The sequence below is a fragment of the Sphingosinicella rhizophila genome (genome assembly GCF_032378825.1).
Taxonomy (GTDB): Bacteria; Pseudomonadota; Alphaproteobacteria; order Sphingomonadales; family Sphingomonadaceae; genus Allosphingosinicella; species Allosphingosinicella rhizophila.
The window spans coordinates 1-57,249 of sequence record NZ_JAVUPU010000013.1 but is presented as its reverse complement, the minus strand read 5'-3'; the positions used below and the strand labels follow the sequence as shown (position 1 = coordinate 57,249).

Genomic DNA, 57,249 nt, shown 5'->3' with positions numbered 1-57,249 from the left:
TCGGAGAAGGCTTTCGGCGCCTCAGCGGAATCCGCGACCGCACGATCTGATAGCCCGGCCGGAGCAGGAACCAGATCGGAGCACTCCAGATGTGCACCAGCCGGGTGAAAGGCGTGATCAGGAACAAGGTGAGTCCCAGGATGATGTGGAGCTTGTAAACCAGCGCCACATCCTTGATCAGCTGCGGGGCGGCGGAATCGAGGGTCAGGACGCCTTGCGCCCAGCCCATAAACCGGACCATTTCGCTGCCGTCGAGATGCTTCATCGTCCAGTAGGTGGTGGCGATGCCGAGAACGAGCTGCAGCCAAATCAGCGCCAACACGATTATGTCGCCCCAGGAGGAGGAGCGGCGGATGCGCGGATCGAACAGACGCCGATGCAGCAGCAGCGAGCATCCGACGAACGCGGCGACGCCGGCGATCCCCCCGACCACAAGCGCCATCGTCTGCTTGAAGCCGTGGCTGATACCGGCCATGTCGAACACGTTGATCGGCGTCAGCAACCCGACGAGGTGCCCGCCCAACAGGACCAATATGCCGAGATGGAAGAGGTTGGAGCCAAGCACCATCTGACGGCGCCGGAGGAACTGGCTGGACTGGGAGCGCCAGCTATACTGGTTGGCGTCGAAGCGCAGAATGCTGCCGAGGACGAGGACGGTGACCGCGAGATACGGATACCAGCCGAACGCCAGCTGGTTGATGAAATCGCCCATCGTCAAACCTCCTTGTTCACCGGCCGGTTCGAGGCCCTGATCTTCGCGACGAAACCGGTCGGCCCGCCCATTTCGTGCGCACCGCCGCTGCTGAACGACACCGGCGCCTCTTCCCATTCCTCGTCGATCGTTCCCGGATCCTCGTCCGGCGTGTTCTCGGCGAGTTCCGCGATCGCGCCGGCGTCCGGACGAACCCCCGCGAGGGCGACGATGGCGTGAAATATACCGGCATAGGCCGATTCCCTCTTATCGAGGCGCTCGGCCAAAGCGGCGAAGACATGGCCCGGCTGACCGAGCATCTCGCGCGCTTCGGCACGCGGGAGGCAGGAGGTATATTCGAGAAAAACCGGCACGAAATCCGGCAGCTCGCTCGCCTCGAGGAAGAAGCCGCTCTCGATATATTGCTTGCCAAGATCTATCATCGCCTGGCCGCGCTCACGGCTGTCGCCATGGACATGTTCGAACAAATGCAGCGAAAGCGAGCGGGAACGGTCGAACAGCTCCGAGTAAGTGGACTGGAGATCGAGCAGCTCCTCCGTCTCGAAGCTTGCGAGCAGTGGTTCGAGCTTTCGCATCGCGGCGCCGGGCAACACCGCCTCGCCGGCGATCGCCTCACGAATTTCGCCGACATGCGCCTGGATGTCCTCCGACGGGTAGCTGAGCAACACAGTCAAGGCGCGCAAGGTCAGCTTCATGTCGGCACGTCCATATTGGCTTTGCGGGAGGTGCGCTTGGCGCTTCCGAACAAATTGACCTTGGTCGACCCGTCGGTGCCCTCGCGAAACCCGAAGCCGGTCGCGCCGCGAAGGACATAGGCATCCTCCTCCAGCTCCCGGTGCGTTGTGGGGATGACATAGCGATCCTCATAGGCAGCAAGCGCCATAATCTTGTACATCTCCTCCATCTTCGCGCGGGTAAGGCCGACCCGCGCCGGAATCGATTCATCGATGCGGCCCTCGACGGTCTTCGCGCGCATATAGGAACGCATCGCAAGCATCCGTTCGAGCGCCTTGGCAATCGGCTCCTCGTCGCCGGCGGTCAGCAGGTTGGCGAGATATTTGAGCGGAATGCGCAGGCTTCGCACATCCGGCATGCCGTCCAGAACCGACATCTTGCCCGCTTCCGCGGCGGACTGGATCGGCGACAAGGGCGGCACGTACCAGACCATCGGCAAAGTCCGGTATTCCGGGTGAAGCGGGAAGGCGATCTTCCACTCCATCGCCATCTTCCAGATCGGCGACCGGGTGGCGGCCTCCAGCCACTGCTCCGGAACGCCGTCGCGCCGGGCCTGCTCCTGCACCGCAACGTCGTTCGGATCGAGAAAGACGCCGAGCTGGGCCGGATAAAGATCCTTCGGGTCCTCGACCGAGGCAGCCTCCTCGATACGGTCGGCATCGTAAAGAACAACGCCCAGATAGCGGATGCGGCCGACGCAGGTTTCGGAGCAGACCGTGGGCTGGCCAGTTTCGATCCTTGGATAGCAGAAGATGCACTTCTCGGATTTTCCGGTCGACCAATTGTAGTAGATCTTTTTGTATGGGCATCCGGACACGCACATGCGCCAGCCGCGACACTTCTCCTGATCGATGAGGACGATGCCATCCTCCTCGCGCTTATAGATCGCGCCGGAAGGACAGGAGGCGAGGCAGGCTGGGTTGAGGCAATGCTCGCATAACCTCGGCAGGTACATCATGAAGGTTTTCTCGAACTGGCCGTAAATCTCCTTCTCGACGCCATTGAAATTGTAATCGTGCGAGCGCTTGGAAAATTCGCCGCCCAGCATGTCCTCCCAATTCCCGCTCCACTCGATCTTGTTGAGCAGCTCGCCCGTCACCAGCGATCGCGGACGGGCGGTCGGCTGCGCCTGCAGTTCGGGTGCGGACTGCAGCCACTCATATTCGAAGGTATAGGGTTCGTAGAAATCGTCGATTTCGGGAAGATGCGGGTTGGCGAAAATCTTCGAAAGGATCCGCCATTTTCCACCCTGGCGGGGCACGATCTTGCCGTTCTTCTTCCTGATCCAGCCGCCTTGCCAGCGATCCTGATTTTCCCAATCCTTGGGATAGNATCTTCGAAAGGATCCGCCATTTTCCACCCTGGCGGGGCACGATCTTGCCGTTCTTCTTCCTGATCCAGCCGCCTTGCCAGCGATCCTGATTTTCCCAATCCTTGGGATAGCCGATGCCGGGCTTGGTCTCGACATTGTTGAACCAGACATACTCGACGCCTTCGCGATTGGTCCATACGTTCTTGCAGGTGATCGAGCAGGTGTGGCAGCCGATGCACTTGTCGAGGTTCAGTACCATCGAGATCTGCGCGCGAACCTTCATTCTGCTGCCTCCACTTTCGTGCCGGTGCCCCAGTCGGCGGTGCCCCCCTCGACGTTCGCGCTGTCGTCGGCAGCCTTGTCGAACCAGTTCACTTCGCTCATTTTCCGCAGGATCACGAACTCGTCGCGGTTGGCGCCTACGGTGCCATAATAATTGAAGCCATAAGCGAGCTGGACATAGCCGCCGATCATGTGGGTCGGCTTCATGTTGATCCGGGTCACCGAATTATGGATGCCGCCGCGCTGACCAGTAATCTCCGAGCCGACGGTGTTCACCAGCTTTTCCTGGGCGTGGTACATGATGGCTGAGCCCGGCATGATCCTTTGTGAGACGATCGAGCGCGCGGTCAGCGCCCCGTTAACGTTGAATACCTCGATCCAGTCATTGTCCTCGATGCCTGCCAACTTGGCGTCGTCCTCGCTGATCCACACGGTCGGGCCGCCGCGGTTGAGGCTCAGCATGATGAGGTTCTCGGTATAGGTCGAATGGATCCCCCATTTCTGGTGCGGGGTGAGGATATTGAGCATGATCTCCTTGTTGCCGTTCGGCAGCTTGCCCAGCACCTGAAGCACCGTTTTCGTGTCGATCGGCGGCCGCCAGGTGACGAAGCCCTCGCCGAAGGCCCGCATCCAGTGATGGTCCTGATAGAGCTGCTGACGTCCGGTGAGCGTGCGCCAGGGAATCAGCTCGTGAACATTGGTGTAGCCGGCATTGTAGCAGACATACTCACTCTCCAGCCCGGACCAGATCGGCGAGGATATGATCTTGCGCGGCTGCGCGGTGACGTCGCGGAAGCGGATCTTCTCCTCTTCCTTGCCTTCCGCCAGATGGCCATGGTCCCGCCCGGTGAACTTGCCCAGCGCTTCCCATGCCTTGACCGCGACCTCGCCATTGGTCTCGGGCGCCAGCATCAGAATCGTTTCGCAGGCGTCGATGTCGGTGTCGATCTTGGGCCGCCCTGCGGTCGGGCCGTCGAGGACGCGTCCGTTGAGGTCGCCCAGCAACTCGACTTCGTGCTTGGTGTCCCAATTGAGGCCCTTGGCGCCGTTGCCGAGTGTCTCGAGCGCCGGACCCATCGAGGTGAAGCGCGCATAGGTTTCCGGATAATTGCGCTCGACGACATGCACGTTGGGCATCGTCTTGCCCGGAATCGCTTCGCATTCGCCTTTCATCCAGTCCTTGGGCTCGTAGGCCTGGGCGAGTTCGGCCGGCGTATCGTGAAGGATCGGCGTCATCACCACGTCATGCTCGACGCCAAGCACCTCGGGGGCGATTTCGGAAAATTTCTTGGCGATCGCCCGGAAGATGTTCCAGTCGCTCTTGGTTTCCCAGGCTGGATCCACCGCCGCGCTCAAAGGGTGGATGAACGGGTGCATGTCCGACGTGTTAAGATCGTGCTTCTCGTACCAGGTCGCGGTCGGAAGGACGACGTCGGAATAGATGCTGGTGGTCGACATGCGGAAGTCGATATTAACCATCAGATCGAGCTTCCCGACCGGCGCCTCATCGTGCCAGACGACGTCCGTGGGCCGGTCGTGGCCCGCTGCCTCCTCGTCCGTGCCGACCACTCCATGGAGCGACCCGACCAGATGCTTCAGGAAATATTCGTGGCCCTTGCCGCTCGCTCCGAGGACATTTGAGCGCCAGAAGAACATGTTGCGCGGCCAGTTGACCGGATTGTCGGGATCGAGGCACGAAGGCTTCAGATCTCCCGCCTTCCAGGCATCGGCGATCACGGTCGCGGGGTCGGCGCCGAGGTCGTGAATCTTCCTGCCCCACTCGATCGGATTGGCATCGAATTGAGGCGCGGACGGCAGCCAGCCCATCCGCTCCGCTTTGACGTTATAGTCGAGCATGCTGCCCGACCAGTCGCCCTCCGGCGCGAGAGGGGAAAGTATTTCCGACATCCTGAGCGATTCATAGCGCCACTGATCGGTATGGGCGTAGAAGAAGCTGGTTCCGTTCATCTGACGGACCGGGCGCGACCAGTCGAGCGCGAAGGCGAGCGGCAGCCATCCCGTCTGCGGCCGCAATTTTTCCTGACCGACATAATGCGACCAGCCGCCGCCGGACTTGCCGACACAGCCGCACATCACCAGGAGGGCGATGATGCCGCGATAGCTCATATCCATATGGTACCAGTGGTTGAGCCCCGCCCCGAGGATCACCATCGATCGACCCTCGGTGATTTCGGCATTGGCCGCGAACTCGCGCGCCACCTGGATGATCGCGGTGCGCGGCACCCCGGTCACCTTCTCGGCCCAGGCCGGGCTGAACGGCACGTCGTCGTCGAAGCTTGCCGCGACATTGTCTCCCCCGAAGCCCCGATCGACGCCGTAGTTGGCGCAGAAGAGATCGAACACGGTGGCGACATAGCCCTTCGTCCCGTCGGCCAGGTCGAGCTGTTTCACCGGCACGTTGCGCATCAGCACGTCTTCATGCGCGGTGGCGACGAAGTCGTGCGGTGCGATCGATCCGAAATAAGGGAAGGCGGCCGCCACGATCGCATCATGATCGTCCGCGAAGGTCGTGCGCAACCGGACTTCGCGCCCCTGCCCGTCTTTCTCCTCGAGGTTCCACTTGCCCTTGTCGCCCCAGCGGTGGCCGGCGGAGCCGAGCGGCACGACCAATTGTCCGCTAAGTTCGTCGACCGCAACGGCTTTCCAGTCGGGATTGGCATCCTCGCCCAGCGCTCCGGCGAGGTCGGCGGCGCGCAGCAACCGGTCGGGAACCAGCCTTCCGTCGCGCTCCACCAACTTCACGAGAAGCGGAAAATCGGAATATTTGCGGGTGTAATCGGTGAAATAGGGCACCTGGCGATCGACGTAGAATTCGCGCAGCACGACGTGGCCGAGGGCCAGCGCGAGAGCCGCGTCGGTGCCCTGCTTGGGGTGCAACCACAGATCGGAGAATTTCGCCGCCTCGTTATAATCGGGAGCGATGACGACGCTCTTCGCGCCCCGGTAACGGACCTCGGAATAGAAATGCGCGTCGGGGGCGCGGGTCATGGGAATGTTCGAGCCCCAGACCAGCAGGAAGCCGGCATTGTACCAGTCCGCGCTCTCGGGCACGTCGGTCTGCTCGCCCCAGGTCTGCGGGCTGGATGGCGGCAGATCGCAATACCAATCGTAAAAACTGAGGAGATTGCCACCGATCAGCGACAGATAACGACTGCCGGCGGCATAGGAGACCATCGACATGGCCGGGATTGGCGAGAAGCCGGCGATCCGGTCGGGACCATATTCCTTGATCGTGTAGGCGTTGGCGGCGGCAATCAGCTCGGTCACCTCGTCCCAGCCAACGCGGACGAACCCACCCCGGCCGCGCTTCGCGACCCAGTCGCGGCGCTTGTCACTATCCTGGACGATCGCCTTCCACGCGGCCACCGGAGCCATCGTCTTGCGCGCTTCGCGCCAGTGGCGAATCAGGCGGGCGCGGACGAGCGGATATTTGATGCGCGTGCCCGAATAGAGGTACCAGCTGTAGCTGGCGCCGCGAGGGCAGCCGCGCGGCTCGTGGTTCGGCAAATCCGGCCGGGTCCGCGGATAATCGGTCTGCTGGGTCTCCCAGGTGACGATGCCGCCCTTGACGTAGATTTTCCACGAGCAGGAGCCGGTGCAATTCACGCCGTGGGTCGATCGCACGATCTTGTCCGCCGACCAGCGCTTGCGATACGCATCCTCCCATTCGCGGCTCTCATTGGTGGTCACGCCGTGACCGTCCGAGAATTTATCGCGAGGCCTGCGAAAGTAAGTCAGCCGGTCAAGGAAATGGCTCATCCGTAGCTCCAGTCAGGCGGCAAGGACTCGGGCCGGCATTGTGCCGCCCCGTTCGATCTCGCGCAACAATCCCTTTGGCCCGCTATAGGCGAGCCAGGTGAGTGCGGCGCAACTCAGATAGAAGATAAGGAAGCCCCACAAGGCCGCGTTGGCCGTGCCGGTCAGTTCAAGCGACGAACCATAGGCCTTGGGGATGTAGAAGGCGCCATAGGCCGCGATCGCCGAGGTAAAGCCGATCACCGCCGCGGATTCGCGTTCGGCCTGGAGGCGGCGCTGCGGCTCGGCCAGGCCCGGCTCCGCGCGGTCGATGGCGCCGCGCATGATCGCGGGTACCATCTGGAAGGTGGAGGCATTGCCGACCCCGCTCGCGAAGAACAGCAGCAGCACCATCGCGAAGAAGCCGGTGAAGCTGCCTGTGTCGAGGAACCAGATCATGCCGAGGATCGCGAAGATCTGCACGACGAACACCCAGAAGCTGACGCGCGCGCCGCCGACCCGGTCGGCGAGCCAGCCGGTGCCAGCCCGCGAGAGCGCCCCGACGAGCGGCCCGAAGAAGGCATATTTGAGCGCGTTCACTTCGGGAAAGGCGAGCTTCGAAAGAAGCGGGAAGCCGGCCGACATGCCGATGAACGTCCCGAACGTGCCGGTGTAGAGCCAGCACATCATCCAGGTATGGGCGCGTCCGAAGATGGCTGACTGGTCGGCGAAACTCGCCTTGGCGCTGAGGATGTCGTTCATTCCGAACCAGGCGGCGAGCGTGCCGACGATGATCAACGGGACCCACAGGAATCCGGCATTCTGCATCCACACCTGAGCCCCGTCCGCCGCCACTTGTTCCTGCCCGCCGAGCGCCCCGAACAGGCTCATCGTGATCACGACCGGCACCAGGAACTGCATCACGCTGACGCCCAGATTGCCGAGCCCGGCGTTGAGCGCGAGCGCATTTCCCTTTTCGGCCTTGGGGAAGAAATAACTGATATTGGCCATCGACGAGGCGAAATTGCCGCCGCCTAATCCGCACAGCAAAGCCAGGACGATGAAGATGAGGTAGGGCGTATCCGGATTCTGCACCGCATAGCCGATCCCGAAGGCGGGAATCAGCAGGGAGGCCGTGGAAAGCGTCGTCCACAATCTGCCGCCGAAGACTGGAACCAGGAAGGCGTAGAAGATCCGCAAGGTGGCGCCGGAAAGGCCCGGCAGGGCGGCCAGCCAGAAGAGCTGGTCCGTGGTGAAGTCGAAACCGATCGCCGGCAAGCGCGCGACCACGACGCTCCACACCATCCACACGGCGAAGGCGATCAGAAGGCAATAGGTCGATATCCAAAGGTTCCGCCGGGCGATGGCGCGTCCGCCCGTGCGCCAGAAATCCGGCTCTTCCGGCCGCCAGTCGGCGATCGGGCCGGCGCGCCGCGGCCGCATCTCGATGCCCGGCTCCCCGAAGCCCTGCATCTCGGGAAGCTCCGGGACATTTGCCTGTGTGCCCGCCCGCTCGGCCCCGCGCTCCATGTGGCGGATCGCGACATGCATCCAGGCGAGCGCAACGGTGACCAGGACGAAAAGGAGAACGAAACAGCTCGTCCACACGCCGGTAAGATCATTGAGCGCGCCAAAGGCGAGCGGCAGCACGAAACCGCCGAGGCCGCCGACCATGCCGACGAGTCCGCCCACCGCGCCGACATGGCTCGGGTAGTAAACGGGGATGTGCTTGAAGACCGCGGCCTTGCCGAGGCTCATGAAAAAGCCAAGCACGAAGATGACGACGAGGAACGGGATCAGCCCCATTTGGGTGCTGAAGGTTATCGGCCCGCGTACTCCCTCGATGATGTAGGTGGTAGGCGGATAGGAAAGCATGAAGGTGCACAGCACCGAGATACCGAAGGTCAGATACATCACCGCGCGCGCGCCGTAGCGGTCGGACAGCTTGCCTCCGTAGATGCGGAAGAGGCTGGCCGGCACCGAATAGAAAGCGGCGAGCATGCCGGCCGTCTTCACGTCCAGATGGTAAACGCCCATCAGGTAGCGCGGCAGCCAAAGCGCAAGCGCCACGAAGGCTCCGAAGACGAAGAAATAATAGACCGCGAAGCGCCAGACCTGGATGTTCTTCAGCACCGCGAGCTGACTGCCCATCGCCGCCGCCCGGCGGCCGTCACGACGCCGGGCAAGCTGCTCGGGATCTTCCTTGGTCAGGAGCAGGAAAATGACCGCCATCACGATCAACCCGGCTGCCCAGATCTGCGCGACCGCCTGCCAGCCCATTGCCACCATGACGAAGGGCGCGAGGAACTTCGTAACTGCCGAACCGACATTGCCGGCGCCGAAGATGCCGAGCACCGTGCCCTGCTTGTCGCGCGGATAGAATTTCGAGACATAGGCGACCCCGACCGAGAAGGAGCCGCCGGCGATGCCGACCCCGAGCGCGGCAACCAGGAGCTCGACATAGCTGTCGGCATAGGAGGTCAGGAAGGTCGCGATCGCACCCAGGACCATGACCGCGGCAAAGACGCGGCGCCCGCCGAACTGGTCGGCCCAGACTCCGAGCACGACGCGCGTGAGCGATCCCGTAAGGATCGGAGTGCCGACGAGCAGCCCGAACTGGGTCTCGCTGAGGCCCAGCTCTTCCTTCACGCCCAGACCTATGATCGAGAAGATCGTCCACACCGCGAAGCAGACGGTGAAGGCGATGGTGCTCGTCCACAACGCCTGGCTTGCGCCCTCGGCGGGCCGATCAGCCGTTCCGTTCGTCATCGCCCGCCCCTCCCGTAAACCGCTCCGTGGCCGCTAGAATGTTGGCCGCGATGCCTCGTTGACATGGATCATTCTGGCCAGATCAACCACCCGTGACGTTCATATGTCTCGCGACCGCCGGTGCGCGGGCGGCAATGCTGAAGTCGTGCCTGCGGGGCTTCCCGGCGAGCAAATCGTCGAGGAGTCGCTTCATTTCAGCCTCGCCGCCCTCTCGCAGCGCCTCCCTCAATTCGACCTTCTGGTCGTGACCCAGGCAGCCATAAACGGTGCCGGTCGCCGCGATCCGGATGCGGTTGCAGCCGGCGCAGAAATTCTCCGTCAGCGGGGTTATCAGCCCAAGCCGGACGCCAAGCTCCGTGACATCAAAATAACGCGCGGGACCGCCGCTACGGTGGAGCGAGGGCACCAATGTATATTCTTGCTCCAGCCCGCGCTTCACGGCATCGAGCGGCAGATAATAGGCGCTGCGATCCTCCTCGACCTCGCCAAGCGGCATGGTTTCGATGAGGGTGAGGCCATGGCCTTCACCCGCGCACCACCGCAGCATGTCCTCGATCTCGTCGTCATTAATGCCCTTCAATCCGACCATGTTGATCTTGATCGCGAGGCCCGCTTTGGCGGCGGCCTGGATTCCGGCCAGCACCTGGGTCAGGTCGCCGCGCCGGGTTATGTGTCGGAACCGGGCCGGGTCACGACTGTCGAGGCTGACATTGATGCGCCGTACCCCACCGGCAAACAGATCGGCCGCAAAACGGGCGAGCTGGGTTCCGTTGGTGGTCAGCGTGACTTCGTCGAGCCCCTGCCCGATCCGGGTCCCAAGCGCGTCGACAAGATGGATGATGCCGCGCCGCACCAGCGGCTCGCCGCCGGTGAGCCGGATCCGACGAACGCCGCGCGCGATGAAGATATCGGCAAGGGCGACGATCTCCTCGATCGACAACAGGTCCCGGCGCGGCAGGAACTCCATCTTTTCGGCCATGCAATAGCGGCAGCGAAGGTCGCAGCGATCGGTCACCGACATGCGGACGTAGCTGATATGCCGCCCGAAGCTGTCGATCAGGCCGTCAGAAGCTTGGCTCTGCCTATTATGCATGACAATCTGCTAAGCCTTTACTGCGTCGATCACAAGTCGAGCGGGCAATAAGGAACCGCCGCGGCGGCGGAGTGATCCAGGTCAATGAAAGCCGTCGGCAATCGCCTAGCGCGAAGCGATGACGATCTGGAGGAATAGGTGAGGCCCGAGATACTGGCTCGCTACGGTGCGCGCCAAATACCGCGATATACCAGCTATCCGACGGCCCCGAATTTTACGGCCGCCGTCGGGGAGGGTCAGTATCGCGCGTGGCTCGGCTCGGTCCCGGCCGATGAAAGCCTGTCGCTCTATCTGCATGTCCCATTCTGCCGGGCGATGTGCTGGTATTGCGGCTGTCATACCACCGTAACCGCCCGCGCCCTTCCGGTGGCGCGCTATCTGGACGCCCTCACCAGCGAAATCACCTTGGTCGCCCAGGCATTGCCACATCGCATGACGGCCAGACATCTGCATTTCGGCGGCGGCTCCCCGACGCTGATCCAACCGCCGCAGTTTTTGGGACTCATGCGGCACCTGCGCTTGTGCTTCGATCTTGCCAAGGACGCCGAACTGGCGATCGAGATCGATCCGCGCACGCTCGATCCGGCGCTGACCGCCGCGCTCGCGACGGGCGGAATCAACCGGGCCAGCATCGGCGTCCAGAGCTTCGATCCGCGCGTTCAGGCCGCGATCAACCGTGTCCAGAACTTCGCCGAAACCGCCGATGCGGTGGCGGGGCTTCGCGGACACGGCATTCACGGCATCAATTTCGACCTGATATACGGCCTGCCGCATCAAACGCTCACTTCCTGCTTGGATACCGTGGCGCAGGCGGTGTCGCTAAGGCCGGACCGGCTGTCCGTGTTCGGTTACGCCCATGTCCCGGGTTTCAAGAAGCACCAGCGGAAGATCGAGGAATCGGCCTTGCCGGACCCGGCGGCACGGCTGGAACAGTCGCAGGCGATCGCCGGCGCGCTGGTCGATGCGGGCTATCGCCAGATCGGCCTCGATCATTTCGCCTTGCCCGACGACAGCCTCTCGGCCGCGGCGGCGACGGGCAGGCTGCATCGCAATTTCCAGGGCTATACCACCGACGGCTGCCGCGCGTTGATCGGCTTCGGCGCTTCGTCGATCGGCCGTCTTCCCGGCGGCTATGTGCAGAACAAGGTCCTGATTTCCGATTATCAGGAACAGGTGGCGCAGGGGCACCTCCCGATCGCGCGCGGCTGCGCGGTGAGCGTCGAGGACAATCTGCGCGGGGAGATTATCGAACGCCTGATGTGCGACTATCGGGTCGATCTTGCGGAGATGTGCGCCGACTACGGCGCCGATCCGGTTCGGCTTGCGCAAAGCGCCGGACTTGGGCCGCTGGTCGCCGATGGTCTGATCGCGCTTCGCGGCGACGTCGTGGAGATGGAGGAAACGGCGCGGCCGCTGGTGCGCGCGGTCGCGGCCGCGTTCGACGCCTATCTCGACAACAGCAAAACCCGCCATGCGCTCGCGCTCTGAGGAAGAAGACGGCACGGCTATCGCCAATCGCACCGCTTACCCGCGGGGAAAGCGGGTGTCGCTGATCCCCGCCGACCATGCCTGCGGGCTCTGCCCGGTCCGGCTGCAAACCTTTTGCGGCCTGCTGGAGGCAGAGGATCTCGCCCGATTCAAATATCAAGGCTCGACGGGGCGCCTCAAACCAGGCGAGCCGCTCTTCCATGAAGGGGATGCCGCCGATCTCGTCTACAATTTGACCGCGGGAACATTGAAGCTCTACAAATTGCTGCCCGACGGCCGCCGGCAGATTATCGGCTTCCTGTTACCGGGCGACTTTCTCGGCACGGCGCCCGGCGATCACGCATTCAGCGCCGAAGCGGTCGAGCCGGCCGAATATTGCCGCTTCGCCCGCGCCCGTTTCGACGCGTTTGTCGATACCCATCCCGAGATCGGACGCGAGCTCTATCTTATGGCGGTCCACGAGCTGGCGGCGGCGCGCGAGCAAATGGTGCTGCTCGGACGCAAGACGGCGGCCGAAAGGCTGGCCACCTTCCTGCTCGGCCTGTTCGACCGGGCGCGGGCGCGCAACGCGGATTGGGAAATCGTCCGCCTGCCGATGAGCCGCACCGACATCGCCGATTATCTCGGCCTCACCAAGGAGACGGTGAGCCGCAGCTTCACGGCGTTCAGGACAGCGGGCATGATCCGGCTGCTGCCTGCAGACCGCGTCGAGCTGCTCCAGCGCGGCCCGCTGGAGGAACTCGCGTCGGCCAATGCCGGCTGACCGCCGCGCCGGCGCATTTTCCCGTCGATCATCCGGCGACATGGCTGGGCTGCCCGTGCCCGGACGCAGCACCATGGCTTCCGTCGAGGAATCCGTTCGAGAAATGTGCCGCGGGCAGCAGCGCGGCAAGCGCCTGCGTCGCCGCAGCTCCATCCAGCGCGCCGTCGAGCGCCTGCCGGAACAGTTTAGCCACCGCTACCATGTCACAGCAGTGCGGCGACAGGCGGAACGACGTCACGCCGGCCGCCTGCAATCGGCAGAGATCTGCGAGCAAGCTGCAATAAGTGAAGGAAAGCGTCTGCACGCCGTTGATCGCCAGAAAGTCCTCGTCGTCGAGCGTCTCCACCTTCAGGCCATCTAGATCCTCGCCGCACACGAACTGGCAATTGTCCTTGGCCAGCCCGTGGACGCGCGCATGGTAGCAACGTCCCGAAATGGCGAGCGGCACGCGGCCAAAGGCCCATATTTCCGACTCGACGCCTGCCTGCGCCGCCGCCTGCGCCAAGGTTTGGATCGAGGCGAATGGCAGTTCGGGTGGGAGGCATATGAGGGACGCACCCCGTACCGCCAGCCAAGCGAGCGTCCCTTCATTATAGACATTGACCAGCGGCCCGACAGTGAAGCGCCGGCCGCCGCCGAGATGTACGAGAATGGTGAGGTCGTTGATTTCGATCTCGATATCGCCGGCCGCGACCAGATCGGCGCACATCCGCCGCTCGCGCAGCAGCGTGACCAGGGCAAGGGACGAAAGGATGACCGCCTTGCCGGCCCGCTGCAGCCGCTCGATCGCTTCCGGGATCCGGTCGATATAGAAAGGCAACCGCTTCGAGCAGATCGTCTCGCCCAGGCAGACACGGTCGACCGGCGCTTCGTCGGCGATGCGAGCGTAGAAATCGCTCCATTGGTCGGCCGCCCAGTTGAAGAGCAACGGCCCCAGCGTGATCGTCGCCCCTTTGTGCATGTGCTCGCCTTCCGTCATCGCCAGGTCTTGCGGTAGGCGCCGGCGGTCGTCGTCTGCCCCTCGCTCAGCCGCCGGAGCTGCCCGGTGGGAATGGGCTGCCCGCAGGCGTGGGCGTCGACGGCCCGGCGGAAGCTCGCCACTACGTCGCGTATGTAGGAGCGGCTGCGCTGGCGGCCTTCGATCTTGAGCGCGGTCGCGCCGGCCCCGGCAAGTTGCGGGAGGAGGGCCGCGGCATCCAAGCTTACCGGATCTTCGAAGACATGGCCACGATAACCGCCCGCGGAAAAACATCCTTTGCACAAGGTGGGGTAAGGCGCGGGTTCGTCCTTGGGCACGCGGTCGATGGTGAATGTGCCGAGGCGGGAGACGAGCTCGCCATCCTCCTCGCGATAATGTACGTGGCTCGCCCGCGAGCAGACGCCGTTCATGTTCGGGGATTTACCGGTGGCATAGGAAGAAAGCGAGCAGCGCCCTTCGGTCATGACGCACAGGCCGCCGAACACAAAGACGGTCTCGCAAGCGATTTCGGCATTGATCGCGGCGATCTCGGCGACGGTCAATATGCGTGGCAGCACCACCCGCTTCACCCCGAAATTCTTCACGTAGAAGCGGATGGCGTCGGCATTCGCCGCCGCCGCCTGGACCGACAGATGCCGCCTCAGCTCCGGGTGGCGATCGGCCGCGTAAGCAAGCAGCCCCAGATCCGCGAGGATCACCGCATCGGCGCCAAGCCGCGCGGCATTGTCGATCGCCCGGTGCCACGTCTCAAGAGCGCCCGCGCGGGGAAATGTGTTGATCGCGACCAGCACCCGCGCGCCCTTGACGTGGGCGTAGCGGACCGAATCGGCCAGCTCGTCGCACGAGAAATTGAGGCCAGGAAAGTTGCGTGCATTGGTCTCGTCGCGAAAGCCGCAGTAGACGCTGTCGGCGCCGGCATCGACGGCGACACGCAAGGCGGCGGGCGTTCCGGCGGGACAGACCAGTTCGAGCTTGCCATTGTCCATCATCGATAAAAGCCCGCTCGGTTGAGAAGGCGGGCCGCCGGCGGCAGGAAACGGTGGGCGACTTGCCGGATCGTCCCTCCCGCGGGACCAAGCAGGGCCGCCGCTTCGGCGATCAGGTCGATCTCGGCATCGTCGAGCGCGTTGCGCAGCGCGAGCACCGCCTCAATATCTCCCTCGACGATGATATCGCGCGAAAAGAATAATGCATCGCCATCGACATTGCCCTGAATCATGCCGGCCAGGGCGCCTAGCGAACCGGCGATGCGGGCGTCCCAGGCCCCGGCTCTTTCGCGGCGCCGGGGCTCGATGGTGGGCCAGGTCGGGCGGGGATGGAAGCGGAGGACGAAGGGGAGATCGGTCGGATCGACGAGAAAGAGCTTGTCGGCGTGGGCGCCGAGCCGGTCGAACAGGCCCGGCCGTCGTCGGCCCACGCTACGGGCCATCCGCCGCAGCGCGAAATGCAGCGGGAAAAGCGGCAGGCGCCGTAGGAAGAAATGGGCCGCCACCGGAACCGCATTCATGGTCGTCTGGTCGATCATGGCGGCGGCTTGGCGGGGAAAAAACGCCGCGTCGTTGCGATAGCGCAACGTCGCGAAGCTTTTCCGGCCGCAAGGGAGCGCGTCAGGAGAAACTTAGTGCCCGTCCGCGATCTGCCGCCTTTCCGAAGTCTGCGCGACTTCCTCGATCATGTCGCGGCGGAGGACGATCTCGCCCGCATCGACGCGCCGGTGTCGCTCGTTCATGAAATCACCGAAATCCACCGCCGCGTCCTTGCCGCAGACGGTCCGGCCCTGCGCTTCGAGCGCGCGATTGACGGCTCCGGCCAGGCGGCGCGCATGCCAGTCGTCGTCAACCTGTTCGGCACCTCATGCCGGGTCGCCGCCGGCCTCGGCGTCCGGCCCGATCGGCTCGGTGAGCTTGGCGAGGCGCTCGCCGCGCTGCGCGGCCCGCGGCCGCTGAATGGCGTCCGCGACGCGCTCGATCGTTGGCCGATGCTCAATGCGGCGCTGAAAACGCGCGCGCAGATTGTGGCGTCGCCGCCCGTGCAGGCGGATGTTAGGCGCGACGCCGATGCCGATCTCGCCGCGCTGCCGATCCAGACCTGCTGGCCAAGCGAGCCCGCGCCGCTGGTGACGTGGCCGCTGGTCATCACCCGCCCGCCGGACGCCGCGCCGATGGACGTGACTAGGGTCAATATCGGCGTCTATCGCATGCAGGTCCTGGACCGGAACCGGCTGATCATGCGCTGGCTCGCGCATCGGGGCGGGGCGGCCCATCATCGCGCCTGGGCCGCGCGGGGAAAGGAGATGCCGGTCGCCGTCGCCATCGGCGCCGATCCGGCCACCATGCTCGCCGCCGTGCTGCCCTTACCGGAAAATCTGTCGGAGATGAGCTTTGCCGGCCTGTTGCGCGGCGAGCGGCCCCGCATCGCGCGGGCGGTCAGCGTGCCGCTGCCGGTCCCGGCGGATGCCGAGATCGTGATCGAAGGCTGGATCTCCGCATCCGAAACCGCACCGGAAGGCCCTTATGGCGATCACACTGGCTATTATAACAATGTGGAGGAATTTCCGGTCATGCGGGTCACCGCGATCACCACCCGCCGGAACCCACTCTACGCTTCGACCTTCACCGGCCGGCCGCCGGACGAACCTTCGATCATCGGCGAGGCGCTGAATGCGCTGGCCCTGCCGCTCATCCGGCAGCAAATGCCGGAGATCGTCGATATCTATCTCCCACGCGCCGCCTGCTCCTACCGCATCGCCATCGTCGCCATCGCCAAAAGCTATCCAGGACAGGCGCGGCGGGTGATGGCCGGTTTGTGGGGCATGCTGCCGCAGTTCAACTATACCAAGGCGATCGTCGTCGTGGACGACGATATCGAGATACGCTCCGGCGCGGACGTGTTGTGGGCGGTTTCGACGCGGACCGATCCGTCGCGCGACCTTCTCGTGCTCGATCGGACGCCGATCGACTATCTGGACTTCGCCTCGGCGGAACCCGGCCTCGGCGGCAAGCTGGGCATCGACGCCACCACCAAGATCGGTGCGGAGACGCGCCGCGAATGGGGGCGGCCGCTCGCTATGTCGGCGGAGATATGCACCCGCGTCGACAGGCTTTGGTCGGGACTCAGCCTCGACTTGCCACGGCGAGCCACGGAAGCCGTGCGATGACAGCGCGGGTCGTGGTCGGTATCAGCGGCGCGTCGGGGGCCGCCATCGGCATACGGATCGTCGAGATCCTGGCGGCCCTGGAAGTGGGGATCGACCTCATCGTTTCCGCCGCCGCGGAGCGGACGATCACCGAGGAACTGGGGCCGGATGTCCTCGCCGGACTGGGGAATCTGCCCGCGCGCCGTCACGGCGTTCGCGATATCGGCGCGACGATCGCTTCGGGCTCCACCCCCACCGGCGGCATGATCGTGGCGCCTTGCTCGATGCGCACGCTTTCGGCGATCGCTCATTCGCTTGCCGACAATCTGCTGGTCCGCGCCGCCGACGTGCATCTGAAGGAACGGCGCCCGCTGGTGCTGGTGGCGCGCGAAACGCCGCTTCATCTTGGCCACCTCAGGGCGATGGCGGTGGTCACCGAGATGGGCGCGATCGTGATGCCGCCGGTTCCGGCTTTCTATCTAAAGCCACGTGGAATCGACGAGGTGATCGACCAGATCGCGCGCCGCGCCGTCGACACGTTACGCATCGCGGTGCCGACCGCGTCCGCCTGGCGGCCCGGCAACGCTCAACCGCATTTGGAATAGCCGCAGTCGAGGCAATTGTTGCAGCCTTCTTTCCGGATCAAGGCGGCGGCGCCGCATTGCGGACAGCAAGCGCGCGGAGCGGGCGCATGATCCTCCGGGACAATATCGCCAGTCTCGGCGGCGGGCGCGAGCTGCAGGTGCCGTTCAATTACGCCGCCGATCGCCGCGAGCAGCGACGGCACATATTTGCCCTGCATCCAGGCGCCGCCGCGCGGATCGAATACCGCCTTCAACTCCTCGGGCACGAACGACACGTCGCCGCCGCGCCGGAACACCGCCGAGATCATCCGGGTCAGGCCCAGGGTCCAGGCATAATGTTCCATATTCTTCGAGTTCACGAAAATCTCGAAGGGCCGCCGTTCCTCGCCCTGCTGCACGTCGTTGATCGTCACATAGACGGCGTGGGCGCTGTCCGGCCATTTGAGCTTGTAGGTGGTGCCGTGCAGCGCTTCCGAGCGCGGCGCCAGCGCGGGCTCCTCCGCCTGGACGACCTTTTCGGGCACCTTCAGCACCGATCCGGTCACGGCATTGGGCCGGTAGGTGGTCAGCCCCTTGCAGCCGAGATGATAGCCTTCGATATAGATGTCGGCGAAATCCTCGAAACCGATATCCTCTGGGCAGTTTACCGTCTTGGAGATCGAGCTGTCGATCAGCGCCTGGGCGGCCGCCTGCATGGTGAGATGGTCCGATGGCGACAGTGTCTGGGCGCTGACAAACAGCGCTTCGGGCGGCGCCTCGTCGCCCTTGACCCGCCGCCACGCATGCATCGCATAATCCTCGACCGCCTCCTTGCGGACGCTGCCGTCGGCCTGGCGAATGTGGCGCGTGTAGGAATAAGCGAAAACCGGCTCGATGCCCGAGGAGACGTTACCGGCGAGTAAGGAGGTCGTTCCGGTCGGCGCGACCGAGGTGAGACAACCGTTGCGCAGGCCATGCTCCGCGATCAGCGCGCGGGTTTCCGCATCCAGGCTCATGAGATTGGGCGCGTCGAGCATCGCCGGATCGTAAAGCGGGAACGGGCCCTTTTCCGCCGCCAGCGCCGCCGAGGCTCGATAGGCTTCGCGCTTGATGATTCCCAGCCAGCTCTGAGTCAGCGATACCGCCGGCCGCGAGCCATAGGCCGCGCCGCAGAAAAGAAGCGCGTCGGCGAGGCCAGTGATGCCGAGGCCGATGCGCCTTTTCGCTTTCGCTTCCTCCTCCTGCTGCGGCAGCGGGTAGCGCGAGATGTCGATGACGTTGTCGAGCATTCGCACCGCGGTGCGGGTGAGCTCGCCGAGCAGATTTTCGTCCAGCGCCGCGCCCTCCTCGAATGGATTGTCGACCAGCCGGGCGAGATTGATCGATCCGAGCAGACAGGCCCCGTAAGGCGGCAGCATCTGCTCCCCGCACGGATTGCTGGCGCTGATCTTCTCGCAATGAGCGAGATTGTTCTGCTGGTTGACGCGGTCGACGAAGATCACGCCCGGCTCGGCGCAATCATAAGTCGCGCGCATCAGCCGGTTCCACAGCTCACGCGCCTTGACCGTGCGATAGGTCGTTCCGGCAAAGACGAGCGGCCATTCCCCGTCCGATCCGAGCGCGCTCATGAAGGCATCGGTCACCAGCACCGACAGGTTGAAGTTGCGGAACCGGGCAGCGTCGCGCTTGGCGTCGATAAAGGCTTCGATGTCAGGATGGTCGATCCTGAGGCAGCCCATCATCGCACCGCGGCGCTGGCCGGCGGAATGGACCGTGCGGCACATCGAATCCCAGCAATCCATGAAGCTGAGCGGCCCGGATGCGTCGGCGCCGACGCCGAGCACCGGGCTGCCGTTCGGGCGGATCGTCGAAAAATCCATGCCGACGCCACCGCCCTGCTGCATGGTCAAAGCCGCTTCGCGCAGGTGCTCGAAGATGCCGCTCAGGCTGTCGGGAATCGTCCCCATGACGAAGCAATTGAACAGGGTGACCGATCTGTCGGTGCCCGCGCCGGCCAGGATCCGGCCGGCCGGGATAAACCGAAAGTCGGCTAGCGCCTCCTGGAAGCGGGCGCGCCAATGTTTCCGCACAGGCGGCGCTTCGGCCTGCGCGATCGCCTTCGCGACGCGCGCGGCACTTTCCTCGAAGCTGGCGTCGCCTTTACCCGAAGGGGGAACGAAGCGATATTTTGCGGTCCATATCTCTTCCGCGAGCGGTACGGCAAATTCCATCTCTCTCCCCCTTCTATATGTTGATGGGGCGGATGATTAGCACCTACTACATATGGTAAAGTGATCTATCGCAACGAAGCAAGATGGGCCGCCTATTTTGTGGGGTCGCCGAGCCAATGACCTTCTTCAATAGCCGGTGTAACGGCCAGGTTTGTGGAAGACGATCAGCACACCGGCTACGGCGGCGGCGCTAAGAACGGAAATCGCAAACTGTTTCGGGCCCATGTTCAGGACCGGGAGTGCGGCGGAGACTATTAGGGCATCTCCGATCAGCTGCGTGCGGCCAGCGTTCCACCCACGGCTTTTCTGCAACGCAAGTGCAAGGATACCAAGTCCGCCCACACCCACTCGATGGCGCGCCAGCACAAGGATGCCCACGCCAATCACGGTGCCCCCGAAGAGTGCGGCGAAGAGGCCATTCACGTCCTCGATGCGAAACGCCATGGGGGCTGCGAGTGCAAAGCCTGAGATCAGCAGATTTGCCGCGATCGCTTTAACCATGGAGGCGCGCCCCATCGTCCGGCGCGCTAGTACGAAAAAAGGAATGTTCAGCAGAGTGAACAATACACCGGGTGGCAGAGGCAGGATATTGGACAGCAAAAGCGCAAGCCCCGCCATGCCACCTGTAACGAGCCCGGCAGATTTAAGCCAAACCAGGCCGAGCACGACCAGGGAGCAGCCGGTCAGAAAGGCGTAGCTGTCTTCGAAGAACGTATGGCGAACGGCAGCTGCGGGCTGTTCCGTATTCATCGGGAATTATACAACGTTCCGGACGGGATTAAGCACTATTGCCTTCGCGCTACCGAGCGGGCGCCAACGATGAAGGAAGCGATACCCGTTTCGAATGCGAGACATTCAATTTATGTCGGTCAGGGTGGGTCCGCATTGATGTGCATCAAATGGTCTGCGGTCCTACAGAAGAGCAGCCGGGGGTGGAGAGGGGACATTGGCGCAGCACAACTCATTCGTACATTCGTCCAGACTTGCGATTCTGCACTTTCAGTGAGCAGCGGAAACGTCGTCTTGCCCGGCCTGTCGAACAATATTGTTCGACAGGCTTTGGATTGCTCCATGGCAGAGAAATCTACGACCATACCAGGCATTGCAATACCAGCGCCTTTGGGCCGCTCGGTCAACGGAAGCTTGACGTCGGCTGCGGACACATGCCCTTCGATTGCGTAACCGGCAATTTGCGCCGTGTGGCACGAACAGAAGTGAGCTGGAATGCCAAGAAGGGCCTGCAAATCGGCAGGGTAGCCGTATATCGAACGACTGGCCGCTTATTTTGTCGGATCGCCGAGCCGGTGGCGAAACAGGATGGGGCCGTACACAATGAGGAAGAGCAGGAAAGCGCCGCCCCAGCCGACGGCGCTCCATCGCATGGAAAGCGTGTAGTCGAACAAGCCGAAAGGCGCCGATACCCGGAGCAAGGCCCCGGCGGTGACCAGCACGTAGATCGCCACGGTGGCCCCGTCCGCGCGAAGCGCCCGGCCGGTATGGCCAAGCGTCGAGCGGGTCATCACCGCGAGGATCATCGACCCCATCGCGCCCGCCGTCAGCGCATGGATCGCGGCGGTTCTCGGGACGGCGGCGACGAATATGCTCGCGCCGAGCAAGAGCAAGCCGACAGGCAGCCAAGCGAAGCCGACGTGGAGGATGAAGACAAGCGGATCGCGCACCGATCGCGCGCCGCCCCAGCGCGAGAGGCGCGCGAGCTGGGCGGTTCCCGCAAGCAACAGGAGCAGGCCGGCAACGCGATGGAACGGAGCGGCCGTCCACGCCGCCATTGCGAGCACGGTGATCGCGATAGCGCCTATGTCGAAGCGCGTCGGCTGGCCCGGCAGGCGGTGCTTCTCGCCTTGCTTGGCGAGCCAGTTGCGGGTGAAGGACGGGATGATCCGTCCGCCGATCAGCGAGATCAGAACGACCACCAGCAAGATACCGGCATGCGCGCCGAGGCCCGGCGCCACGCCGGCACCCATCGCCTCCGCATGGTCGGTAGCGCTCGCGAAAGCGAACAGAAGCACGACCAGAACGATCGGGAAATTGCGGTTCTTCGCGGCGAGTACTTCGCGCCCGGCAACGGCGGCGAGTACGAGGAAGAAACCGATGTCCAGCGCCGCTGCCAGGCCGGCGCCGATCGAGGCCGAGAACAGGATCGCCATCCTCGCCGCCAGCCATAGCCCAGCGAGCGCCGCCAACGGCAGCCCGGCGATCGGCAGCCGCCCGGTCCAGTTAGGGATCGCAGTCAGGAGGAAGCCGGCGATCACCGCGCCGACGAAGCCGAACAGCATTTCATGCCGGTGCCAGGCAAGCGGCTCCATGACCGTGGGGAGGACGACGCCGCCGGCGAGCGCCACTAGCCATAATGTCAGCGCGACGACCGCCCAGGCGGCGCCTCCGAAATAGAAGGGCCGGAACCCGCCGCGCAGAAATGCTGGCGAGGCCGTCATCCGCATCCGCCGCAATTCAAGCATTTGTTCGCCTCTGGTGATCATCTTGGTGCTCCGGCTTCGCCGTCCTGTTGACCTCTTCGGCGCGAGGCGATGGTTTCAATCTCATTCGTTGAAATGGGGGACTTGCTCACGCGGGCACTCGCTTCCGTTATTGACATCCCTCTAGGCGCGCCTGTGGACGCAGCAGATACGTAGATTTCCCAACATCCCCTTTCTGATCTCAGCCAGCTCCCTGAACAGCCGGAAAAGTCAGCGAGATGTTTTCTTCAAGAAAATCAAAATAAATGCGCTCCGGGATCACGCGAAAACCCGACCAGAAGGATGGACGTTCCAATGCGCCCAAACCCAACCTTATGGAGAAATAGGCTACGCGCCTCAGCAGTTGCGCGCGACTGCGCAATGGCTGGGATTGACGTGAAGCCCAGGCTCCAATGCGCGATTGCCATGGGCGGCTATCAAAATAGGCATCGGCTTCTTCTGGCGCGACCGGTTCAACCCTGCCTTCTACGCTGACGCGCCTGGCGATCTCGGGCCAGTTGAAGCACAATGTAGCCTGCGGATTTTCCGCCAACTCCTCTCCCTTGCGGCTCGAATGATTGGTGTAGAAGACGAAACCGTGCTCGTCACAAACCTTGAGCAGCACCATTCGTACGGAAGGAGTGCCCCTGCATGTTGCGGTGGCGAGAACCATCGCTGTGGGCTCGATCACACCCGCCCGAACTGCCTCCTCCAGCCACGAACGAAACAGGCTCAGCCCACCCGCCATATCTCGAGGGCCGGAAACGCACAGATCTGCGACTTGGCCAGCCATGATTCAATGTCGGGCAGCGGCGAAGGAGGAGGAAAGCGAGGTCTGGCCAATCATATGGGTTGTCGATCCTGTGCATCGGTATTGCCCTCTATTTCCTCATTGGATTCGAAAACCGGTGATCCAGGTCAAGGCGGTCCGCCCGTGACTCCCGCATCCAGCGCGCCGAGAGTGACATGAATCAGGAAACGGATCGCGACTCCCATACCATCGCCCGTGCGAGCAGCTTGCTCGTTGAGCGCTCGGGACCGGCAATCCTGGATCGCGCCGGACAACCAGCCGTGATTCCTGCACACTGGCCGCTGCTGGCGACGACCGTCTCCGCTGCCCTCGTCCAAGCAGTGTCTGACGCGGAGCTTGGGCCTAACGAGCTTTAGCTCGTGGCCGGCCTCACATCGAACGCTTCTTCTCGCTCCTCACCGACCGCCAAATCAGGGGCGGCGCCCACCGCAGCGTCGATGCGCTGCATGAAGCGATCGCTACCTTCATCGATCAGCACAACGCCGACCCCCAGCCTTTCCGCTGGACCAAATCTGCCGATGACATCCTCACCTCAATCGAGCGCTTCTGCCTCAGAAATGCCCCCGATAGAACCAAGATCGAACGAACTTCTGGTTCAAGATAGCTATTGATCGAGAGTAGCGATTAGGCAAAAGGCGCGTCGAGCCGCAGACCTATCTTTGTCACTAGGATGTCGCGAACACCCGCGAAAGCTCGGAACTGCACGCCAAAAATGCTTCGTGCACGGCTGGATCGAACATGCTGGGTTTAGTGCGTCCGTCGCCTTGCGTGATGACTTCGAGCGCGTGCTTATGAGTCATTCCGGCGCGGTATGGGCGATCGTCCCGCAGAGCATCATACACATCGCAGATGGAGACGATACGCGCCTCTTGAGAAATTTGCGCTCCTGAAAGACCATAGGGGTATCCGCTTCCATCCCAGTTTTCGTGGTGCTGAAGTGCAACTATCGCCGCCAGGTGCTGGGTAGTGTTCGAACACTGGGACAAAATCGTGTACCCCCAGATAGGGTGCTGGCGAACGACCTCCTTTTCCCTTTCACTTAAGGGGCCGGGTTTTTGCATGTAGGTTGTGGGCACGAAAACCTTGCCGATGTCGTGCAGAACTGCCGCATCAGCAATGAGAGAGACCTCATGATCTCCAAACCCCATTTGCAGTGCGAGAACTCTGCTCAAAGCACCGACCCTGCTTTGATGCTTTTCGATCGTGAGCCGATACGCATCTTGAGTGCTTAGCTCGTGCGGTTTTCCCATCGATAAGCTTGGTCCGGCGAATGGCGCCCGCCGGTTTCTCGCGTGATAGGGAGATCGAGAGGATATTGACCAGGTCACCGCTAATGTCACTGCACAGTCGGCTCACAGAGCCGGTCGTTGATCGTACGACCAACCAGATACTTCATCACGATCCCAGAGCGAACGAGGCTCCACAGCCGCATCCTTGACCGGAGCGGAGCCGTAGTCTGATTCAGAACCAATGCCAGTGCCAGCCGTACGTTATCAAAGGAGCCTGCAAAGCTCCCGATGAAATATCTTCGAATCCACGCATGGTTACTCCAAGTTCACGACATCCTCGTCGTAACGGGGTACGCGCGATTGGTTAAAAAGCTGCACGATACCGGGCATGGGCTGGTGGTTTGCAAGGGAAGCAGGTTTACGACTCTATACTTTCACAAATGATCAGCAATTTAGTGGATATATTGGCGGAGCAGGCCGAACAGCTGTTCACAATTCTCGAACAGGGCGAATGCGAAGTTGAGTTGCTACGCCTACCCATCAACATCCCCGAGGCGAAGATCTTTTCCCCACCGCGCGTACCCTCCTGCCAGTGGTAGACGCTGTTCAGCACCCCGTGCCCCATCAGCATCCACTTGCCGGCCATCGCCTCGAGGCCGCTGTGGATGGAGGAGTCCGGCTGCCAGGCCATCCCGGAGGCTTCCCGGCTCGTCGAGTAGGGCCGAGGGCGCCGCGCATCTCGTGGCCCATCCCGGGCATGGTGGAATGGTACATCGGCGGACCTGCCACTGCGCTATCCTCGGCAGACATGGCGTGGCCGCTGTGGTCCATAGGCTCCGGCCGGGCCGCGGTGTCCCGCCTCGCTTCGGCAGTCGGCGTGTTGTGGCTGGAATGGTCCATCGGCTGCGCCGTTACCGGAGCTGCGGGAGGCTCGGCCTCAACCGGCGTCTGCATCCCCTCCATGCCCCTCATATCGTGCCCGTCGTGGGGCCGAGGCGCCGGCTTCAGTGCCGGGGAGGGTGCCAGCCTCGGCGCGGGCTTCGTCGCCGGCATTACATGCCCTCGATGACCCTGGTGCTGAGCATTAGCCGGCCCAGGGGTGATGAAGCCGAGGACGCACGCCCCGGCCACAAAACTGGTTTTCACTTTTCTACACTCCAATGTCGACGGGCAGAGGCGGCGGCGAACGGCCGCCGCCTCCTTCGTGACTTACTGTTGGTGCTGCTGGGGCTGGCCCATGTCGTGGCCGGTATGAGCGTCATTGCCGCTCTTTCCCTTGCCGTACTCGTCACAGCAATCCATCGGCTTGGACTTGTCTTCGCAGCAGCAGTGCTTCTTCGGCGCTGGCGCCGGTTGGGGAGCCGCCTGCGCGTGAGCGACGGCGGGGAGAGCGATCGCAAAAGCGACCGCAGCCAGTATCGTTTTCATTGTCATACTCCTGAGATTGAGTTGGTTCTCGAATCTCAGGCAAATCGTGGAGGGGGCGTCGCTGCCTCCGGGTTAAGACCGTGACCGCTCCTCGCTAACGGGATCGGAACGATCGCGCTCGGCGCCATTGGCTTAGCGGGGACGTCGGACCCGAATGACGGGATCGCCGCACAGGCCATCATGCAGTCATGCTGCTGGGCCGGGTGGCTCTTCGACTTGTCGTCGCCCTTCTGCATGCCTGCGCAGTGATCCATACCCGGCATAGCCTCGGCATGATGCGTAGTCGCACTCGCGGGATGATGAGTCGCCGCCTGGACCGAAGTGCCGCCGATCATCCCGAGCGGCGCGAGGAGCACCGCCATGATCGTCATGATACGCATGAGACGCGTCGCCAGCATGAGGGGCAAATAAGCCAGCGGCCGGAAGGTTGCAACGGAGCGACGCATCATGATGCTTCCGCCCCCTCAAGACTGCCGAGAATCGGGCACTCGGGCCGATCGTCGCCGTGGCAGCACTGCGCCAGATGCTCGAGCGAGCGCCGCATCTCGTCCAGATGCCGCGCCTTCCGGTCCAGGTCAGCGGCGCGGGCGAGCGCCAGTTTCTTCACCTCCGCGCTTGCGCGGCCACGATCGTGCCACAGCGCCACAAGCTGGCTGATCTCCTCGATCGAGAAGCCGAGGTCACGCGCCCGACGAATGAAGCGCAGCGTATGGAGGTCCCGCTCGTCATAGTCGCGGTAGCCGGAGTCCCGCCGCGCCGCCTTCGGCATGAGCCCGATCTTCTCATAATGGCGGATCATGCGCTGGCTCACGCCGGACTTGGTCGACACCACTCCGATCTTCATCGCCATTGGCTCCTTACAGCCGAACCGCGCGAAGGCGCAGCGAGTTGCCGATTACGGCAACGGAGCTGAACGCCATGGCGGCGCCGGCGATGATCGGGCTGAGCAGCAGCCCAGTGACCGGATAGAGGACACCTGCGGCAATCGGCACGCCCGCAGCGTTGAACACGAAGGAGAAGAAGAGGTTCTGGCGGATATTACGCATCACCGCCCGGCTCAGCCGCCGCGCCCGCACGATGCCGCCAAGGTCGCCTTTGACGAGCGTGACCGATGCGCTCTCCATCGCCACGTCCGTGCCAGTCCCCATGGCGATCCCCACGTCGGCGGCCGCCAGCGCAGGGGCGTCGTTGATGCCGTCCCCTGCCATGGCCACCCAGCGCCCGGACGCGCGCAGGCGCTCGACTACGGCCTGCTTCTGGTCCGGCAGCACATCGGCGATCACATCGTCGATGCCGCCGATCCGGCGCGCCACCGCATCCGCTGTCCGCTGGTTGTCGCCCGTCAGCATGACTAGGCGCACGCCGTCCTTGCGAAGGCCGGCAATCGCCTGGGCCGCGCTCTCCTTGATCGGATCGGCGACGGCAAGGAGCCCGGCAAGCTTCCCGTCAACGGCCACGAACATCACGCCCTGACCTTCGGAGCGCATGTCGTCGGCACGTGCGAGAAGGGGCGAGGCGTCAATCCCCAGGTCCGCCAGCAGGACCTTGTTGCCTAGCGCCACCTTGCGCCCTTCAACGGACCCGCTGACGCCCTTGCCGGTATGGGAGGCGAAATCCGAGGTCGCCGGCAGATCGAGGCCGCGCTCCTGCGCACGCTCGACGATCGCCGCGGCGAGAGGATGCTCGCTGCCGCGCTCCAACCCCGCCGCCAGGCGCAGAACGTCCGCTTCCTCGGCGCCTTCGGCCGTAACCACGCCTACAAGCTTGGGCTTCCCAAGGGTCAGCGTGCCCGTCTTGTCGACCACCAGCGTGTCGATCTTCTCCATCAGCTCAAGCGCCTCGGCGTTCTTGACTAGTACGCCCACGCTGGCGCCGCGGCCGGTCCCGACCATGATCGACATCGGCGTCGCAAGACCGAGGGCACAAGGACAGGCTATGATGAGCACCGCCACGGCGTTGACGAGAGCAAAGCTCATCGCCGGCTCAGGACCGAACAGGGCCCAGATGCCGAAGGCGAGGATGGCAATCAGCACGACCGTCGGCACGAACCAGCCGGACACCTTGTCCGCGAGGGCTTGGATCGGCGCGCGCGAGCGCTGCGCCTCGACGACCATTTGCACGATCTGCGACAGCGTCGTATCCTTGCCGACCCGCTCCGCACGCATTAGCAAGCTGCCGGTGCCGTTGATGGTGGCTCCGGTGATCTTCTCGCCGGGTACCTTCTCGACCGGAATGGGCTCGCCGCTGATCATCGACTCATCGACGGAGGAGCGACCCTCGACCACCACGCCGTCGACCGGCACCTTCTCGCCGGGCCGCACACGAAGCACGTCTCCGGCTCTCACATGCTCGAGCTCCACATCCTCCTCCCGGCCATCCTCGCGGACGACGCGGGCCGTCTTCGGCGCAAGTCCAAGCAGGGCACGGATAGCCCTGCCGGTGGCCGATCGCGCACGCAGCTCCAGCACCTGGCCCAGCAGCACCAGCGTTGTGATCACTGCCGCCGCTTCGAAATAGACCGGCACCATCCCTCCCATCGTTCGGAACGAGGGGGGGAACAGCCCAGGGGAGAATGTAGCGACCAGGCTGTAGGAATAAGCCACGCCGACGCCGAGGCAAATTAGAGTGAACATATTGAGGTTGCGGCTCTTCAACGAAGCCAAACCTCGCTCGAAGAACGGCCAGCCGGCCCACAGAACGACGGGGGTCGCGAGTGCCATCTGCACCCAGACCACCATCGTCATCGGCAGCCAGTGCCAGCCGAACAACTCGGTACCCATTGCCAAAACCAGCAGCGGCAGCGAGAAGACCGCGCTCACCCAGAAGCGGCGGTTCATGTCGACGAGCTCGGGGTTGGGGCCCTTCTCAAGCGTCGGCATCTCGGGCTCCAGCGCCATACCGCAGATCGGGCAGCTGCCCGGTCCGGCCTGCCGGATCTGAGGGTGCATCGGGCACGTCCAGATCGCGCCCTCGGCAACGTCCTCCGCCGCGGCCGCCTCAGCCTTTGGATGCAGGTAGCGATGCGGATCGGCGATGAACTTGCTCCGGCACCCGGCGCTGCAGAAATGGTAAGCCGTGCCGCCGATCTCGTGATGATGGACCGTGACCGATGGAGCGACTGTCATACCACAGACCGGGTCATTCTCGATTCCCGGCCCGGTCGCCGCAGAGTGGTCATGTTGGCAGCAGCTGCCCTCGTGTGTCGTGTCCACAGCGGTTCTCCTTTGGGAACCAGCGATTCGGCTCCCGTGGACCATCACATGATGTTTGACACTATGTCAGAGTCAAGCGGATGCTGTCTCGCGAGACTGACACCGCACTCTTCGCACGGATCGGGAGCGCCGGTTCGCATGAGCCCCGGACGAATGTCCCATCTTGGCGATGTCCAGAGTGACCCTGAATGACAAGTATTGGGCGCTGAGCGGACGTTGTAATAGAATGGACCGGCGTGCGATAACAGGCAGTTATGTGAGCCCTTCGTCGGCAGGTAGGACATCTCCCCTCATGTGAATGCGGTTCGAATCCCTCTGCGGGATCAAATTCAGGGCGTAGCTTGGTTAGTCCAAATATTTTCCAATAAGATCGATGACTTACCGTGGCGAGGGTGGGAGCAAGCAATCAAATTAACCCTTGGGCCAATAACGATAAATAAAGCGGCACTTAATTCAGTCCCACACTCAGTCCCTCACTCGCCACCGCTCCACTTAGATACATAAAGCTGTCGCCGACCCTTCTCAGCACCGCGAGCTGATTCATGGGAGCGCCGGGCTTGCGGCGACGAGACATCCACTGCCCCTGCCCCATCGCTCCTTACCATGAGGTGTATTTCGTCTGACAACGCCGCCGGGGAGTTCAACTCGCGCTGTCTGCAGCTGGATTCGCAATAGACGGATTGGGACGCCTGATATGGGATGAGTGGGACCTTCGACCGTATGGAGCTTGACTCCCTCAGCGCAGAACGCGGGCGATCTAGGAGGGTCGCCATAGGCAGTACCCTAGCTCCTCGCTTCGCTTACAAGCGTCAGCCTCTCCAGGCGTTCGATCAATCGTCGGGCCCGCTGCTTTTCAAGGAGCCTCCCGATCTCCTCGGGCCAGACATTGAGCGCTTGTCGAACGAGGCCCTTCATTTCATGCTCTATCCAATCCGGGTCCAGGCCGAGATAGTCTGCAATGCGCCGCACCCGACGAAAGCTGACATTGGCGAAATTATGGGTGCCGGCGAACCGTAGGGCGAGCGTGTCCTGCGGGGCATAAAGGACGGTCGGTACGATGTCATAAGCGGGCGACAGGCGGATTTCGCCTGGTTTGGGGAAGATGAAGGACCAGTTCTTGAGGTGATTGTCGCCATTTCCGATGAGCACATCAACGATGACGCGGCGAAAACCTTCGAGCACATCCGCGCGCCAGTCGGTGCTGAATCTCCGTATCATGTTAAGAACGGTTTCAGTTGTGGCCATGGTATATTTGCGCTCCCCAATCGCGCCGACGATCTGCCCGGCATCCTCAATGTGAAGCCGGCGACCGTCATCGCTGCGGTCGAAGCGGTCGACAAGGAGCGCATTGGATCCGTACTGCATCTCGGGTGGAATAGCTTCGACCTGGTTCATGGCGACGAGGCGGCAGGACGCCGTGTCGATCCCCACCAGCTTGGCCAGGTGCATCGCGGCAAGTTCGGTTTCGGGAAGCGCCTCGAAGCGGTCGCTCGCCACCTTGAGGATCCCCCGCCCCTCGCCTGCACGCGCCGGAACGGTAAGTCGGTCACCTTCAATCTGCGCGGCGAACTTCAGCTGGACGCCCGCGAGTGAGAATTTGACGATGCCTTCCGGCCGTGGAACTTCGAATCCATGGATACGCTCGAGCTGGAGAGGCCCCGCAGAGGAAGGCGTGTCGGTTTCCGGCGTGATCAGGACGGCGCCCGGCAAATCGGCACCAAGCCGCGTCAGGAGATCGAACTGATCGTGATTACCGGGACCCATCTCCGCTAGTACCAACTCGCGCAAGGCACCCTCGGGAAGGAGACCGGAGAACCAGGGCGGCAATGACCCGTGAAGACCGATCTTGTCGCCTCGATCGGCCAGCCGGCGGCGGGTTTCTTCTTCGTCTTCAGGCGAGGTCCAGCTGAGGCTCAGGATGGGGCGCCGCTCATCGCGCAGATAGGCTTCTGCAACGACGAAAGCCGTCGCTCCGTCTCGATCGCGTGACAGCGTGCCCACTCGCACCGCCCGGTTGTCGGGCGTCAGGAGGTACACGCCCAATAAGGCTGCCGCGATGGCCATCAATCGTCACCGACCTTATCATCTTCGTCGGCCAGATCGACGAAGACTTCATCGAACGTAGATCGGTGTGAGCGGCCTAGGACGAACTCGTTCGTCCCTTCTTCCTGTGCAGCCAGGATTGAACCCGCCTGCGCTCGCGGCACGAGCACGGGGATGAGATCCAGGGCGTCGCAAATCTCCGCGAACAAGGTGAGCCGGTCGCGGCCCAAGCGATTGGTGACGAGGTCCCGCTCGAGCTCGGAGATACGGGCCCGATCACGCCCCAGCCTTCGTCCCAACGCCGGCTGAGTGAGTTTGCGCCGGGCACGCGCTTGCTTCAGTTGCCTGCCAAGGCCCGGGAATATCATCGTCTTCATGCGTTGTTCCGCTTGTTTTCTTCTAGCGTGCGGAATAGTGCTTTATATCATTTGAAGCTTGCCTCAAGCGCAATTCCGCACACTCATGCCAAAAAGAGCGGAATACCGCATCTTTTTACACACGGGAAGAGCGCCACAGGCTTTTCTATTCTAGACTCTAGCCGAAAGCCGGCGGGCAGTGCGCAGACGTTCGGATCTCCGCGAGTGACCGGTCGAACCGGCCATTAGCACGTAGATGTTGGTGCGGCCGCCTGCAATGCGCGAGGGGCAAGAACCGCACGGAAGAGTTCCACTAGAAATTGATTCGCCGCCCGATCCATTTCGTGAGAGCCAATTCTAGTTTAGGATCTTCGATCTCTCCCACCCAAGCGATATGCCCATCCGGCCGGATCAGCAGCGCCGGGGGCGCAGCAACGGTTCCGAAGGCTGGAAGCTCCCAGAAACCCTCATGGATAGCATTTACCAACTTCAGCCGGTCGCCCCACTTGTCTCTGATTAGCGCGACTGTGGCCGTGCTATCGCAGCTTCAGACCATGAGGTTCCGCCACTCGGCAAGAGCTGCCGTGCGGCGGCCTTTGTAGGTCGTGCGGTCGATGAGGTGGCGTTCCTGGGAGGAAAGATTGTGGGTGCAGGCATGGATTGAGCTGAATTTCTGCAGGGTCTTCATCCGTCGGAACCGCTGCATCGCTCGCTCGCGTCCAGCAGCTCTCCTCAGGGCTGTCTGCCAGCCAGCACTTGCCGCGTAATTTGGTCTCGACCCGCAGGCGTGAGGGCAATGTGGCCATCCATGAATGAGACGAGGCCCTCCTTGATCGGATTCCCCGGCTTCAGACGATGGTTGATAAAGTTGCGAAGCTGCTGCTCCCAGACCTGTTCACCCTGTCTGATGCACGAAGGCGCACGGTCTTCACGGCCGAGGTCCAGATATGCGGGGAGAGCGGCCTTCAGTTGATCCACCGATGCCTCTCCGCTGGGGCTCGCTCCAAGGAATCGAAACACGGCGACAGTGACATCCACCTCGCTAACTCGCGCATTCGTATTTGGCATATTGTTTCTCCGGGCGTTCTGATCGCTAATGAGGTCACTTTCGCGTCTCAGCATCCTTCATTGCTTCCTGTCTGTTGTGGCGATCGTGAGCTCGTCCGCCGGCGATGGTCGCAGCGAGGAATATTCCCATCATCAAGAGGGACACGACAATGATCCAGAAGATCAGCATCCGCGCAATTCTGAAGAGCTAGGCTCTGGCGTAGAAGCAGACGCCCCCTCCGGATTATGTGCCGCCTCGCTTGCCTGATCACTGCCGTCCGCGAGCCACCACTGCAGCGCCATCACGCCACCCTTCGCGGGCTGGATGAACGCGGCGCCGAGGATTGCCACCAGCGGCAGCCAGATGACCAGATGGACCCACAAGGGAGGGTGAACCATTGTTTCAAGACCGATCATTCCTGGCGCTATGATGTGCCCCAGCACCAGGATTACGATATAGGGTGGAAAGTCGTCGGAAGACCGCGCGTTCCAATCTTCGCCGCAGGCCACACACCTACTTACCGGCTTCAGAAAGCGCTTGAACAATCTGGTGCAGCCGCAGCGAGGACAGCGCCCCCCCGTCCCCCGCCAGATCGCCCCCATGACTGAAGAGGGTCGCAGGCAAATGAGGTTGCCGTCGTCGACGCTCGTGGCATTGGGATGATCTCGATGAAAGAGCATGTCGACCATGGTTACCATCTCAGCCACCATCATCTCCCGGAGCTGAGCACAGTACCCCGACGCTTACGAAATCCTCGAACTGGTTGAGCGGGGCCGAACACTCGCGGCGCGATAGAGACGCGTCGCGGACGGCCGCGCGCTCCAGCGCGTAGCCAATCTGGAACATCAGCTCCGCAGCATCTCCGGCGGATAGTTCAAATCTAATCTGGCCGGTGTGTCCCTTCGCAGAAATAGCAATTGAACGGGCCGCCCCCCCTGCCTCGCTGACGAGAGCAGCTCGCGGTTCCGTCGCGACCCCGCGTCCTCGCGTTAATGTGCCATGCCTCCTCGTGAGCTCGGTGGTAAATTCGACCGGAGCGCGTGTGGTCGCTCGGTAATGGGGCATCTGGTCCTCCGTGGTCACTCCTGGCTAGCCTCAAAAATCAGTTCTTGTTGCACCAGCCTGATTAGTGCTATGTAACATATCATTCATCACGCTTCTAGGAGTATTTTGATGTTTAAAGCATCACCCGTTGTCCTGATGACAAGGGATTCCATTTTCCACCCTGAGCTCGTGGTGCCCGAGTCGCATCTCCTTGATCAGAGAAGCCTCGACGGGAAGTATGTTGATCAGATGCATGCTCTGGAGAGCAGCGGTGGCGAAGAGAACGAAGCGCGCACAGATCCTGGGAGCATCCAAGGCCATCGAGCGCGCTCGAGCTTTCACGGCAGAATGGTTTGCCCAATGCGCTCAGATGGAGAATCTCACCGCGGAATACGATACGCTCAAGTCGGTGCAGAGCCGAGACGGGATTGCCGCCGCGCACGAGGGGCCGAATAATTGACCCGTTTGTTCCGCAATGACGAGGACTTCACGATCCGTCGCGTGAAGGAGATCCTGCAGACCGCAGATGATCCTGCAAAAATCTCCCGCCTCATGATCGCCGAGCTCGAGGGAGCGCTCGTGGAGGTGCGAGGTTTGACGTCGGGTCGCCTTGCCGATCGTCATGACTGGCGGCGCCGTCTGGCGGAGGCCAAGTTCCGGGAGGAGAACTGGGGGCAAAAAGCGGAAGAGGTCTTGTCCTGGGGGCGTGAGGATCTAGCCCGAGCGGCATTGGTCGAGAAACACAATGCTCTGGCTGAGGCATCTGCCCTAGCGAGCGAGGTCGCCTTGCTCGACGAGCTTATCCGGGCCTCCGACGAGGAGGTCGCCAAGATTCAGTACCTCCTGCGCGATCTGAAAGCCCGTCAGACGTCCTCACAAAAGCGACTGGCCTATCACTGATCGTGCCGACCATTTTAAGATGCGCAGCAGCGGACTAATGAAGTTTCATACATCTTTGACTGAGAGGCAAACATGATCACTTCCGCCCAGGTTCGAGCTGCTCGCGCGCTGCTTGGCATCGATCAGCGCCAGCTTTCCGAACTCGCCGGCCTGTCGCTCCCGACCATCCAGCGAATGGAAGCCTCGGATGGGCAGGTTCGCGGGATCATCGACACCCTGATGAAAGTCATTGAGGCCTTGGACGCTGCGGGTGTCGAACTCATTAGCGAGCGGAGTCCGAGCACCGGATCGGGGCGCGGAGTCCGCCTCAAGGAAGCAGCCGTAAAGGGCGCCGTGGCCTCGAAGCCGCCCGCAACCGAAGGAGCGGCTCTTTAGGCTCGCCTCTCAAGCCAGATTCAATCGAGAGGGTAGTTGGATCCCCCCGCAATGCCGCAAGCCTTCACCCCCAAGCTCTGGACCGTGCTGCGGGGAGGCTATGCTTCAGCAGACTTCCGCGCCGATGCAATTGCCGGGCTTACGGTAGCGATCGTTGCCCTTCCTCTCGCGATGGCGCTTGCGATTGCCAGCGGTGCATCGCCGGATAAAGGGCTCATCACCGCCGTCGTTGCTGGATTGCTTATTTCTTCCCTTGGGGGGTCAAGGGTTCAGATAGGTGGCCCCACCGCCGCGTTCGTGGTGGTCGTCTTCAATGTCATCGCGACGCATGGCTATGACGGTCTCGTCCTCGCGACTTTGATGGCAGGCGCAATCTTGACCGTCGCCGGGCTGGTGAGGTTCGGACAGATCATCAAGTTCATCCCGCACCCCGTGGTGACGGGTTTCACGGCGGGGATTGCGATCATCATCGCCTCCAGCCAGGTGAAGGATTTCCTGGGCTTGGCCATCCCGAACGTCCCGGCAGAGTTCGTCGAGAAGTGGATCGCCTATTTCGACGCGATCGCCACCGTCAGACCGGAGACCGCCGGCGTTGGCCTAGCATCGCTGCTGATCATTCTTGCGACGCGCCGCATCAGTCCTCGGTTACCCGCGTACCTATTTGCCGTCGTCGTTGCCGCAGCGGCCGTGGCGCTATTGAAGCTTCCGGTCGAGACGATCGGCTCGCGCTTTCCTAACATGCCCACAGGGATCCCCGCGCCTTCGATCCCGACCTTCTCCCTCGTGAAAGCCGAAGAGGTGCTTCCCTCCGCTTTCACGATCGCGTTCCTGGCAGGAATCGAGGCTCTGCTCTCGTGCGTAGTTGCAGACGGCATGACGGGCTTTCGCCACCGGTCAAACCAGGAGCTGATCGGTCAGGGCGTAGCCAACGTCGCAAGCGCAATGTTCGGGGGCCTGCCAGCCACCGGAGCCATCGCCCGCACCGCCACCAATGTGAAAAGCGGAGGTCGCACCCCTGTCGCTGGCATAATGCACGCAGTCTTCATCCTGCTGTTCATGCTGTTTGCAACGGATGTGATGAGCTATGTGCCGATGGCGGTCCTGGCCGCCATTCTCTTCGTGGTCGCCTGGGGTATGAGCGAGGCAAAGAGGTTCTTCGCGCTCCTCAAGATGCCAATGGGGGAGCGTGCGGTCCTTCTGATCACCTTCGGCCTCACTGTCTTCCTGGATCTCACCGTGGCGATAGGCGTGGGTGTCACTCTCGCGTCCCTCATGTTCATGGCCAAGATGAGCGAGGCCGGCGGCGTTGTGAACGGTCGCGCTATGCTGAACGAGCAGGATGCGGACGCCGAGGACGTACACCAACGCGACGCGTTACCCAATGGCGTCGAGGTCTTCCAAATCCTTGGCCCGTTCTTCTTCGGGGTCGCGGGCGAGCTGCTTAGCACCCTTCGAGGCATGGGCGAACCGCCCAGGATCATCGTGCTTCGGATGCGCCTTGTTCCTTATCTGGACGCGAGTGGGACGACGGCACTCGAGGATTTCGTGCATGAGGCGCATGTTGCTGATTGCAAGGTCATTCTGTCCGGCGTTCGGAAGCAGCCAATGGAGGTGCTCAATCGCGCAGGGCTCGGCCGTAATAGCGACCGGGTGAGCCACGCTTCCAACTATCTGGACGCCCTAGCGATGATTGCCTCCGCAGACGGCAAAGCCAGCGCCGACTGACGAACAAACGGACGATTATTGTTTACCTACAGCCTATGAAGCATAGCTTCATCGTGCTTGATTATGCTTCCATTGCAGCGGTGGCCGCTATCGTCCGCGAAGGGTCGTTCGAACGGGGCGCTGCCTTGCTTGGCATAACGCCATCCGCCCTCTCGCAGCGCGTCCGCGGGTTTGAGGAACGGCTTGGTGCGATCCTGCTCGTCCGTGGCCAACCTTGCGAGCCGACAGAACTGGGACGCACGCTCTGCGCTCACCTCGATCGCGTTAGCCTCCTTGAACACGACCTTGCGCCATCGCTCGGCAGTTCCGCGATCGGCGCCAAAGCATCGATCACGCTGCGCCTCGCGGTAAAATAACTCGACCTTGCATCCCCGACCGTCTTCGGCTCACTCGGGAAGCTTAGAGCACCTGACGGTCCAACCGCCGAAGACAAATCAGCTTCGGCCGGGCCAGCCTTCGCGGCTCAACGTTCCGCAGAGCTGCTCGATATCCTGCAGATCCACATAGGCCTGGCCCGACACACGCAGCAGGAGCTTTTCCGAAACCATGCTGGCCGCGACCTGGATGCGGTGGCGCTGCCAGAGGCCGGTCCTGAGTGCGGCAGCATCTCCAGCCGTTGCCGGACGGCACTGCGGCAGGATGAAAGACCGCATCCATGCGCTCGACGGCGATCGCGCGACCGGAACCGCGCCGATGGCGGCGAGCCGCTTTGTGCAATCGGCGAGCAACATCTCGACATGCGCGGCTAGGCCGCGTTCGGCGAGCGCCCGGCGAAATTCCATGCCGGCCGGAGCGGCGAGCCAGGCACTGTAGTCGCGCGTCCCGACATAGTCGAAGGCGCGCGGGAATCCCACGCCGGCGAAATGGCTCGTTACACGCGGCTCGGTCAGCGCCGCCGCCTCGCCGCTCGCATGAAGGATTGCGGTGCCGCGCGGCGCATAAAGCCATTTATGCGCGTTGGAGACATACCAGTCCGGGCGGAGCCGAGCGAGCGAGAGCGGGACTTGGCCGAGCGCATGAGCGCCATCGATCAGCAGGGCGATGCCGCGTTCCCTAAGTAGGGGGGCGATGGCAACAATCGGAAAGACCAAGGCGGTCGGCGAAGTGACATGATCGATGACGGCAAGCCGAACCGCTTCCCGGGCCTCCTCGCCGATCCGCCCGAGAATCTCCTCCTCGGAACAGGGAATCGGAAGATCGACGACGCGAAGCTTCGCGCCGGTCGCCCGGCACCGCCGTTCCACCGCAAGCCTGACCGCATTGTAGCCGTGCGAGGTGACGAGCACCTCCTGCGAAGGCTGCAGCGCGACCGAGTCGAGCACCGCCTCGATCCCGACGGTCGCATTTTCGACGAAGGCAATGGCGGCGCCCGGCGCACCCGCGAATGCGCCAAGACGCGCCGCAGCCCGCCGCAGCGGAGTCTCGTCGGCAAGCGGCAGGACATGATCTTCGAAAAAGCGGTCGGGATTGGATTCCAGCTTCCGCTGGTAACGCCGCTGCACCGCCTCCACGCACCGCGGCAAGGCTCCGAACGAACCATGATTGAGAGGAACGAGATCGGGCGCGAGCGACCATAAGCACCGCACGCGGCGCCCGAAGCCGGTCCGGTCCTCAGCCAGCGGCAGAAGCGTATCGATCTCGCCTAAATCGACGGCGGTTACCCTGTCACCTGTCATCGATGCAGTTCTGCTCTGCTTTCTCGGCTGCTTCACGCGCCCCTGCGGACCAGCAGCCGGGCAAGCCAGCTCATCGCCTGCATCCTTCCCTCGACATCGGTGCCGACGAACGCGATCTCGTCCGTGCCCAGTCCTGGCAACAATGAGCTGGCCTCGAAGCGATCTTCCCCGATGCGGTGCAACTCCACGGCTGGATGCTCGCCCGCCATCGTTTCGTAATGATCCACCTTGAGGGCGCCGCGGCCAAACAGGCGCCCGTTCTCCGAGAAGATTTCGACGCGGAACGCGCTGTTCTCGTACCAGCCCCCGTAGCGACTGGTGTCCGCCGTCATCGGCAAGCGGCTGGGCAGCGTGCTTGTGAGGCCCGTCCAGTCTCTGAGAATGGGATCGATCAGGCTTGCCTTCAGCGCGTTGAGCCTGGCGCTGTTGGTCAGGATGACGAAGATGCGGCCGCTCGCCGGGTGAGCATAAAGCGAGGACCAGACGCCGGGCCCTCCGCCCGAATGGGTGAGCACGCCGCCCGGCAGCAGCATCCAGCCCAAGCCGACGCGCAAGCTCTCCGGCGCCGCGAACGTGGCCGTCTCCTGCGCCATCTGCGCGGCCGCCTTCGCAGAGAGGATGCGACGACCGTTCGGCCCCTCGCCGTTGTTCAGGAGCGCGCGCGCGAAGATCATCAGATCCGACGCGGTCATCATCGCGGTGGTTCCGCAGGGAGCGAAGCTCAACGGAAGGAAAGGCTTTCCGCTTTGCACGAGCTTGCCGGCGGCATCGACCTGATCGCCGATACTTACCCGGAAGCGTGGCGCCTCACTGACGTCGACGAGCGAGTAAGTCATCTCCAGAGGCTCGAACAATCTCCTCTTCACTAGGCTGTACCAGCTCATTCCGCGCAATCTCTGGCTGAGATAGCCTGCGATCACGGTGCCAATGTTCGAATAGGACGTCGCTTGTCCAGGGACGTGGAGCTGGCCCATGCTGCTGCACCGGTCGATCGCATCGACGATCCGTTCCTGGTCCGGGCCGTGATCGTCTGGCATGTCCCCATCGATGCCGCTAGTATGATTGACCAGCATCCTGCAGGTGATCTGCTGGAGGGCTTCCATATCGCCGAGCTTCAGGTCGGGCAGATGTCTGACGACCGGATCGTCAAGGCTGATCAGGCCGTCGTCGACCAGCTGCATGAGCAGGACGGTGTTGAACAATTTGGTGATCGAGCCGATGTGCATCAGCGTATCGGGCGTGACCGGATCGCGGGTTACGCTGTTACGAAGACCAGCAACTGCCGTCTCGAGCCGCTGCCCGCCCCAATAGGCGAACGACGCCCCCGTTATCTCATCATCCCGGGCCGCGTCGCCCAGCAGTGCGGCAAAATCTGTCGTCATGGCAGGGAAGCTCCGTCATCTGGTGTTAGGCGCGCGCGACCGGCTGCACTTGCCGCGGCATTGAAGTGGCTTCGGACATAAGGGGCCGCGCGCAGGAAATGATAGGCGGACCACAGGCGCACCATGGAGACTCCGAGCATCGCGAAACGAAGCGAATCCTCGCCCAGCGCTGGATGAAGGAGGTCGCTGATGATGCCGACGATTTGGGGAAAGGCGCCCATGCCGACGAGATTCGCCGCAAGCATCACGATCGCCATCGACGTGGCCCGTGCCTCCCCGCCGACCACCCGCTGGAACACCGAGAAGATTGGTCCGAGAAAGAAGCTTCCGGCGATGGTCATCGGAATGAGGATCAGCAGCGCCGCCGTCGCATTCCCGATCAGCAGGAAGACCCAGAAACAGGGCACGATTGATGCGACGACGAATGCCGTCAGCCTGATCTGGGCGGCCTCGTCGTCCCGGAAGAAGCGCGCCGAGACCTGACCGCCGAGAAGGATTCCGATCGCGCCGCATATACCGAATATGAGCCCGAACCAGATGCCGAGCACTGACGTGCTGAGATCATGACTTCTGACCATGAAGGCCCCATACCAGGGGGCCAGGCCGAAGCCGGTCGCGTAGAGGAGCACGATACCCAAGGTCAGATGACGGGAGGATCTGGCGGCCCAGATTTCCCGGAACACGCTCCAACTCGACTTCTGGGTCCGGGCGGCGGCGAGCTCCACTGCAACCGCCTTTCGGGGTTCCTTCAGGGTCGCCGCGACCAGCAGCATCGTGACGAGGCCGGGGATTGCCATGACCGCGAACGTGGCGCGCCATCCGATGCGATCGTTCAGCCATCCACCTCCCATATAGCTGATCAACGATGCAAGCGGCCCGGCGAGCATATAGACCGTCATCGCCCTCAAGCGCGCCGCGGGTGCCGGAAAATAATCGCCGATGAGCGAGTAGGTGGGCGGCATTCCTCCCGCCTCCCCGACCGCCGCCGCGATCCGAGCGGCGACCATTTGGACGAAGTTCTGAATCCAGAGAAAGGCCAAAACGGTCAGAGCCCACAGCCCGATCGAAATCGAAGCGATGGTGACCCGGTTTCCGCGGTCGGCCCATCTTGCGATTGGGAGGCCCACCACCGCGTGGAACACGCCGAAGGCGATGCCGGTCAGAAAGCCCAATTGGGTATCGCTGAGCGCCAGGTCGAGCTTGATCGGTTCGATGAGCAGGGTCATCAGGCCGCGATCGATGTAGGTCAGCGTATACAGGAGCGTCAGGAGCGCGACTGCATAGCCGCCCTTTCCATAGCCTGGAGATTCCTCGATCGTCGCAGCAGTCGGTTGTCCGACTTTCATCAGGAATTGCCCGGAGGGCCTTGCCTGACGGGTCGAAAGCGGTTCAGCACCATCGGAACGCAGTCACCAAGTCACGAGTCGCCATGACCTTCAGAAATTGAGCCGCGCGCCGATCCCGAGGGTCCGTGGCCGGTGCCGGGTTGCAACGATGCCGCCATCCGGAGGGAAGAGCGATGTCAGGAAACCTGATGGCGTGATCGGATTGTTCTCATTGGTCAGGTTCTCGGCGAACACGAAGAGCGTCCAGTTATCGCGGCCTAGCTCGTAGCGTGCATCGACCCTTATATTCTCGTCGCCGGGAAGGGACGCTTGCCCCAGGATTGTCTGGAACCGTGTCGAGGCGTATTGCGCGCTAACGGCCGCGACTCCCTGCAGGCTTCCCCAACGATGCTCATGGCGGATCCCAGCGCTGACCAGCCACTCGGGCACGAAATTGAGCGGCTGGCCTGCCCTGAACAATGGTACTGCGGTCGCCGGGTCGGCGCCTGGCGCGAAGAAGTCGCGTTTGATCCGCGACTTCGTATAGGAACCCGAGAAGTTCAGCGTGAGCGATCCCGTCGGCCGGGCAAGGAAGAGCCATTCCACGCCATAGCTCTCCGCATCGCCCACATTGAGGATTGTGTTGGCAGGGACCGTCGCGCCCGGCGCCACAACCGCCGCCGACTGCTGCGTGTCCTGAATGTCGTTGTAGAACAATGCCCCTTCGAAGTGGAGCCGACCATCGAGGGCATCTGTCTTGTAGCCGACTTCGTAGGCGGTCAAATTCTCTGTTCTCACGCGGCCGGTGATGCTCGGGACCACCATTTGGGCGAGGAAGGTAGTGACTGTAAAATCGAGCGTCGCTGGCCGGAAGCCTTGAGAATAAACGGCGTACAGAGTCGAATTGTCATTCGGATGCCAAGCAGCGCTGAGCTTGGGACTGAACTGCTTGGTCGAAATGGCGTTTCGGATCTCTGGACCAAGAAATGCGCTGAAGCTGCGGGTGTCGTCCTCGAAATAGCTGGCGCCCGCGGTGAGATCCAGGACCCCATCGAACAGCGCGACCGCGGCCTCCCCGAAGATTGAGAATCGTTCCGCTCTGAAATTTTCCTGGACGTTGAAGGGAAGACCCAGGCCGCTGAGCTCCTGATTTATTTCGGCTGAGATGTCGTTGTAGAAGCCGCCGACCAGCCAGGAGAAAGCTCCACTCCCGGTCGAGTTCAGACGCACTTCCTGAGCGAAATTCTTGGCAAAGGATTCGGTGGGAATCGAGACGGCGGCACTGGTTTCTCCAGCGTTCCTGAAGTCGAGATAACTCGTCGTGCTCGTCAGCGTCGCACCCGGGAACTCATAGGTAATGACCGCACCGGCCTGATCGTAATCGGTCTCGATCGACTGATCGACCGCGCCCCCCAATTCTGCCCGGTCATTGGCGAAGACATTGCCGGCCGCATCGATGCGCGAAATGGCGCCCTGAAGCTGGAGCGTTAGGCGGTCGGTCGCGGCGATCCGCAATTTGGCGCGAAGGTTCAAACGCTCGCTGTCGTTGAAGTCGCGCTGGTTCAGCGCCGGCCGCTCGAGCCAGCCGGAATCGTCATAATAATCGCCCGATACGCGAAGCGCGATCCGATCTTCCACGATCGGGATGTTGACCGCGCCGCCGAGGAAGAAATTTTCGCCGCCACCTTTGGTCGTCGACACACGCCCTTCCGCCTTGCCTGCAAGATCGTCCAGGTCGGGGTCGCGGGTGCGCACCAGCACCACACCGCCAGATGCGCCGGCGCCATACAAGGATCCCTGCGGCCCGCGCAGCACCTCGACGCTTTCCAGGTCGTAAACCGACGGATCGGGGAGAAAATTCTGGTTGATGAAGGTGAAGGGCAGATCGTCGAGATAAAAGCCGACGCTTGCCGCACCGAATGTCGCGCTGACGCCTCGAATCTGGATTGTGTTGACCCCCGGTGACCCCGCGTTGGTGATCGAGGTAGACGGAACCTGTTGCAGGATATCGACGAGGCTTCGCGCACCCGCTGCTTCGATCTCGTTGCCGTCGATCACGCCCACGGCAGCCGCAGTATCGGTCAGCAATTGCGGGCCGCGCTTCAGAGCGGTGACGACGATTTCCGCGTCTGTCTCGGCCGCAGCTCGACTTTCAGGTCCCCCCGCCCCGCGGACCGGCTCCACCGCCGATTGCGGCTCATCAGCCCGCGGCACGATCGCCACTGCGCCCGAAGGATCCCGCTTCGCCTCGAGAGGCGTGCCGCTCAGCAATTTCTGCAGCGCTTCGTCAGAAGAATGCGCGCCGGACACGCCGGACGTCCTGAAGCTGCGCACCGCGTCGGTACGGAAGATCAGGCGAGTGCCCGACTGCGCGGCGAATTTCTTCAGTGCGGTACGAAGATCGCCGGCGGGGATAGAATAGGTCCGGTCCTGCGCCGCAGCGATCGCGGGCGAAAGCGCGGCGAGCGACATTCCCGCCGCGAGAATGAGCCTGGTCGCAATCCTTCCTGCCATGTCTTCCCCCTCTGGTCCGGCATTTTCCGTCGCCTTAAGATTCAGACGAAGGTGCGGCTTTCTTCCGGTACGTCAGCCGGAAATAATGATCTTCTCCTTGCGCATATCGACTTCCAGGCCGAACGCCTCGCGCAGCATTCGGGCGAACGCCTCGCCGTCGGTGGCGTTGAACATCCCTTCGATGCGGATCGCGGCGGTGGCGGGATCAGCGATGACCATCTTGCGGCGATTGTATCGGTTGAATTCGGCGACGACGTCGGCGAGCGAGGTGCTGTCGAAGTTGAGCACGCCCTCGCGCCAGCTCAGCTCTTTCTCGACCGCGCCTAAATTCTGCCGCACGACCAGCAGATTACGTTCGACTGGCTTGGCGATCACCATGTCGCCGCCGGTCACGATCTTGGCTTCGCCTTCGCCGGCCGGCGCTTCGACCCGCACCCGCCCTTCAATGACCGCGACCTCGACGCTGTCGCCATCGCGGCGCACAGAGAATTTGGTCCCGAGGACGGTCACCCGCCGCGCACCTGCATCGACGACGAACGGCCGGGCCGCGTCATGCGCGACCTCGAAATAGGCTTCGCCCTGGTCCAGCCAGACACGCCGCTCGTTGGCGGCGAGTTGCGCCCGGATCCTCGTGTCGGTGTTGAGCTCGACCCTGGTGCCGTCACTGAGCGGCACGATCTCCTGGCCACCGATCGCGGTGGCGTAGACGGCGGGTTCGACCTGCGCCGGCACGACCACCCCGTCGGAATCGTGGACGAGGGTTGCGGTCAGACCCATCGTCGCGGCGATGCCGGCGGCAAGGCTCCAACGCGCCCACCGCCGCCTCCTCGCCTGGTCCGCCCTCTCCTCGTCGAGCGGCTCGGCATCCGTGCTCGGGACTTGGAGCGCGCTCAGCCGGTTCATCCGCTGCCAAGCCTTCTGCAGCCGCAGATAGCTGACCCGGTGCAGCGTCGATTCCGCAAGCCACTGGTCGAGATCCGCCTGCGCCGCATTGCTCCAGCGATCGCCGTCGCGACGCGCCAGCCATTCCGAGGCCTTCCTGTCGATCTCGGCGGAGCTCATTGCCGCGCCTTCCCGTCATGCAAAGCGGGCGACCGCCGCCGGACCCTTATCGCATGGCCGAACACCGCCTCCGCCAGTATGCGCATGCCCTTGCCGACCTGGCGCTCGACCGTATCCTCGGTGATCGAGAGGCGGCGCGCCACTTCCCGTTGCGGCAGACGGTCGATCTTGCGCAGGGTCACCACCTCCCTGCACCGCGGGGGAAGGGCTGCGAGTGCGTCCCGCAGCAGCTGAAGCTCCTGCCGGCCCTGCAGATGGCGGTCGGCGCTCGGCAGGTCGGTCGCGACGTCGAGGCCGGACAGATCGGCGACGGCGTCGATAGGGATCACCTTCGCCCGCCGGGTGCGATCGATCAGCAGATTGCGCGCAATGGTGAACAGATAGGCGCGGGCATAGGTCGGCCGCCCGCCCTTCGCGCCTTTATAGGCACGCGCATAGATCTCCTGGCGCAGGTCAGGCACCTCCGCCTCGTCCCGCCAATTGCGCCTGATGAAGCGCGTCAGCGCCCGCTCCTGCGGCAGGATCTCGTCGACGAACCAAAGGTCGAGCTCCGTCACCGCGCTCACCGGCTGGCGACCGCGCGCGTCACAACTCCCAGCCCCTGTCCCGACCGTGAAATGCTCACTTGCACCGTGTCCTTCTACACCATGCAGACGCAGGCGGATGCAAATTCCGGTACGAGATACCTATTTCATCGGCCGACTCGCCGATCGGGCCATCGCCATCTCAAACAGCTGTGGCAGCGCAGGTGAATGGGGTTCCGGCCGCTACGCTGCCCGCAAGAATTATCAGCATCACGGCCGCTTCCGTCGTGGGCGTGACGGGCCGCAGGGGAGGTGTCAGACTAATGGCAACTTGTCTCTGATTGGCGCGACTGTGGCCTTGCTATCGCAGCTTCAGGCCATGAGGTTCTGCCACTCGGCAAGAGCTGCCGTGCGGCGGACTTTGTAGGTCGTGCGATCGATGAGGTGGCGTTCCTGGGAGAAAGGTTGTGGGTGCTGGCGTGGACTGAGCTGAATTTCTGCAGGGGGGCCTGTCAGTAATTTTGTGCGCGAGGCCATTTTTCATCATCAGATGACGAACCTATCGCCGAAGACCACGGCGAACTGGGTCTTTGCCTCAGTCCATTCACGCGGGGTCGTTTCCACTCCTGGGCCGCGTGATTGAGGACGAGGTATAGCAGCTTCATGGCAGCGTCGTCACCGGGGAAGTGTCCGCGGGTGCGAACAGCGCGCCGGAGCTTCGAGTTCAGCGCCTCGATAGCGTTCGTGGTGTAGATGATCCGACGGATCGGCTCGCTGAACGCAAAGAAAGGGATCACCTGGTCCCAGTGGCGCCGCCAACTTTGTGCGATTGCCGAATATTTCTTACCCCAATGGCCCTCTTCGAACGCTTCAAGGGAAGCCAGGCCGGCCTCGGCGCTCTGCACGCAATAGACGCTGCGCAGCGACCCTGCGATCAGCTTGCGGTCCTTCGAGGAGGCGAAGCTCATCGAGTTCCGGATCAGATGCACAACGCACGTTTGAACGACAGTTTCGGGGAACACGGTGTTGATGGCGTCCGGGAAGCCTTTCAGGCCATCGACGACGGCGATCAGGATATCGGCGACGCCGCGGTTCTTGAGCTCGTTCATGACGCGCATCCAGAACTTCGCGCCTTCGGTCTGCTCGATCCAGATGCCCAGGATTTCCTTGGTCCCGTCGGGCAAGATGCCGAGCGCAATGTAAACCGCCTTGTTGTGGACGAAGCCTTCGTCGCGGATTTTCACGTGGATCGCGTCGAAGAACACCAGCGGGTAACAGCCATCAAGCGGGCGGCCCTGTCATTCGGTCACCGTTTCCAGCACCCCATCGGTCACCGTCGAGATCAGGTCTGGCGATACGTCGATGCCATAAAGCTCCTCAAGGTGCCCGCTGCATCGCTCGCTCGCGTCTGCGAAAAGGCAAGTGCGAGTTTTGCGGTATTATGGCGCAAACGCCACAACCCCTATGTCTCGGCATAAGGTAGCACCAACACAATTGTGAGCTGGAGGGCGGTCATGGCGCAGCATTTTCTCCTTTCGAGTCGCGCCAGGACCATTTCCTTGGCCGCGGTCTTCGGCCTGACGGAGGCAGAAGCTGAAGTCACCTTCCGGAGGATCCGGTGGGCGAGCACGGGCGGCGATCCCCTCTGTCCCGGCTGCAGCAGCCCTGACGCCTATGACTGTCGTCGCTCAAATAGGGCTCCCCGGTTCCGCTGCCGGTGCTGTCAGAAGGACTTCAGCATCACCTCCGGCACGATTTTCGCGTCTCTAAAGCTGCCGCTCCGCGTCTACCTCGCAGTGATCGCGATCTTCTGTAACGAGCATAAGGGCAAGTCGATGCTCGCTATGAGCCGCGATCTCGGCTTATCCTACAAAACGGCGTTTGTTCTTTGCCACAAGGTGCGCGAGGCGATGGCTGCCGGCATGCGCGGGTGTCTGATGGGCGGCGAAGGCAAGACCGTCGAGATCGACGGTGCTTACTTCGGGGGGTATCTGAAGCCCGCGAACGGGCCGGCAGCAGCTTGCGATCCGTATTCAAGACCGGAGCTCATGTAGCCCGATTCCTCATGGCCCGTATTCGGCGGGCACCGTGGTGCATGCGGATGAACCCGGCATACGGTTAGTGCAGAATCCGCTTGCATCCGAGCGCGCGATTAGACGACCCCATCAGACAACTCCCTCATGCGCCCTCTCCAGATCGTGATTTCAGTTCCTCTTGCAGATACCGACCCCTAGGGCACGTCTTCCTCAAGATAGCGCCGCTGCAAATGGCGCTTGAGCGCCGCCACGCTGAGCGGCGCGCCGGTCGCGTCCTCGACCAGCTGCGCGAACGACACCTGGCTCGCCCGCTCATGTATCCGTGGCACTACCCAGGCACGATACGGGCCAAAGTCTCCATCGCTGAGTCGATCGATCACCGCCGCATCATCCTGTACCGCGCGCTCGAACAGCTGCGCCGCCAAACTGGACCCCAGCGCATAGTTGGGGAAATAGCCGAATAGCCCCATTGCCCAGTGGATATCCTGCAGGCAGCCATGCGCGTGATCCGGCGGGCGCCGGCCGAACAGGCTTTGCGAAAGATCGGACCATGCGTCGGGCAGGTCGGCAATTTTGAGGTCGCCATCCAGCAGCGCGCGCTCGATTCTGTAGCGAAGAATCACGTGCAGCGGATAGGATATCTCGTCGGCCTCAACGCGGATATAGCCCACGCCGACTCGACGATTAGTCCGAACTACGTTGGCGAAGGTCCAGCAGGCGGGATCCCCGCCAAACGCTTCGGCCATCTGCGACGCGAGCCAGCCGAGAAACTCGCGGCTGCGCCCGGCCTGCTTCTCGACCATGAGCGACTGGCTTTCATGCGCCGTCGCCCCGCGCGCGTTTCCGACTGGAGTAAACGCCTGCGCTCGCGGCAAATTCGCCTCGTACAACGCGTGCCCGGCTTCGTGCAACGTGGCCATCACGGCAAAGCCGATATTGCCTGCGTCGAAACGCGTCGTGAAGCGGTTGTCGCCCGGCGAACCGGCTAGGGCAAACGGATGCGGGGCCGCGTCGATGCGGACATGCTTAAGGTCATGTCCGACCGCCTCGGCCAGCCTGTACGAGAGCGCACGTTGCCGCTCGGCCGAGAAGTCGCCGCTATAGGGAATTTCCGCCGGCCAGGTCGATTGGCGTTCGATCACCTGGACCAGCAGTGCAGGCAGGAAGCATTCGAGCTCGGCGAAGATCGGATCGATCAACGCCATGCTGAGTCCCGGGTCGAATTCGTCCATCAATGCGTCATAGGGCGCCAGACCCAGCGCATCCGCCTTGGCTTGCGCAATTTCGCGGGTCAGCGGCATCAAGAGCTCGAAGCCGCTCGCAAAGGCATGGAAATCATTTGCCTGCTTGGCTTGCACCCAGATGCCTTGCAACAGAGCTACCTGTCGCGCCTTTTCCTGCAACAGGAGCTTGGGCACCGCAGCATTGTGCCGCCACATTCGTCGCATCTCGTTGAGGTTGCTGCGCTCGGTTGGCGACAGCAGCTCGGCCGCATCGTCCGCCGTGCAGAAAAGGTCGGCCGTGTCAGGGCCGGCGGTCAACTGGCTGCACGTCGTGTCGATCGCCGCAAGCTGTTCGCCGCGGCTCCATGCGGCCCCGGGCGGCATATAGGTCTGACTGTCCCAGAACAGCGTGTTGCGGGCCGCCCCCAACTTTCCGGCGGTCTCGAACCGCTCATGCAATTCCCGATAGGCGCGATTGTCGTTCGCTCGATTCATGTTGGTCTCGCTTGTCGATTCATTAGCTCAGTCCGCAGGTTTCACGGCTACTCGGGAAATACAATGCTAGACTGCATGAAATTTGGGGGGCCGCCTTGAGGTCTCCATTAGACGTCGAACTTGACGCCTTGGGCGAGGGGCAGTGTCCGTCCATAGTTGATGGCGTTGGTCTGCCGCCGCATATATGCCTTCCAGCTGTCGGAGCGGAGGTGTCAGACTAATGACAACTTGTCTCTGCTGGACGCAGCTCTCGCCAAACCGACTCCCTTTCAGGCCATGACGCTGCCCCAGTCGGCTAGTGCGGTCGAGCGGCGAGCTTTGTATGTTTAACGATCGATGAGGTGACGTTCCTGGCTGAAATGATTTGGATCTGGGCGTGGACTGAGCTGAACTTCTGCAGCGTCTTCATCCTTCGGAAGCGCTGCATGGCTCGCTCTCGTCGCCTGAATGGCAAGTGCGGGTTCTCGGCCCTGTTATTTTCCCAGCGCCCCACCTCCCGCTTATCGACGTTGCCAAGTTCCGTCATAGCGGCGCCGTAGGAGCGGAGGCGGTCAGTTACGATCGCCGCCAGCTTGCCGTGCCGCTTCATTGCCTTCTTCATGACTTGAGAGCAGCCGCCTTGTCGCGGGTCCTGGTGGCGAAGGATTCGAGGACCTCCCCTTCGTGATCCACTGCTCTCCATAAATAGTGCATCTCGCCGTTGATCTTCACGTAAACCTCGTCGAGATGCCCACGCCACTGGCGGAACGAACGCATCCGCTCAACCCGCTTCCGGCGGATCTCTCCAGCAAACATCGGCCCGAAGCGATTCCACCAGAACCGCACCGTCTCATGACAAATATCGATGCCGCGCTCAGCGAGCAGATCCTCGACATTGCGCAGGCTGAGAAACAGCGAAACGGGTTGTGGATCTTGCTCATGCTGCGCCGTACCGGCGCCCAATCACCTACGCCAGATTAGTCTGACACCGCCATATTTTCGCTTCATAATTGCCCCGAGTGGTAAACCGAAGGTCGCTCATCGACCGCCATTGTGACTAGAGCGCCGCGGCTTGCCCATCCATATGTCCCACGGGAGGTGTCATCTGTGGATGGCCCCTGCGCTGCAAGGGGTAAATTGAGTTGATGATTTGATCTGGCAGGGTGCGGTCATCTGTCCGGCCTGTTTGTGCGGCGCATGATGGCCGCTGGCCCTGATGGTGTCCACTGGCCGGGTCCCATTCAGTCTATCGAGCTCGAAGCTCCGACAGCTCCTCGGGTTGTCCCAGCCGTTGCGGCCGCGTTCAGATCGTCATCATCACTTCAATGAGCACCCTCACAGTTCGACGCGGCCGCGCATGTGCGCCGCGATTGTTCTCAGATAGCGGCAGGCGAGCGATAGGTCTCGCCGCGCGCCAGCACCGCCCAGACGATCCGCGCGTTTTTGTTGGCCATGGCAACGGTAACGAGCCGGGCTGGCTTGCGCTCGAGCAGGCTGCGGACCCAGCTGGCGGCGGCGGCATCAGAGGTTCGCGCCCGCCGGACCACCGAGGTCGCGCCGACCACCAGCAGCTTCCTGAGGTAGCGATCTCCCATCTTCGAGATCCGCCCCAGTTGTCCTTGCCGCCTGATGAGTTCTGGCGCGGGACCAGGCCCAGCGAAGCAGAGAACTCCCGGCCCGAACGGAACGCTGTTGGATCGGCCACCGAGGCAGCCAGGGCGGTTGCGCTAATGACGCCCACGCCCGGGATGGTCGCCAATCTCTGGCTAGCCTGGTCCTGACGATGCCAGACCAGGAGCCGTCGATTGAGCGCCTGGATCTGCAGGACGAGCGCATGGAGTTGCTCGACCAAAAGCATCATCGCATCCTTCACCATGTCCGGCAGCACTGCGATATCTGCCTGCCGGATCCGCGTGGCAAGATCGCGGCTGCCGCTCACGCCTTGGGCCGCGACCAGTCCAAACTCCGCACAATGGCCGCGGATCGCGTTGATCAGCATGGTGCGCTGGCGCACCAGCAGTTCGCGCGAGCGGTGCAGGACGAGCACCGCCTGCCGTTCAGCGCCTTTGGCCGGCACGAAGTGCATGGTCGGGCGCCTGACCGCCTCGCAGATCGCTTCGGCATCGGCGGCATCGTTCTTCTGGCGCCGCAGATAGGCCTTCACATAGGCTGGTGGCATCAGGCGGACCTCATGGCCCAACGCGGAAATCTCGCGAGCCCAGTAGTGCGCGGTGGCGCAGGCCTCCATCCCGATCAGGCAGGCCCGCACCTGCGCCAGCGTCTCGAGCAGCGCTCCGCGCCGCACCTTCTTGCGCCAGACCACAGTGCCTTCGGCATCAACTGCGTGAAGTTGAAAAACGGACTTGGCCAGATCAAGGCCGATCGTCGTAATCTCCATGGCGGATGGTCCTTTGCTGGGGTTGCTTCGACAACAGCCCACAATACGACTCCCCGTCGTCAGACACAGGGGCCATCCACCTCATCAGTCTAACTGCAACTTCTCTCTAGATGGCGCAGCTTTGGCTTAACTTTCCAAAATTCAGGCCATGAGCAGCTGCCACTCAGCCAAGGCGGCTGAGCGGCGAACTTTGTAGGTTTGGCGGTCGACGAGGCGGCGTTCCTGGGTAAAGTGGTTGTGCATGCTGGCGTGGACGGAGGCGAACTTTTGTAATGTCTTCATTCGCCTGAACCTCGCCATTGCTCGCTCTCGTCTTCGAAAGGGCAAATGGCTGTTTTCGACCCTGTTGTTGGCCCATCGGCCTCATCGTGATTGGCGGGTAACCAAACTCACGACCTCCCAAGACTGACTGATGCACAATTTGAAGCCGACCGGCCTGCCCGTCGGAAGCTAGGACCCGGTATTGCTGTTGCGAACCGGCGGAAGATATCCTAAGTTCATTTCATGCGGAAATTCGCCGCCTTCGAACGATTCCGGCTGCACGGGAGCAGTCTCATGGCACGCCTGCACCCCTCCAGGCCGGCTTGATTGCCGCGCCTGTGAGGATCACAGATCTCCTCACTGACGATGGCTCGCCCAGCCGGTAGCAGCCGGCCCACCTTATTCTTCGCGGGCATCGCAGCGAGGCTCCATCACCTCCGATCAGAAGGCGCGCCATCCGTGAAAAGGGCGCGTCAAAGGACGTATGCCATGTCCACCGTCATAACCGCTTCTATCCGCAACATCCTGTCCAGCTCACTACCTTCCGTCGAAGCCAGCAAGACTGCCATCGTCGAAGCGCTGGCTGCCAATTTGGCCGCCGAGGGACCGGATCAATCCTCTGCGCAGGCAAGAACGACCGCCATGCTCCTGGTGAACATGCTTCTCGAGCAGGTGGTGCATCTTGTCGAAGGTCGGCAGCCCCAGAATGTCGAGATATATCGTGAAGAACATCGGCTCCATGCGATCGATGAGCGTCATTACACCCGTTTTGCCGAGGCTCTGATACCGATCCTGCGCGATGCAGCGGGGACCAGCCTTCCGGCGTCCGCGGCATCGAGCTGGCGCAATACCTTCGGGGCCGTGGTCCGATGGATGCAGCAGCAAAATCCCTGTCTTCCTTTTGAGACGATCGTGTCCAATCCGTGGAGAGGCGATCCAAAGCGGGGATACGGCCGCCAACCGCATCCCCCATCGCCTTGACATCGGGGAATGGGCTTCCATAACGAGATTTGTGATGGTTGAAATCCTTCAGATCGGTCATTCCGAGCTGCATCCGGGCAGCAGTACCGCACGACTTTAGCGCCCGGGTCCGCCCTCCCTGCGAGTCGAGCGAACCTAGGCACCGGGCGCGTTCCGTCCCGTGTTGCGGGCCGCCGCAACTAGACCCCCAGTGGAAATCGAGCCGCGAGCTGTGGACGATTGGCCGCGCCTTTCGCGGCGTCCCGGCTGCTGGCCTGTCCTACGATCTGCGGAGACAAGGATGTCTGATTGTTTCGTGGTTGAAGCCGACAGAAAAGTGGTCGGCCTGGCCGTACGTATCCCGGGCGGCTTCAAATTCTTTTCATCCGACCCTGACTTCAAGAAGATCGACGCGGAAATCTTCCCCCGCGCCCGAACGATGGCGCGGCGTGTGGCGGAAATCGCTCGAGCGCGTCGCCTGCCCTTCGCTTCAGAGGTCGGGCCCGCCTCGAGCATGCATTGACGGGCATGTGAGACAGACATGCAGAACATGCCCGAGCAGAGCTTGGCCGAGAACCTCAGCGGGATCTGGTCGGCCCTTCATAAAGATGTGAATCTCACCATAAGCAAGAATGAGGTTCACTATCTCACGACGATGGCGCTGGCCTGCAACGACGACCTCGTCTCGCACCTTCTGCTCAAGAAGCTGCGGCTGGCGAACGTCCGTGAACCGGCTGCCGTGGAGGAGGCGACCGTCATGATGAACAGCTTCGTTGAATTTGCCATCGACGGAGGAACGAAGCGGTTTTGCAAGTTGGTGCATCCGTCGCCTTTGTCGCCAAGCTACGGGCTGAGCGTGACCACGCTGGAAGGCGCCGGCACTATCGGCATGCGATCCGGGCAAACGATCCTGTGGCCGAGCCAGAGCGGTAGTCTGCACGATCTGCAGGTTCTTCATGTCGAGAATTGCCCGGGCCTCGGCGCATGGCTCGGCAATGAGCGAATTTGAGGGCAACCATGTTCCAGTCCAGCTCCGCCTGGGTGACGGTAATCACCCAACAACCTCCTGACCTGCCATGGCCTGCGGGCGATGGACACAGCGCTCGCCGTGCCGGTTCTGCGCGTCGAGCCGATGAGGCAATCACCGCTGGGCGGCGGCCTGACGCGCTTATCTTCACGAGCACGCAGGCCGTGCGGCATCATCTCTTCGCTGATGACCCTTTTGCGCCAATTATGCGGACCACCCGTGCGGCGAGCCCGAGGCCGCCTTGGCGCTGCCTAGACGGCGGGGCTCGCCTCCCGATCCGACAGCCGTGCGGAAGAAGCTGCCGAAAGCAGCCGCCATGATCCTCTTCTTGCGTGCCCGGCGAGAGCGCTCATACGCCGCTCTTCTCGGGCGTATCATCGGCCGCCTTGCCCGAGTGGTTCGGGTCGTTGCGCGACTCGCCTGGTCGACCGCGCTCGGTCGCCTGTGAAGGGTAGATCAACACCTCGCCTTCGGCCATGGCCGCGGGCGTGATTGTGGCGGACTCAACGCGCCCCCCGGCCATCAAGTGAAAAACGACCCGCCCCTGCAGCAGCAGATAATCGGCGATAATCCGCCTGTGACACCGCCACCACACCGCCTCTGAGCACATTATGGCGCATGGCGCCTCCAGGCTGAGCCGGATAAGATGCTCCAATCCTGCGCGGAACTCGGCGGACATGGCATAATCCGCATAATTGTGAAAACTGCGGTTCCGCCAATAATCATTGACATCGCCCGGGACTCCTTTCTGGCGGGGCCGGCGGCCACCGAGCTCCGGGATGATAGTGTGGCTGATCTGCCATCTCGCCAACGCCTCTGGCAGGGCATCGAGATTATATTGCGGGTTCGTCCGCGACCGGGGAATGCTCCTGACGTCGACGAGCCGCTGCACATTGCCGTGGCGAAGCAGTTCCACGAACGCCTCGATCGAGTGGGTCGAATGCCCAACGGTGTAGATCGGGTGCGCTTCGGCGTCAGTTGCCATCGGCCCATCCACCGATCGCGCGCCGCACTTCCTGCTTCAACGCCGGCAGCACCTCGTCTTCGAACCATGGGTTCCTCTGCGCCCAGAGATGCGAACGCCACGAAGGGTGCGGCAATGGGAAATAATCGGGAAGATATTCCCTGAACGCCCGCACGCGCTCGAACATCCTCCCCTGCCCCAGAATATCCGCTTGGGCATAAGAGCCGACCAACAGGGTTAGCCGAATTTCGGTCATGCCTTCCAACAGCTTTCGTCTCCACAGATCTGCGCATTCCCGTCTGGGCGGAGCGTCGCCGCCTTTGCGCCGGCCGGGATAGCAAAAGCCCATGGGTAGAATGGCGACCAGCCGGTGCTCGTAGAACAGGCCGGGCGATAATCCCATCCATTCGCGGAGACGATCGCCTGACAAGTCGGAGAATGGCACTCCGGAGGCATGCACCTTCGTGCCTGGAGCCTGGCTTGCGACGAGCAGCCGCGCCATTGGCGATACCTGGAAAACGGGCCGAGGCCCCAATGGCAGATCATGCGCGCAGAAACGGCAGCCTCGCGCCTTATCGGCCAGCGCTTCGAAACGCGTCATTTCCTCATCCCGTAACATGACCTGTTGAACGCACCGACCGGTCTAACCGGTTCACGCCATTTCATCGCCGAAGCCGTTCATGATCACGTGGCGCCTATGGTCGGGTCTTGCATATTCTTCGTATTACGATATGCCTGGAATGGCAAGGAGACCGAGATGCATGTCGCTCACCCACAAGAGAGGCTCCGCGACACCGCCGACGAACACCCTGAACGCCAATTCGGCACGCCGATCTTGAGGCGGAAAAATCGCCGGGCCAATCGCATGTTCCCGACCGCGGTGGTCATTTGCCTCGCCGATGCCCGCGAACCTACCGCGCTTGAAATTGATATGGTGGCCGCGCGCATCTGGCACGATGTCCAACCGGGCTTCAAACAGCAGTGGGGCGATGTCGCCCCCGGCTCGCGCACGCATCGCCGGATGATTGCAGCGGCACGAGCCGCTCTGGGTCTCTTTCGTCCTCGTCTGCAGGGCATTGGCGCAAACATCGGGGATCAACGTCATCTCGACCACCGGCTGGCGCCGCCGGGCCTGCTGCATTAGGGTCATGACTCTGATGACCTGTCGCCGAAATCTGCGGCGTGGAAGAATGCTGCCGCAGGGGAAAAGCAAATTGGCATATGCTTGACGACGACGATTATAAAACCCTCGCCGCCGTGCGGGCGGAATTGAGAAGCTTCTCTCATTTCACCGAAAACGTCGTCAAAGGTGCCGGGCTTACCCCCCAGCAGCACCAAGTGCTGGTGGCGCTTCGCGCCGCCGACAATGGTGAATTATCGATCGGGCGGCTCGCCGAAATATTGCTGCTGCAGCCGCACAGCGTGAGCGGACTTGCGGACAGGCTGCAAGCGCTCGGCATGGTCGATCGCGTGCGAAAGGAAAGCGACCGTCGCACGATCCATCTGCGTCTCACGGATCGGGCAAAGGAGCTTATGAGTTCCCTCTCGCTCGCCCACCACAACGAGCTCAGGCGCATCCGCCCCTTGCTCATGGCCCTCTTGTCCCAACTGGATTGACGGAAAGGGAGATTGAGGAAGCGTGCTTGCAATAAGAATCGTATTACGATATATATCGACACTGCAGGCTCACTGATTGAGCGTCACGCCTGCAGCTCCTGTGATTTGGTCAGCAGCAGCGAACATGACTCGCGGAGTCGCCACATTGCGGGGCCAGAACATGACCGATACCATAGCCAATGCCAGTCAATTCCAGGTCCCCAAGACCGATGACGCGCCGCACGAGGCCGGTCACCAGCCTAGTTTATTTGCGCGCTGGTTCATGTCCACCAACCACAAGGACATCGGCACCCTCTATCTGATCTTCGCGATCATCGCCGGGACCATCGGCGCCTCCGTTTCGGGCATGATGCGGCTTGAGCTCGCCGAGCCCGGTATCCAGCATCTGCAGGCCTGGGCCGGCGCCGGCGCCACCGCCGACGAGGCAAGCCATTTGTGGAATGTGCTTGTGACGGCGCACGGCCTGATCATGATCTTTTTCACGATCATGCCGGCGATGCTCGGCGGCTTCGGCAATTGGTTCGTACCGATCCTGATCGGTGCCCCGGACATGGCCTTCCCGCGCATGAACAATATCAGCTTCTGGCTGCTTCCCCCGGCCTTCATCCTGCTCTTTGGCTCGATTTTCTTCGCAGGGGGAAGCGGCAACGGCGCCGGCACGGGCTGGACGCTCTACGCACCGCTCTCCACCGCCGGCCATGCAGGACCTGCGGTCGATATGGTCATCTTCTCGGTCCACCTCGCGGGCGCGTCTTCGATCCTCGGCGCGATCAATTTCATCACCACCATCTTCAACATGCGCGCGCCGGGCATGACGCTGCACAAGATGCCCTTGTTCGTCTGGTCGGTGCTGGTCACAGCCTTCCTGCTGCTGCTGTCGCTGCCCGTGCTCGCCGGCGCGATAACGATGCTGCTGACGGACCGGAATTTCGGAACCCATTTCTTCGACGCTTCCGGCGGCGGCGATCCGATCCTCTACCAGCATCTGTTCTGGTTCTTCGGCCACCCGGAAGTCTATATCATGATCCTGCCGGGTTTCGGCATGGTCAGTCACGTGATGGCCACCTTCAGCCGCAAGCCGGTCTTCGGCTATCTCGGCATGGCCTATGCGATGGTCGCGATCGGCGTGATCGGGTTCGTCGTCTGGGCGCACCACATGTTCACGATCGGCATGGACGTGAACACGAAGCTCTATTTCACCGCAGCCTCGATGATCATAGCGGTGCCCACGGGGATAAAGGTGTTCAGCTGGCTGGCCACGATGTGGGGCGGCTCGCTGACCTTCGAGACCCCGATGATGTGGGCGTTGGGCTTCATCTTCATGTTCACGGTCGGCGGCGTC

Annotated in this window: 50 protein-coding genes and 6 pseudogenes (1 of these 56 only partly in view); 17 read left to right on the top strand and 39 right to left on the bottom strand. The window is 62.5% G+C overall.

What is annotated here, in order from left to right:
* The 6 genes from narI to moaA all read right to left on the bottom strand — a co-directional run.
* Window positions 1-712 carry the 5' portion of a respiratory nitrate reductase subunit gamma gene (gene narI, locus RQX22_RS18115; protein WP_315728432.1) on the bottom strand. It extends 83 nt beyond the left edge of the window, so only the first 712 of its 795 coding nucleotides appear in the window; it begins with the start codon at window positions 710-712; its stop codon lies off the left edge, out of view.
* 2 nt (window positions 713-714) lie between these two features.
* Window positions 715-1,407: a nitrate reductase molybdenum cofactor assembly chaperone gene (narJ, locus tag RQX22_RS18110; protein WP_315728430.1), complete on the bottom strand. Its 693-nt coding sequence runs from the start codon at window positions 1,405-1,407 to the stop codon at window positions 715-717.
* Complete coding sequence (gene narH, locus RQX22_RS18105; RefSeq protein ID WP_315728462.1) at window positions 1,404-2,915, bottom strand: nitrate reductase subunit beta; 1,512 nt, start codon at window positions 2,913-2,915, stop codon at window positions 1,404-1,406. The genes narJ and narH overlap by 4 nt, the downstream gene beginning before the upstream one ends.
* A gap of 123 nt (window positions 2,916-3,038) precedes the next feature.
* Window positions 3,039-6,821 carry a nitrate reductase subunit alpha gene (locus RQX22_RS18100; RefSeq protein WP_315728428.1) on the bottom strand — a complete coding sequence of 1,261 codons (3,783 nt, stop codon included), beginning with the start codon at window positions 6,819-6,821 and terminating at the stop codon, window positions 3,039-3,041.
* 12 nt (window positions 6,822-6,833) lie between these two features.
* A complete protein-coding gene (locus RQX22_RS18095; RefSeq protein WP_315728426.1) occupies window positions 6,834-9,566 on the bottom strand; it encodes a nitrate/nitrite transporter in 2,733 nt (910 codons plus the stop codon).
* Between the two features lie 82 nt (window positions 9,567-9,648).
* On the bottom strand, window positions 9,649-10,659 hold the full coding sequence (gene moaA, locus RQX22_RS18090; RefSeq protein WP_315728424.1) for a GTP 3',8-cyclase MoaA: 1,011 nt from the start codon (window positions 10,657-10,659) through the stop codon (window positions 9,649-9,651).
* Between the two features lie 138 nt (window positions 10,660-10,797).
* Here moaA and hemN point away from each other — a divergent pair, with 138 nt between their 5' ends.
* Both hemN and RQX22_RS18080 read left to right on the top strand, forming a co-directional pair.
* Window positions 10,798-12,147 (top strand): oxygen-independent coproporphyrinogen III oxidase, encoded by a 1,350-nt coding sequence (hemN, locus tag RQX22_RS18085; RefSeq protein WP_315728422.1) that lies wholly within the window; start codon window positions 10,798-10,800, stop codon window positions 12,145-12,147.
* Window positions 12,131-12,910 (top strand): Crp/Fnr family transcriptional regulator, encoded by a 780-nt coding sequence (locus RQX22_RS18080; protein ID WP_315728420.1) that lies wholly within the window; start codon window positions 12,131-12,133, stop codon window positions 12,908-12,910. Before hemN ends, RQX22_RS18080 begins: the two co-directional genes overlap by 17 nt.
* Window positions 12,911-12,938: 28 nt before the next feature.
* Here the strand turns inward: RQX22_RS18080 and ubiV are convergent, their stop codons facing one another.
* The 3 genes from ubiV to ubiT are packed head-to-tail and all read right to left on the bottom strand — an operon-like array spanning window position 12,939 to window position 15,414.
* Complete coding sequence (ubiV, locus tag RQX22_RS18075) at window positions 12,939-13,871, bottom strand: ubiquinone anaerobic biosynthesis protein UbiV (RefSeq protein ID WP_315728419.1); 933 nt, start codon at window positions 13,869-13,871, stop codon at window positions 12,939-12,941.
* Window positions 13,872-13,885: 14 nt separating this feature from the next.
* Complete coding sequence (gene ubiU, locus RQX22_RS18070; RefSeq protein ID WP_315728417.1) at window positions 13,886-14,878, bottom strand: ubiquinone anaerobic biosynthesis protein UbiU; 993 nt, start codon at window positions 14,876-14,878, stop codon at window positions 13,886-13,888.
* Window positions 14,875-15,414 carry a ubiquinone anaerobic biosynthesis accessory factor UbiT gene (gene ubiT / locus RQX22_RS18065; protein WP_315728415.1) on the bottom strand — a complete coding sequence of 180 codons (540 nt, stop codon included), beginning with the start codon at window positions 15,412-15,414 and terminating at the stop codon, window positions 14,875-14,877. Before ubiT ends, ubiU begins: the two co-directional genes overlap by 4 nt.
* 96 nt (window positions 15,415-15,510) lie before the next feature.
* Here ubiT and RQX22_RS18060 point away from each other — a divergent pair, with 96 nt between their 5' ends.
* Both RQX22_RS18060 and RQX22_RS18055 read left to right on the top strand, forming a co-directional pair.
* Window positions 15,511-17,046, top strand: a complete 1,536-nt coding sequence (locus RQX22_RS18060; protein ID WP_315728413.1) for a UbiD family decarboxylase — start codon at window positions 15,511-15,513, stop codon at window positions 17,044-17,046.
* A complete protein-coding gene (locus RQX22_RS18055; protein ID WP_315728411.1) occupies window positions 17,043-17,630 on the top strand; it encodes a UbiX family flavin prenyltransferase in 588 nt (195 codons plus the stop codon). The genes RQX22_RS18060 and RQX22_RS18055 overlap by 4 nt, the downstream gene beginning before the upstream one ends.
* On the opposite strand, the gene RQX22_RS18050 is transcribed toward RQX22_RS18055, so the two are convergent.
* From RQX22_RS18050 to RQX22_RS18025, 6 genes are all read right to left on the bottom strand, one after another.
* Window positions 17,612-19,819 carry an adenosylcobalamin-dependent ribonucleoside-diphosphate reductase gene (locus RQX22_RS18050; RefSeq protein WP_315728408.1) on the bottom strand — a complete coding sequence of 736 codons (2,208 nt, stop codon included), beginning with the start codon at window positions 19,817-19,819 and terminating at the stop codon, window positions 17,612-17,614. The genes RQX22_RS18055 and RQX22_RS18050 overlap by 19 nt on opposite strands.
* A 126-nt stretch (window positions 19,820-19,945) precedes the next feature.
* Window positions 19,946-20,569, bottom strand: a complete 624-nt coding sequence (locus tag RQX22_RS18045) for a YitT family protein (protein ID WP_315728406.1) — start codon at window positions 20,567-20,569, stop codon at window positions 19,946-19,948.
* A gap of 119 nt (window positions 20,570-20,688) precedes the next feature.
* Window positions 20,689-21,063 (bottom strand): DUF411 domain-containing protein, encoded by a 375-nt coding sequence (locus tag RQX22_RS18040; protein ID WP_315728405.1) that lies wholly within the window; start codon window positions 21,061-21,063, stop codon window positions 20,689-20,691.
* 36 nt (window positions 21,064-21,099) lie between these two features.
* A complete protein-coding gene (locus RQX22_RS18035; protein ID WP_315728404.1) occupies window positions 21,100-22,317 on the bottom strand; it encodes an NnrS family protein in 1,218 nt (405 codons plus the stop codon).
* Between the two features lie 178 nt (window positions 22,318-22,495).
* Entirely contained in the window at window positions 22,496-23,086 is a 591-nt protein-coding gene (gene pdxH, locus RQX22_RS18030) for a pyridoxamine 5'-phosphate oxidase (protein WP_315728402.1), read from the bottom strand.
* 683 nt (window positions 23,087-23,769) lie between these two features.
* Window positions 23,770-24,354 (bottom strand): HD-GYP domain-containing protein, encoded by a 585-nt coding sequence (locus RQX22_RS18025; RefSeq protein WP_315728401.1) that lies wholly within the window; start codon window positions 24,352-24,354, stop codon window positions 23,770-23,772.
* A 419-nt stretch (window positions 24,355-24,773) separates the two neighbouring features.
* Here RQX22_RS18025 and RQX22_RS18020 point away from each other — a divergent pair, with 419 nt between their 5' ends.
* Complete coding sequence (locus tag RQX22_RS18020) at window positions 24,774-24,932, top strand: hypothetical protein (protein ID WP_315728399.1); 159 nt, start codon at window positions 24,774-24,776, stop codon at window positions 24,930-24,932.
* Window positions 24,933-25,542: 610 nt separating this feature from the next.
* On the opposite strand, the gene RQX22_RS18015 is transcribed toward RQX22_RS18020, so the two are convergent.
* The 10 genes and pseudogenes from RQX22_RS18015 to RQX22_RS17975 form a co-directional block, all read right to left on the bottom strand.
* Window positions 25,543-25,761 (bottom strand): hypothetical protein, encoded by a 219-nt coding sequence (locus RQX22_RS18015; RefSeq protein ID WP_315728397.1) that lies wholly within the window; start codon window positions 25,759-25,761, stop codon window positions 25,543-25,545.
* Between the two features lie 35 nt (window positions 25,762-25,796).
* Window positions 25,797-26,210, bottom strand: coding sequence for a hypothetical protein (locus RQX22_RS18010; RefSeq protein WP_315728395.1), 414 nt, complete (start codon window positions 26,208-26,210; stop codon window positions 25,797-25,799).
* Window positions 26,207-26,605: a Cu(I)-responsive transcriptional regulator gene (gene cueR, locus RQX22_RS18005; protein WP_315728460.1), complete on the bottom strand. Its 399-nt coding sequence runs from the start codon at window positions 26,603-26,605 to the stop codon at window positions 26,207-26,209. The genes RQX22_RS18010 and cueR overlap by 4 nt, the downstream gene beginning before the upstream one ends.
* Window positions 26,606-26,618: 13 nt before the next feature.
* Complete coding sequence (locus tag RQX22_RS18000) at window positions 26,619-29,018, bottom strand: heavy metal translocating P-type ATPase (RefSeq protein ID WP_315728458.1); 2,400 nt, start codon at window positions 29,016-29,018, stop codon at window positions 26,619-26,621.
* Between the two features lie 738 nt (window positions 29,019-29,756).
* Window positions 29,757-31,037 carry a type II toxin-antitoxin system HipA family toxin gene (locus RQX22_RS17995; RefSeq protein WP_315728393.1) on the bottom strand — a complete coding sequence of 427 codons (1,281 nt, stop codon included), beginning with the start codon at window positions 31,035-31,037 and terminating at the stop codon, window positions 29,757-29,759.
* On the bottom strand, window positions 31,037-31,393 hold the full coding sequence (locus tag RQX22_RS17990) for a helix-turn-helix domain-containing protein (RefSeq protein WP_315728391.1): 357 nt from the start codon (window positions 31,391-31,393) through the stop codon (window positions 31,037-31,039). The genes RQX22_RS17995 and RQX22_RS17990 overlap by 1 nt, the downstream gene beginning before the upstream one ends.
* Before the next feature lie 292 nt (window positions 31,394-31,685).
* Window positions 31,686-31,889 carry an aromatic-ring hydroxylase C-terminal domain-containing protein gene (locus tag RQX22_RS19370; protein ID WP_410001662.1) on the bottom strand — a complete coding sequence of 68 codons (204 nt, stop codon included), beginning with the start codon at window positions 31,887-31,889 and terminating at the stop codon, window positions 31,686-31,688.
* Between the two features lie 30 nt (window positions 31,890-31,919).
* Window positions 31,920-32,090: pseudogene (locus tag RQX22_RS17985) on the bottom strand (IS6 family transposase); the annotation flags it as partial.
* A 14-nt stretch (window positions 32,091-32,104) separates the two neighbouring features.
* Complete coding sequence (locus tag RQX22_RS17980; RefSeq protein ID WP_315728387.1) at window positions 32,105-32,350, bottom strand: hypothetical protein; 246 nt, start codon at window positions 32,348-32,350, stop codon at window positions 32,105-32,107.
* Window positions 32,351-32,602: 252 nt separating this feature from the next.
* Window positions 32,603-33,133 (bottom strand): DUF983 domain-containing protein, encoded by a 531-nt coding sequence (locus RQX22_RS17975; protein ID WP_315728384.1) that lies wholly within the window; start codon window positions 33,131-33,133, stop codon window positions 32,603-32,605.
* 602 nt (window positions 33,134-33,735) lie between these two features.
* Between RQX22_RS17975 and RQX22_RS17970 the strand changes: the two genes are divergently transcribed.
* The 5 genes from RQX22_RS17970 (at window position 33,736) to RQX22_RS17950 (ending at window position 36,820) form a co-directional block, all read left to right on the top strand.
* Entirely contained in the window at window positions 33,736-33,924 is a 189-nt protein-coding gene (locus RQX22_RS17970) for a hypothetical protein (protein WP_315728383.1), read from the top strand.
* Window positions 33,925-33,929: 5 nt separating this feature from the next.
* Window positions 33,930-34,364, top strand: a complete 435-nt coding sequence (locus RQX22_RS17965) for a PspA/IM30 family protein (RefSeq protein ID WP_315728381.1) — start codon at window positions 33,930-33,932, stop codon at window positions 34,362-34,364.
* 72 nt (window positions 34,365-34,436) lie between these two features.
* Complete coding sequence (locus RQX22_RS17960; RefSeq protein WP_315728379.1) at window positions 34,437-34,739, top strand: helix-turn-helix domain-containing protein; 303 nt, start codon at window positions 34,437-34,439, stop codon at window positions 34,737-34,739.
* A 51-nt stretch (window positions 34,740-34,790) separates the two neighbouring features.
* The gene (locus RQX22_RS17955; RefSeq protein WP_315728377.1) at window positions 34,791-36,464 is read left to right on the top strand and encodes a SulP family inorganic anion transporter; all 1,674 of its coding nucleotides are present in this window, start codon (window positions 34,791-34,793) and stop codon (window positions 36,462-36,464) included.
* A 35-nt stretch (window positions 36,465-36,499) separates the two neighbouring features.
* Window positions 36,500-36,820 carry a LysR family transcriptional regulator gene (locus RQX22_RS17950; protein WP_315728375.1) on the top strand — a complete coding sequence of 107 codons (321 nt, stop codon included), beginning with the start codon at window positions 36,500-36,502 and terminating at the stop codon, window positions 36,818-36,820.
* 78 nt (window positions 36,821-36,898) lie between these two features.
* Here the strand turns inward: RQX22_RS17950 and RQX22_RS17945 are convergent, their stop codons facing one another.
* The 8 genes and pseudogenes from RQX22_RS17945 to RQX22_RS17915 form a co-directional block, all read right to left on the bottom strand.
* Window positions 36,899-38,140, bottom strand: a complete 1,242-nt coding sequence (locus RQX22_RS17945; RefSeq protein WP_315728373.1) for an aminotransferase class V-fold PLP-dependent enzyme — start codon at window positions 38,138-38,140, stop codon at window positions 36,899-36,901.
* Window positions 38,141-38,172: 32 nt separating this feature from the next.
* Window positions 38,173-39,522 (bottom strand): serine hydrolase domain-containing protein, encoded by a 1,350-nt coding sequence (locus RQX22_RS17940; RefSeq protein WP_315728371.1) that lies wholly within the window; start codon window positions 39,520-39,522, stop codon window positions 38,173-38,175.
* Window positions 39,519-40,868, bottom strand: coding sequence for an MFS transporter (locus tag RQX22_RS17935; RefSeq protein WP_315728369.1), 1,350 nt, complete (start codon window positions 40,866-40,868; stop codon window positions 39,519-39,521). Before RQX22_RS17935 ends, RQX22_RS17940 begins: the two co-directional genes overlap by 4 nt.
* Window positions 40,869-40,958: 90 nt before the next feature.
* Window positions 40,959-43,361 (bottom strand): TonB-dependent receptor, encoded by a 2,403-nt coding sequence (locus RQX22_RS17930; protein ID WP_315728367.1) that lies wholly within the window; start codon window positions 43,359-43,361, stop codon window positions 40,959-40,961.
* A 72-nt stretch (window positions 43,362-43,433) separates the two neighbouring features.
* Window positions 43,434-44,423 (bottom strand): FecR family protein, encoded by a 990-nt coding sequence (locus RQX22_RS17925; RefSeq protein ID WP_315728365.1) that lies wholly within the window; start codon window positions 44,421-44,423, stop codon window positions 43,434-43,436.
* The gene (locus RQX22_RS17920) at window positions 44,420-44,980 is read right to left on the bottom strand and encodes an RNA polymerase sigma factor (RefSeq protein WP_315728364.1); all 561 of its coding nucleotides are present in this window, start codon (window positions 44,978-44,980) and stop codon (window positions 44,420-44,422) included. The genes RQX22_RS17925 and RQX22_RS17920 overlap by 4 nt, the downstream gene beginning before the upstream one ends.
* 339 nt (window positions 44,981-45,319) lie before the next feature.
* Window positions 45,320-45,450: pseudogene (locus RQX22_RS19400) on the bottom strand (IS6 family transposase); the annotation flags it as partial.
* Between the two features lie 43 nt (window positions 45,451-45,493).
* Window positions 45,494-46,335, bottom strand: a pseudogene (locus RQX22_RS17915) (IS256 family transposase); the annotation flags it as partial.
* Between the two features lie 126 nt (window positions 46,336-46,461).
* On the opposite strand from RQX22_RS17915, the gene RQX22_RS17910 reads away from it, so the two are divergent.
* A complete protein-coding gene (locus RQX22_RS17910; RefSeq protein ID WP_315728363.1) occupies window positions 46,462-47,001 on the top strand; it encodes a hypothetical protein in 540 nt (179 codons plus the stop codon).
* A 176-nt stretch (window positions 47,002-47,177) separates the two neighbouring features.
* Here RQX22_RS17910 and RQX22_RS17905 read toward each other — a convergent pair whose 3' ends face one another.
* The 4 genes and pseudogenes from RQX22_RS17905 to RQX22_RS17890 all read right to left on the bottom strand — a co-directional run.
* Complete coding sequence (locus tag RQX22_RS17905) at window positions 47,178-48,701, bottom strand: carboxypeptidase M32 (RefSeq protein WP_315728362.1); 1,524 nt, start codon at window positions 48,699-48,701, stop codon at window positions 47,178-47,180.
* 326 nt (window positions 48,702-49,027) lie between these two features.
* Window positions 49,028-49,589 (bottom strand): annotated as a pseudogene (locus RQX22_RS17900) (IS6 family transposase); the annotation flags it as partial.
* 467 nt (window positions 49,590-50,056) lie between these two features.
* Window positions 50,057-51,078 (bottom strand): annotated as a pseudogene (locus RQX22_RS17895) (IS110 family RNA-guided transposase).
* 141 nt (window positions 51,079-51,219) lie between these two features.
* Window positions 51,220-51,441, bottom strand: a pseudogene (locus RQX22_RS17890) (DDE-type integrase/transposase/recombinase); the annotation flags it as partial.
* Between the two features lie 387 nt (window positions 51,442-51,828).
* Between RQX22_RS17890 and RQX22_RS17885 the strand changes: the two are divergent.
* The 3 genes from RQX22_RS17885 to RQX22_RS17875 all read left to right on the top strand — a co-directional run bounded on the left by RQX22_RS17885 (window position 51,829) and on the right by RQX22_RS17875 (window position 53,308).
* Window positions 51,829-52,320, top strand: coding sequence for a globin family protein (locus tag RQX22_RS17885; protein WP_315728361.1), 492 nt, complete (start codon window positions 51,829-51,831; stop codon window positions 52,318-52,320).
* A gap of 295 nt (window positions 52,321-52,615) precedes the next feature.
* Window positions 52,616-52,822 carry a hypothetical protein gene (locus tag RQX22_RS17880; RefSeq protein WP_315728360.1) on the top strand — a complete coding sequence of 69 codons (207 nt, stop codon included), beginning with the start codon at window positions 52,616-52,618 and terminating at the stop codon, window positions 52,820-52,822.
* A 27-nt stretch (window positions 52,823-52,849) separates the two neighbouring features.
* On the top strand, window positions 52,850-53,308 hold the full coding sequence (locus RQX22_RS17875; RefSeq protein ID WP_315728359.1) for a hypothetical protein: 459 nt from the start codon (window positions 52,850-52,852) through the stop codon (window positions 53,306-53,308).
* 367 nt (window positions 53,309-53,675) lie between these two features.
* On the opposite strand, the gene RQX22_RS17870 is transcribed toward RQX22_RS17875, so the two are convergent.
* Window positions 53,676-54,311, bottom strand: coding sequence for a DUF488 domain-containing protein (locus tag RQX22_RS17870; protein ID WP_315728358.1), 636 nt, complete (start codon window positions 54,309-54,311; stop codon window positions 53,676-53,678).
* Complete coding sequence (locus tag RQX22_RS17865; protein ID WP_315728357.1) at window positions 54,301-54,891, bottom strand: uracil-DNA glycosylase family protein; 591 nt, start codon at window positions 54,889-54,891, stop codon at window positions 54,301-54,303. Before RQX22_RS17865 ends, RQX22_RS17870 begins: the two co-directional genes overlap by 11 nt.
* 24 nt (window positions 54,892-54,915) lie before the next feature.
* On the opposite strand from RQX22_RS17865, the gene RQX22_RS17860 reads away from it, so the two are divergent.
* The 3 genes from RQX22_RS17860 to RQX22_RS17850 form a co-directional block, all read left to right on the top strand.
* Window positions 54,916-55,434 carry a hypothetical protein gene (locus tag RQX22_RS17860; RefSeq protein WP_315728356.1) on the top strand — a complete coding sequence of 173 codons (519 nt, stop codon included), beginning with the start codon at window positions 54,916-54,918 and terminating at the stop codon, window positions 55,432-55,434.
* Between the two features lie 77 nt (window positions 55,435-55,511).
* On the top strand, window positions 55,512-55,907 hold the full coding sequence (locus tag RQX22_RS17855) for a MarR family winged helix-turn-helix transcriptional regulator (protein WP_315728355.1): 396 nt from the start codon (window positions 55,512-55,514) through the stop codon (window positions 55,905-55,907).
* Between the two features lie 160 nt (window positions 55,908-56,067).
* The coding region (locus tag RQX22_RS17850; RefSeq protein ID WP_315728354.1) for a cbb3-type cytochrome c oxidase subunit I at window positions 56,068-57,249 on the top strand (1,182 nt) is incomplete at its 3' end.

What these genes read in the sequence shown, in the direction of transcription:
- RQX22_RS18035 (WP_315728404.1), bottom strand. Translation starts at nt 22,317, where the DNA reads ATGATCACCAGAGGCGAACAAATGCTTGAATTGCGGCGGATGCGGATG.
- RQX22_RS17995 (WP_315728393.1), bottom strand. Translation starts at nt 31,037, where the DNA reads ATGGCCATCGCGGCAGCCTTATTGGGCGTGTACCTCCTGACGCCCGAC.
- RQX22_RS18015 (WP_315728397.1), bottom strand. Translation starts at nt 25,761, where the DNA reads ATGAAAACGATACTGGCTGCGGTCGCTTTTGCGATCGCTCTCCCCGCC.
- RQX22_RS18045 (WP_315728406.1), bottom strand. Translation starts at nt 20,569, where the DNA reads ATGAATACGGAACAGCCCGCAGCTGCCGTTCGCCATACGTTCTTCGAA.
- ubiT (WP_315728415.1), bottom strand. Translation starts at nt 15,414, where the DNA reads ATGATCGACCAGACGACCATGAATGCGGTTCCGGTGGCGGCCCATTTC.
- RQX22_RS18025 (WP_315728401.1), bottom strand. Translation starts at nt 24,354, where the DNA reads ATGGGAAAACCGCACGAGCTAAGCACTCAAGATGCGTATCGGCTCACG.
- RQX22_RS18050 (WP_315728408.1), bottom strand. Translation starts at nt 19,819, where the DNA reads ATGGAATTTGCCGTACCGCTCGCGGAAGAGATATGGACCGCAAAATAT.
- moaA (WP_315728424.1), bottom strand. Translation starts at nt 10,659, where the DNA reads ATGCATAATAGGCAGAGCCAAGCTTCTGACGGCCTGATCGACAGCTTC.
- cueR (WP_315728460.1), bottom strand. Translation starts at nt 26,605, where the DNA reads ATGAAGATCGGAGTGGTGTCGACCAAGTCCGGCGTGAGCCAGCGCATG.
- RQX22_RS17855 (WP_315728355.1), top strand. Translation starts at nt 55,512, where the DNA reads ATGCTTGACGACGACGATTATAAAACCCTCGCCGCCGTGCGGGCGGAA.
- pdxH (WP_315728402.1), bottom strand. Translation starts at nt 23,086, where the DNA reads ATGGCTGGCCAAGTCGCAGATCTGTGCGTTTCCGGCCCTCGAGATATG.
- narJ (WP_315728430.1), bottom strand. Translation starts at nt 1,407, where the DNA reads ATGAAGCTGACCTTGCGCGCCTTGACTGTGTTGCTCAGCTACCCGTCG.
- RQX22_RS17925 (WP_315728365.1), bottom strand. Translation starts at nt 44,423, where the DNA reads ATGAGCTCCGCCGAGATCGACAGGAAGGCCTCGGAATGGCTGGCGCGT.
- RQX22_RS17910 (WP_315728363.1), top strand. Translation starts at nt 46,462, where the DNA reads ATGGCGCAGCATTTTCTCCTTTCGAGTCGCGCCAGGACCATTTCCTTG.
- ubiU (WP_315728417.1), bottom strand. Translation starts at nt 14,878, where the DNA reads ATGATGGACAATGGCAAGCTCGAACTGGTCTGTCCCGCCGGAACGCCC.
- ubiV (WP_315728419.1), bottom strand. Translation starts at nt 13,871, where the DNA reads ATGCACAAAGGGGCGACGATCACGCTGGGGCCGTTGCTCTTCAACTGG.
- RQX22_RS17960 (WP_315728379.1), top strand. Translation starts at nt 34,437, where the DNA reads ATGATCACTTCCGCCCAGGTTCGAGCTGCTCGCGCGCTGCTTGGCATC.
- RQX22_RS17875 (WP_315728359.1), top strand. Translation starts at nt 52,850, where the DNA reads ATGCCCGAGCAGAGCTTGGCCGAGAACCTCAGCGGGATCTGGTCGGCC.
- RQX22_RS18000 (WP_315728458.1), bottom strand. Translation starts at nt 29,018, where the DNA reads ATGGTCCACGGGAGCCGAATCGCTGGTTCCCAAAGGAGAACCGCTGTG.
- RQX22_RS18010 (WP_315728395.1), bottom strand. Translation starts at nt 26,210, where the DNA reads ATGATGCGTCGCTCCGTTGCAACCTTCCGGCCGCTGGCTTATTTGCCC.
- RQX22_RS18080 (WP_315728420.1), top strand. Translation starts at nt 12,131, where the DNA reads ATGCGCTCGCGCTCTGAGGAAGAAGACGGCACGGCTATCGCCAATCGC.
- RQX22_RS17930 (WP_315728367.1), bottom strand. Translation starts at nt 43,361, where the DNA reads ATGGCAGGAAGGATTGCGACCAGGCTCATTCTCGCGGCGGGAATGTCG.
- RQX22_RS17940 (WP_315728371.1), bottom strand. Translation starts at nt 39,522, where the DNA reads ATGACGACAGATTTTGCCGCACTGCTGGGCGACGCGGCCCGGGATGAT.
- RQX22_RS18100 (WP_315728428.1), bottom strand. Translation starts at nt 6,821, where the DNA reads ATGAGCCATTTCCTTGACCGGCTGACTTACTTTCGCAGGCCTCGCGAT.
- RQX22_RS17935 (WP_315728369.1), bottom strand. Translation starts at nt 40,868, where the DNA reads ATGAAAGTCGGACAACCGACTGCTGCGACGATCGAGGAATCTCCAGGC.
- RQX22_RS17865 (WP_315728357.1), bottom strand. Translation starts at nt 54,891, where the DNA reads ATGACGCGTTTCGAAGCGCTGGCCGATAAGGCGCGAGGCTGCCGTTTC.
- RQX22_RS17955 (WP_315728377.1), top strand. Translation starts at nt 34,791, where the DNA reads ATGCCGCAAGCCTTCACCCCCAAGCTCTGGACCGTGCTGCGGGGAGGC.
- RQX22_RS17870 (WP_315728358.1), bottom strand. Translation starts at nt 54,311, where the DNA reads ATGGCAACTGACGCCGAAGCGCACCCGATCTACACCGTTGGGCATTCG.
- RQX22_RS18055 (WP_315728411.1), top strand. Translation starts at nt 17,043, where the DNA reads ATGACAGCGCGGGTCGTGGTCGGTATCAGCGGCGCGTCGGGGGCCGCC.
- RQX22_RS17945 (WP_315728373.1), bottom strand. Translation starts at nt 38,140, where the DNA reads ATGACAGGTGACAGGGTAACCGCCGTCGATTTAGGCGAGATCGATACG.
- RQX22_RS17950 (WP_315728375.1), top strand. Translation starts at nt 36,500, where the DNA reads ATGAAGCATAGCTTCATCGTGCTTGATTATGCTTCCATTGCAGCGGTG.
- RQX22_RS18020 (WP_315728399.1), top strand. Translation starts at nt 24,774, where the DNA reads ATGATCAGCAATTTAGTGGATATATTGGCGGAGCAGGCCGAACAGCTG.
- RQX22_RS17885 (WP_315728361.1), top strand. Translation starts at nt 51,829, where the DNA reads ATGTCCACCGTCATAACCGCTTCTATCCGCAACATCCTGTCCAGCTCA.
- RQX22_RS17990 (WP_315728391.1), bottom strand. Translation starts at nt 31,393, where the DNA reads ATGAAGACGATGATATTCCCGGGCCTTGGCAGGCAACTGAAGCAAGCG.
- RQX22_RS17905 (WP_315728362.1), bottom strand. Translation starts at nt 48,701, where the DNA reads ATGAATCGAGCGAACGACAATCGCGCCTATCGGGAATTGCATGAGCGG.
- RQX22_RS17975 (WP_315728384.1), bottom strand. Translation starts at nt 33,133, where the DNA reads ATGATGGTGGCTGAGATGGTAACCATGGTCGACATGCTCTTTCATCGA.
- RQX22_RS18095 (WP_315728426.1), bottom strand. Translation starts at nt 9,566, where the DNA reads ATGACGAACGGAACGGCTGATCGGCCCGCCGAGGGCGCAAGCCAGGCG.